At 61.7% G+C, this 46177-nt stretch carries 51 protein-coding genes, 2 tRNA genes and 8 pseudogenes (1 of these 61 running past the window's edge); 42 read left to right on the forward strand and 19 right to left on the reverse strand.

Annotated elements, in window-relative coordinates:
* From U5L98_RS08310 to U5L98_RS18875, 4 genes and pseudogenes are all read left to right on the forward strand, one after another.
* A protein-coding gene (locus tag U5L98_RS08310) for a hypothetical protein (protein ID WP_322557897.1) crosses the window boundary here: on the forward strand, positions 1-373 show its 3' portion. 5 nt of this gene lie to the left of the window's left edge; only the last 373 of its 378 coding nucleotides appear in the window; its start codon lies off the left edge, out of view; it ends in the stop codon at positions 371-373.
* A gap of 162 nt (positions 374-535) precedes the next feature.
* Entirely contained in the window at positions 536-904 is a 369-nt protein-coding gene (locus tag U5L98_RS08315; protein WP_322557898.1) for a cobalamin-dependent protein, read from the forward strand.
* Positions 905-949: 45 nt separating this feature from the next.
* The gene (locus U5L98_RS08320; RefSeq protein ID WP_322557830.1) at positions 950-1525 is read left to right on the forward strand and encodes a vitamin B12 dependent-methionine synthase activation domain-containing protein; all 576 of its coding nucleotides are present in this window, start codon (positions 950-952) and stop codon (positions 1523-1525) included.
* A 46-nt stretch (positions 1526-1571) separates the two neighbouring features.
* Positions 1572-1847, forward strand: a pseudogene (locus U5L98_RS18875) (vitamin B12 dependent-methionine synthase activation domain-containing protein); the annotation flags it as partial.
* Positions 1848-2046: 199 nt separating this feature from the next.
* On the opposite strand, the gene U5L98_RS18880 reads toward U5L98_RS18875, so the two are convergent.
* Together U5L98_RS18880 and U5L98_RS08325 are read right to left on the reverse strand one after the other, a co-directional pair.
* Positions 2047-2241 carry a YjfB family protein gene (locus U5L98_RS18880; RefSeq protein WP_416208196.1) on the reverse strand — a complete coding sequence of 65 codons (195 nt, stop codon included), beginning with the start codon at positions 2239-2241 and terminating at the stop codon, positions 2047-2049.
* A 61-nt stretch (positions 2242-2302) separates the two neighbouring features.
* Positions 2303-2629 carry a hypothetical protein gene (locus tag U5L98_RS08325; RefSeq protein WP_322557831.1) on the reverse strand — a complete coding sequence of 109 codons (327 nt, stop codon included), beginning with the start codon at positions 2627-2629 and terminating at the stop codon, positions 2303-2305.
* 1303 nt (positions 2630-3932) lie between these two features.
* Between U5L98_RS08325 and U5L98_RS08330 the strand changes: the two genes are divergently transcribed.
* The 4 genes from U5L98_RS08330 to U5L98_RS08345 all read left to right on the forward strand — a co-directional run bounded on the left by U5L98_RS08330 (position 3933) and on the right by U5L98_RS08345 (position 7193).
* The gene (locus U5L98_RS08330; protein ID WP_322557832.1) at positions 3933-4220 is read left to right on the forward strand and encodes a THUMP domain-containing protein; all 288 of its coding nucleotides are present in this window, start codon (positions 3933-3935) and stop codon (positions 4218-4220) included.
* A gap of 979 nt (positions 4221-5199) precedes the next feature.
* A complete protein-coding gene (locus U5L98_RS08335) occupies positions 5200-5691 on the forward strand; it encodes a class I SAM-dependent methyltransferase (protein ID WP_322557833.1) in 492 nt (163 codons plus the stop codon).
* A 562-nt stretch (positions 5692-6253) separates the two neighbouring features.
* Positions 6254-6670, forward strand: coding sequence for an MFS transporter (locus tag U5L98_RS08340; RefSeq protein ID WP_322557834.1), 417 nt, complete (start codon positions 6254-6256; stop codon positions 6668-6670).
* 283 nt (positions 6671-6953) lie between these two features.
* The gene (locus U5L98_RS08345) at positions 6954-7193 is read left to right on the forward strand and encodes a hypothetical protein (protein WP_322557835.1); all 240 of its coding nucleotides are present in this window, start codon (positions 6954-6956) and stop codon (positions 7191-7193) included.
* Here U5L98_RS08345 and U5L98_RS08350 read toward each other — a convergent pair.
* On the reverse strand, positions 7177-7581 hold the full coding sequence (locus U5L98_RS08350) for a hypothetical protein (RefSeq protein ID WP_322557836.1): 405 nt from the start codon (positions 7579-7581) through the stop codon (positions 7177-7179). The genes U5L98_RS08345 and U5L98_RS08350 overlap by 17 nt on opposite strands.
* 1912 nt (positions 7582-9493) lie before the next feature.
* On the opposite strand from U5L98_RS08350, the gene U5L98_RS18885 reads away from it, so the two are divergent.
* From U5L98_RS18885 to U5L98_RS08405, 15 genes and pseudogenes are all read left to right on the forward strand, one after another.
* Complete coding sequence (locus tag U5L98_RS18885; RefSeq protein ID WP_416208197.1) at positions 9494-9772, forward strand: ATP-binding cassette domain-containing protein; 279 nt, start codon at positions 9494-9496, stop codon at positions 9770-9772.
* Positions 9773-10232: 460 nt separating this feature from the next.
* Complete coding sequence (locus U5L98_RS08355; protein WP_322557899.1) at positions 10233-10367, forward strand: ATP-binding cassette domain-containing protein; 135 nt, start codon at positions 10233-10235, stop codon at positions 10365-10367.
* A 1650-nt stretch (positions 10368-12017) separates the two neighbouring features.
* Positions 12018-12464, forward strand: a complete 447-nt coding sequence (locus tag U5L98_RS08360) for a hypothetical protein (protein WP_322557837.1) — start codon at positions 12018-12020, stop codon at positions 12462-12464.
* A complete protein-coding gene (locus U5L98_RS18890) occupies positions 12427-12573 on the forward strand; it encodes an ABC transporter permease subunit (protein ID WP_416208198.1) in 147 nt (48 codons plus the stop codon). The genes U5L98_RS08360 and U5L98_RS18890 overlap by 38 nt, the downstream gene beginning before the upstream one ends.
* Before the next feature lie 436 nt (positions 12574-13009).
* Positions 13010-13123 (forward strand): alcohol dehydrogenase catalytic domain-containing protein, encoded by a 114-nt coding sequence (locus U5L98_RS08365; protein WP_322557838.1) that lies wholly within the window; start codon positions 13010-13012, stop codon positions 13121-13123.
* Positions 13124-14753: 1630 nt separating this feature from the next.
* Positions 14754-14963 carry a hypothetical protein gene (locus tag U5L98_RS08370; RefSeq protein WP_322557839.1) on the forward strand — a complete coding sequence of 70 codons (210 nt, stop codon included), beginning with the start codon at positions 14754-14756 and terminating at the stop codon, positions 14961-14963.
* A 670-nt stretch (positions 14964-15633) separates the two neighbouring features.
* Positions 15634-16241, forward strand: a pseudogene (locus U5L98_RS18895) (sugar-binding domain-containing protein).
* Complete coding sequence (locus U5L98_RS08375; protein WP_322557840.1) at positions 16238-16420, forward strand: hypothetical protein; 183 nt, start codon at positions 16238-16240, stop codon at positions 16418-16420. The pseudogene U5L98_RS18895 and the gene U5L98_RS08375 overlap by 4 nt, the downstream one beginning before the upstream one ends.
* Before the next feature lie 350 nt (positions 16421-16770).
* Complete coding sequence (locus U5L98_RS08380) at positions 16771-16995, forward strand: hypothetical protein (protein WP_322557841.1); 225 nt, start codon at positions 16771-16773, stop codon at positions 16993-16995.
* Between the two features lie 128 nt (positions 16996-17123).
* Entirely contained in the window at positions 17124-17552 is a 429-nt protein-coding gene (locus tag U5L98_RS08385; protein ID WP_322557842.1) for a class II aldolase/adducin family protein, read from the forward strand.
* Positions 17549-18166, forward strand: coding sequence for a Tm-1-like ATP-binding domain-containing protein (locus U5L98_RS18900; protein WP_416208199.1), 618 nt, complete (start codon positions 17549-17551; stop codon positions 18164-18166). The genes U5L98_RS08385 and U5L98_RS18900 overlap by 4 nt, the downstream gene beginning before the upstream one ends.
* Positions 18058-18498 carry a Tm-1-like ATP-binding domain-containing protein gene (locus U5L98_RS08390; protein WP_416208200.1) on the forward strand — a complete coding sequence of 147 codons (441 nt, stop codon included), beginning with the start codon at positions 18058-18060 and terminating at the stop codon, positions 18496-18498. The genes U5L98_RS18900 and U5L98_RS08390 overlap by 109 nt, the downstream gene beginning before the upstream one ends.
* Complete coding sequence (locus U5L98_RS08395; RefSeq protein ID WP_322557844.1) at positions 18483-18851, forward strand: Tm-1-like ATP-binding domain-containing protein; 369 nt, start codon at positions 18483-18485, stop codon at positions 18849-18851. The genes U5L98_RS08390 and U5L98_RS08395 overlap by 16 nt, the downstream gene beginning before the upstream one ends.
* Before the next feature lie 316 nt (positions 18852-19167).
* Positions 19168-19590 (forward strand): RuBisCO large subunit C-terminal-like domain-containing protein, encoded by a 423-nt coding sequence (locus U5L98_RS08400; protein WP_322557845.1) that lies wholly within the window; start codon positions 19168-19170, stop codon positions 19588-19590.
* A gap of 83 nt (positions 19591-19673) precedes the next feature.
* Positions 19674-20138 carry a RuBisCO large subunit C-terminal-like domain-containing protein gene (locus tag U5L98_RS08405; protein WP_322557846.1) on the forward strand — a complete coding sequence of 155 codons (465 nt, stop codon included), beginning with the start codon at positions 19674-19676 and terminating at the stop codon, positions 20136-20138.
* A 275-nt stretch (positions 20139-20413) separates the two neighbouring features.
* Here the strand turns inward: U5L98_RS08405 and U5L98_RS18905 are convergent, their stop codons facing one another.
* Positions 20414-20614 carry a hypothetical protein gene (locus U5L98_RS18905; protein ID WP_416208201.1) on the reverse strand — a complete coding sequence of 67 codons (201 nt, stop codon included), beginning with the start codon at positions 20612-20614 and terminating at the stop codon, positions 20414-20416.
* Positions 20615-20618: 4 nt separating this feature from the next.
* The gene (locus U5L98_RS18910) at positions 20619-20729 is read right to left on the reverse strand and encodes a LuxR C-terminal-related transcriptional regulator (protein WP_416208202.1); all 111 of its coding nucleotides are present in this window, start codon (positions 20727-20729) and stop codon (positions 20619-20621) included.
* Positions 20730-20967: 238 nt separating this feature from the next.
* On the opposite strand from U5L98_RS18910, the gene U5L98_RS18915 reads away from it, so the two are divergent.
* From U5L98_RS18915 to U5L98_RS18925, 3 genes are all read left to right on the forward strand, one after another.
* Entirely contained in the window at positions 20968-21297 is a 330-nt protein-coding gene (locus U5L98_RS18915; protein ID WP_416208203.1) for a hypothetical protein, read from the forward strand.
* Between the two features lie 126 nt (positions 21298-21423).
* Positions 21424-22125: a hypothetical protein gene (locus U5L98_RS18920; RefSeq protein WP_416208204.1), complete on the forward strand. Its 702-nt coding sequence runs from the start codon at positions 21424-21426 to the stop codon at positions 22123-22125.
* Positions 22126-22863: 738 nt separating this feature from the next.
* Positions 22864-23049, forward strand: coding sequence for a hypothetical protein (locus U5L98_RS18925; RefSeq protein ID WP_416208205.1), 186 nt, complete (start codon positions 22864-22866; stop codon positions 23047-23049).
* Between the two features lie 136 nt (positions 23050-23185).
* Here the strand turns inward: U5L98_RS18925 and U5L98_RS08415 are convergent, their stop codons facing one another.
* A complete protein-coding gene (locus U5L98_RS08415) occupies positions 23186-23512 on the reverse strand; it encodes an ATP-binding protein (RefSeq protein WP_322557848.1) in 327 nt (108 codons plus the stop codon).
* A gap of 545 nt (positions 23513-24057) precedes the next feature.
* On the opposite strand from U5L98_RS08415, the gene U5L98_RS08420 reads away from it, so the two are divergent.
* Positions 24058-24216 (forward strand): hypothetical protein, encoded by a 159-nt coding sequence (locus U5L98_RS08420; RefSeq protein ID WP_322557849.1) that lies wholly within the window; start codon positions 24058-24060, stop codon positions 24214-24216.
* Between the two features lie 33 nt (positions 24217-24249).
* Positions 24250-24906: a hypothetical protein gene (locus tag U5L98_RS08425; protein WP_322557850.1), complete on the forward strand. Its 657-nt coding sequence runs from the start codon at positions 24250-24252 to the stop codon at positions 24904-24906.
* Between the two features lie 154 nt (positions 24907-25060).
* Here U5L98_RS08425 and U5L98_RS08430 read toward each other — a convergent pair.
* From U5L98_RS08430 to U5L98_RS08445, 4 genes are all read right to left on the reverse strand, one after another.
* Positions 25061-25133: transfer RNA gene (locus tag U5L98_RS08430), tRNA-Asn, on the reverse strand.
* A gap of 133 nt (positions 25134-25266) precedes the next feature.
* On the reverse strand, positions 25267-26274 hold the full coding sequence (amrS, locus tag U5L98_RS08435) for an AmmeMemoRadiSam system radical SAM enzyme (protein ID WP_322557851.1): 1008 nt from the start codon (positions 26272-26274) through the stop codon (positions 25267-25269).
* Positions 26275-26389: 115 nt separating this feature from the next.
* Positions 26390-27124 carry a hypothetical protein gene (locus U5L98_RS08440; protein WP_322557852.1) on the reverse strand — a complete coding sequence of 245 codons (735 nt, stop codon included), beginning with the start codon at positions 27122-27124 and terminating at the stop codon, positions 26390-26392.
* Positions 27121-27492 carry a hypothetical protein gene (locus U5L98_RS08445; RefSeq protein ID WP_322557853.1) on the reverse strand — a complete coding sequence of 124 codons (372 nt, stop codon included), beginning with the start codon at positions 27490-27492 and terminating at the stop codon, positions 27121-27123. Before U5L98_RS08445 ends, U5L98_RS08440 begins: the two co-directional genes overlap by 4 nt.
* A gap of 1136 nt (positions 27493-28628) precedes the next feature.
* Here U5L98_RS08445 and U5L98_RS08450 point away from each other — a divergent pair.
* The 7 genes and pseudogenes from U5L98_RS08450 to U5L98_RS18935 form a co-directional block, all read left to right on the forward strand.
* Positions 28629-29414, forward strand: a complete 786-nt coding sequence (locus U5L98_RS08450) for a hypothetical protein (protein WP_322557854.1) — start codon at positions 28629-28631, stop codon at positions 29412-29414.
* 8 nt (positions 29415-29422) lie between these two features.
* Positions 29423-30400, forward strand: coding sequence for a CarD family transcriptional regulator (locus U5L98_RS08455; protein WP_322557855.1), 978 nt, complete (start codon positions 29423-29425; stop codon positions 30398-30400).
* Between the two features lie 175 nt (positions 30401-30575).
* Positions 30576-31544 (forward strand): helicase-related protein, encoded by a 969-nt coding sequence (locus U5L98_RS08460; protein ID WP_322557856.1) that lies wholly within the window; start codon positions 30576-30578, stop codon positions 31542-31544.
* An 843-nt stretch (positions 31545-32387) separates the two neighbouring features.
* Positions 32388-33921, forward strand: a pseudogene (locus tag U5L98_RS18930) (putative PEP-binding protein).
* Entirely contained in the window at positions 33855-34556 is a 702-nt protein-coding gene (gene trmB / locus U5L98_RS08475; protein WP_322557857.1) for a tRNA (guanosine(46)-N7)-methyltransferase TrmB, read from the forward strand. The pseudogene U5L98_RS18930 and the gene trmB overlap by 67 nt, the downstream one beginning before the upstream one ends.
* A gap of 29 nt (positions 34557-34585) precedes the next feature.
* Positions 34586-34981 carry a citrate/2-methylcitrate synthase gene (locus U5L98_RS08480; RefSeq protein ID WP_322557858.1) on the forward strand — a complete coding sequence of 132 codons (396 nt, stop codon included), beginning with the start codon at positions 34586-34588 and terminating at the stop codon, positions 34979-34981.
* Between the two features lie 178 nt (positions 34982-35159).
* Positions 35160-35828 (forward strand): annotated as a pseudogene (locus tag U5L98_RS18935) (citrate/2-methylcitrate synthase); the annotation flags it as partial.
* A 309-nt stretch (positions 35829-36137) separates the two neighbouring features.
* Here the strand turns inward: U5L98_RS18935 and U5L98_RS18940 are convergent.
* The 8 genes and pseudogenes from U5L98_RS18940 to fusA form a co-directional block, all read right to left on the reverse strand.
* Positions 36138-36308 (reverse strand): annotated as a pseudogene (locus U5L98_RS18940) (hypothetical protein); the annotation flags it as partial.
* A gap of 82 nt (positions 36309-36390) precedes the next feature.
* Positions 36391-36477, reverse strand: a pseudogene (locus U5L98_RS18945) (hypothetical protein); the annotation flags it as partial.
* Positions 36478-36585: 108 nt separating this feature from the next.
* On the reverse strand, positions 36586-36765 hold the full coding sequence (locus tag U5L98_RS08490; RefSeq protein ID WP_322557860.1) for a hypothetical protein: 180 nt from the start codon (positions 36763-36765) through the stop codon (positions 36586-36588).
* Between the two features lie 88 nt (positions 36766-36853).
* A pseudogene (locus U5L98_RS18950) lies at positions 36854-36997 on the reverse strand (hypothetical protein); the annotation flags it as partial.
* Between the two features lie 445 nt (positions 36998-37442).
* Positions 37443-37925, reverse strand: coding sequence for a GTP-binding protein (locus U5L98_RS18955; RefSeq protein ID WP_416208206.1), 483 nt, complete (start codon positions 37923-37925; stop codon positions 37443-37445).
* Positions 37880-38107: a GTP-binding protein gene (locus tag U5L98_RS08500; protein ID WP_322557862.1), complete on the reverse strand. Its 228-nt coding sequence runs from the start codon at positions 38105-38107 to the stop codon at positions 37880-37882. Before U5L98_RS08500 ends, U5L98_RS18955 begins: the two co-directional genes overlap by 46 nt.
* Before the next feature lie 125 nt (positions 38108-38232).
* Positions 38233-38337 carry a hypothetical protein gene (locus U5L98_RS18960; protein WP_416208225.1) on the reverse strand — a complete coding sequence of 35 codons (105 nt, stop codon included), beginning with the start codon at positions 38335-38337 and terminating at the stop codon, positions 38233-38235.
* A 125-nt stretch (positions 38338-38462) separates the two neighbouring features.
* Positions 38463-40244: pseudogene (gene fusA / locus U5L98_RS08505) on the reverse strand (elongation factor G); the annotation flags it as partial.
* A gap of 422 nt (positions 40245-40666) precedes the next feature.
* Here fusA and U5L98_RS08510 point away from each other — a divergent pair.
* The 6 genes from U5L98_RS08510 to U5L98_RS08535 all read left to right on the forward strand — a co-directional run bounded on the left by U5L98_RS08510 (position 40667) and on the right by U5L98_RS08535 (position 45063).
* Complete coding sequence (locus U5L98_RS08510) at positions 40667-41830, forward strand: UxaA family hydrolase (protein WP_322557863.1); 1164 nt, start codon at positions 40667-40669, stop codon at positions 41828-41830.
* A gap of 132 nt (positions 41831-41962) precedes the next feature.
* A tRNA-Val gene (locus U5L98_RS08515) sits at positions 41963-42034 on the forward strand.
* Between the two features lie 17 nt (positions 42035-42051).
* Positions 42052-42867, forward strand: a complete 816-nt coding sequence (locus U5L98_RS08520) for a glycerophosphodiester phosphodiesterase (protein WP_322557901.1) — start codon at positions 42052-42054, stop codon at positions 42865-42867.
* Positions 42868-42921: 54 nt separating this feature from the next.
* Positions 42922-43509 carry a hypothetical protein gene (locus U5L98_RS08525; protein WP_322557864.1) on the forward strand — a complete coding sequence of 196 codons (588 nt, stop codon included), beginning with the start codon at positions 42922-42924 and terminating at the stop codon, positions 43507-43509.
* Positions 43510-43647: 138 nt separating this feature from the next.
* A complete protein-coding gene (locus tag U5L98_RS18965) occupies positions 43648-43827 on the forward strand; it encodes a hypothetical protein (protein ID WP_416208226.1) in 180 nt (59 codons plus the stop codon).
* Positions 43828-44034: 207 nt separating this feature from the next.
* The gene (locus tag U5L98_RS08535) at positions 44035-45063 is read left to right on the forward strand and encodes a lysylphosphatidylglycerol synthase transmembrane domain-containing protein (protein WP_322557866.1); all 1029 of its coding nucleotides are present in this window, start codon (positions 44035-44037) and stop codon (positions 45061-45063) included.
* 74 nt (positions 45064-45137) lie between these two features.
* On the opposite strand, the gene U5L98_RS08540 is transcribed toward U5L98_RS08535, so the two are convergent.
* Positions 45138-45419 carry a hypothetical protein gene (locus tag U5L98_RS08540; protein WP_322557867.1) on the reverse strand — a complete coding sequence of 94 codons (282 nt, stop codon included), beginning with the start codon at positions 45417-45419 and terminating at the stop codon, positions 45138-45140.
* A gap of 85 nt (positions 45420-45504) precedes the next feature.
* Here U5L98_RS08540 and U5L98_RS08545 point away from each other — a divergent pair, with 85 nt between their 5' ends.
* Positions 45505-46035 carry a sulfotransferase gene (locus U5L98_RS08545; RefSeq protein ID WP_322557868.1) on the forward strand — a complete coding sequence of 177 codons (531 nt, stop codon included), beginning with the start codon at positions 45505-45507 and terminating at the stop codon, positions 46033-46035.
* Positions 46036-46177 lie beyond the last annotated feature (142 nt).

The raw sequence follows: 46177 nt of genomic DNA on the forward strand, positions 1-46177 counted from the left end.
CGAGGCCATGCACTCGGCCTTCCTGTACCACGCCATCCAGGCGGGCATGGACATGGGCATCGTCAACGCCGGCCAGCTCGACGGTCTACGACGACATCGACGCCGAGCTGCTCGAGCACGTCGAGGACGTGCTCCTCAACCGCCGCGAGGACGCCACCGAGCGCCTGCTCGACCTCGCCGAGACCGGTGCAAGAGGACCGACCGCGAGGCGAAGAGCACGACCTGCCTGGCGCGAAGAGCCGGTGCAGGACCGCATCGCCCACGCGCTCGTGAAGGGCATCGTCGACTACATCGAGGACGACGCCGAGGAGGCCCGGCAGAAGCTGCGACAAGCCGCTCGACGTCATCGAGGGCCCGCTCATGGACGGCATGAACGTCGTCGGCGACCTCTTCGGCGCGGGCAAGATGTTCCTGCCGCAGGTCGTCAAGAGCGCCCGCGTCATGAAGAAGGCGGTGGCCTATCTCCAGCCCTACATCGAAGGACGGAGAAGGCCGACGGACGGCGAGGCGTCCGCGAGAACGGGCAAGGTCCTGCATGGCCACCGTGAAGGGCGACGTGCACGACATCGGCAAGAACATCGTGGGCGTGGTGCTGCAGTGCAACAACTACGAGGTCATCGACCTCGGCGTGATGGTGCCCGCGCAGAAGATCCTGGAGGCCGCCGCGGGACGACGACGTCGACATCATCGGCCTCTCGCGGCCTCATCACGCCGTCGCTCGACGAGATGGTGCACGTGGCGAAGGAAATGGAGCGGGAGGGGTTTTCGGTCGCCGCTTCTCGTCGGTGGTGCGACCACGAGCCAGGTCCACACCGCCGTGAAGATCGCACCGCAGTACTCCGGGACCGGTCGTCCACGTGAAGGATGCGAGCCTCGCCGTCCGGGGTGGTCTCCAAGCTCCTGAGCCGGGAGACCCGCGCGTCCTACGCGGAGGAGATATCGCAGCTCCATGAGAAGACCCGCGAGAAGCGCAAGGCCCAGAGCGCCGATACCGAGTATCTGCCCATCGGAGACGGTCCGCCGCCGACCGATCTCAGCCCGACTGGAGCACCTACGAGCCGACGGCGCCCGAGTTCCTCGGTACCAGGGCCTTCGAGAACTATCCCATAGACGCAGCTCGCCCGTACATCGACTGGGGCTTCTTCTTCGACTCCTGGCAGATGAAGGGCGCTTCCCCGAGATCCTCGACGACCCCGAGCTCGGCACCGAGGCTCGAACGCTCTACGAGGACGCGCAGGCCCTCCTTCGCCGGATCATCGACGAGAAGCTCCTGTCGGCCCACGGCGTTCTGGGGTTCTGGCCGGCGAATGCCACCGACGACGACAATATCGAGCTCTACACCGACGACTCGCGGGCAGAGATCCGCGGCGTGATCCAGACCCTCAGGCAGCAGAAGCGAAAGTCCGAGACTCCCGTACTACCTCTCGCTTTCCGACTACGTCGCCCCCAAGGCAACCGGCGTGGCGTGACTACATGGGCGCGCTTCGCCGTGACCGCGGCGACGGGCTGGACGCTCTGTCGGTGAATACCAGGCTGCAGGCGACGACTTCCGCGCTATCCTCTCGAAGGTTCTGGCCGACCGCCTCGCCGAGGCCTTCGCCGAGCGGCTGCACGAGCGGGTGCGCAAAGAGTTCTGGGGCTACGCTCCCGGGGAGAACCTCGATCTCGAGCAGCTTCTGCAGGTGAGCTACCAAGGCATTCGCCCGGCGCCCGGATATCCGCCCTGTCCCGGAACCATGCCGACAAGGCCATCCTCTGGGATCTGCTGGACCCCGAGCGCTACGGGATGACGCTCACCGAGAGCTACATGATGGTCCCGCCGCGCAAGCGTTTCGGCCTACATCTTCATGCATCCGGAGAGTAAGTACTTTTCGGTGGGGCGGGTCTCGCGCGATCAGGTGGCGCCGACTACGCCGCGCGCAAGAGCATCACGGTTGCCGAGGCCGAACGTCGATTACAGTCGGTCCTCGCCTACGAGCCTGAGGATAGCGGTGAGCGCGGCGCCGGGGACGCCGATGCTGTGGGGCGCGAACGAGGGCGTCGGCGTCAACGCTCCGGCCGAGCATCGCGTCCTGCACCGGCTGTGTGGAGCCGGAGTCCGAGCTTGCAAGGAGCTTCATGAGGCCCTTGCCCCTGCGCTTCCTGGACGTTCATCGCCTGCTTGAGTACCGCAGTACCGGCCTGCTGGGCCGTCTGCGCCTGATTCATCGATGTGTACGCCGATGTGATGGAATCTACCATAGCTCCAATATACCGCGACCCCGCGCGCTTTGTCAAGTCGCGACCGTCTCAACGCGGGTGCTCACGCGTCGGCAAGCTCGTCGCGGACGACACCCGCCTGCATCTTCAGATCCTCGAGCTCCCGGATCCAGAACTGCTTCGGTGCCCAGATCCGGGACTGGCTCAGAAGCCAGTTGTCCCCGCGCTGCCGCGCCTGCCAGGCGAGAAAATGGATCATCCGCATGAATCGGAGCGGCTCTATGAGCTTGAGGCTGCCGCGCGGGAAACTGGAGAAAGGTCTGCATAGCCGTCGAGGAAGCAGGTGGTCGAGCTCGCGGCCCGCAGTCCGCGGCGTGGCCCGGCAGGCGGCCGCCAGATATCCTGCCGACGGCAGGTTCCGACCATCCATGTCGTCGAAGTCGATGATGAGGAGCCCCTCGCCGGGGCGATCGAGGAGATCGCCGCGGTGACAGTCGCCGTGGACTCGCGGTGGAAGGCGACCCCGTCGAAGTGGGGTGATGCGAGGGCGAGGATCTCCTGCGCGGCGTCGCGGAACTCCGACGGCCATGTCGGGGTGTATGAGATTCTGGTCGGTGAGCTCGTCGACAAAGGGCGCCGTCCAGGTTTCCGGCCGGCACACGCTCCGGCGCAGTGGCCGCCTCGCCGGCCGTCCGGCGAGATGGCAGCGGGCGACGATACTTCCGAGGCGGTACCACTGGTCGTCGGTCTCAGCATCGAAGTTGCGCCCGCCGCGTTTGGGAGAAGAGGGCGCAGGGGAACTGGGTCACCTGCGCCGCGCCCGTACGGGCTCTCGGCCCGTGACCTCGAGCGCGCCGAGGGTGTCGCCGTCGGCGTCCGGGATGGGGCGACGACCGGGAATCCTCCGCATCCGCGCAATCGAGGAGAAACTCGCGTTCCTCGAGGATCGCCTCCCGGCTGCAGCGGCCGGGCCGGTAGAACTTTGCAACGTACTCCTCGCCCTCGTCGGTGCGGACGCCGTATACGCGGTTTACGTAACTGGGGTAGGCGCTGAGGGTGCCGTCGAGCCTCATGTCCCAGGTCGCCTTCCACGCGCCGCGCTGGCCGCGTCGGGGGTCAGCATGATCGAATGAAGCCAGTTGATATGCCATGCCGCCCCGGTATGCGGCTGGAGGGGTCCGGCGAGGGAAGAGGGCGGGGCCGACGCAAGGCGCGGACGCGCCGCGGGCGCCGGCCGCGGACGCCGGGCGCCGCCGCCAGGGTGTCGCGCCCGCTTTACCTCGGGGCGCGGTATCGCGCCGAAGTCTGTCGGCACCGATGAGTCAGCACGGCGCCGCCACCGACTCTCCCGATTTCTTCGTCTCCTGCCCCGGGCACGTGGAACAGCTGCTCGCAGAGGAGATCCGCGGCATCCTCGCGGGGCCAGGACCGCCGGCACCAGGCAGCGTCGTCGAGCTCGGCCAGGGCGCCGCGGTCGGCGAGCTCCGTCGGCGGCGTCTACCTCGACGGGAGCCTGGAGGAGGGCGACCGGCGTCTGCCCTGCGCGCTCCTCGGTCGCCCGGTCGTGTGCTCGGTGGAGCTCGCGACCGACGTCGTAGCCGACCGGGATGCTCTGTATCGCGCCGCCGCCGCGGTGCCGTTCGAGGAACATTTCGACGTCGACCGCACGTTTGCGGTGTTCGGTCACAGCGTGCATCGCCGTGGTTCCCGCGGACTCCCGGCTCGCCTTTCTGGTGATAAAGGACGCGATAGCCGACAGATTCCGCGAACGCTTCGGCCGCCGGCCCTCGGTCGACACCGAGCGCCCCGAGGTTCGCATCAATTTGCATCTTACCGACTCGCGCATGCGACTCTACGTCGATTTCTCCGGCGAGAGCCTCCATAAGCGCGGCTATCGGGGCGTCGCAACCGCCGCCCCCCTGCGCGAGAATACCGCCGCCGCGGTGCTCGGCCGCGCGGGCTGGGGCGCGGCCCTGTCGGGCATGGCGCCGGGGCGAGGGACCGCAGCCCGTTCTTGCTGACCCGATGCTGCGGCTGCGGGGACGATAGCCATCGAGGCCGCACGACAGGCCATCGACATGGCGCCCGGCGCGGATCGATCGGAGTTCGGGTTCGAGCGACTCCGCGGTCACGATGAGGACGCGTGGCGGCGCCTGCCGGACGAGGCTGGCCGGAGCGCTGGGCGCGGGCGTGCGCGGCGTGGGCAGGCGGGCGGCGGGCGGAGTTGGGCCTCGGATGTCGATCCCGACGGCGGTGGAGGCGACACGGGCGAACGCGGCGGGCGAGCGGGGTCTCGCCGATCGTGCCTCACAGTCGAGGCGGCTGACTTCACGCGCCTGCGCCGCGGCGCCATACTCGGTGAGCTCAGCACAAGAGTTCGCACCCCGACGGCCGCCGCGGGCTAGTTTCATCGTCACCAATCCGCCGTACGGAACACCGGTCTTCGGCGGGCGGCAGCAGAGCGGCGAGCCCAGGGCGCTGCCGACGACGCACGGTGCATCGGCGGGCTGGCGAGATCGCTTCCGAGCGCTTCACCGGCTTTCGTGCGGCCGTGCTTGCAGATTCGAAGGAGCAGGCACGGGAGCTCGGGTTACGGGCCGATCGCCTGTACTACTCGCTACAACTGGGAACCTCAACGCGAGTCCTCGCGGCGCTCTCCTCGACGCGTACGAACCGCTTCTCGCGCCGCAGGCGGCCGGGGCGGGCCGGCGGCCGAAGCGCTGCTGCCGGCGAGCGCGGAGCCGGGCGGGACGCGGGCCCGGCGGATCGGCTGACGAGACCCGCGGCGCGGGGTCGATCCTGAACCGGCTCCGCAAGAACCGCCGCGCCCTCAAGCGCTTTCTCGAGCGGGAGGCGGTGAAGCTGCTACCGGCTCTACGGACGCCGACATTCCCGAGTACGCAGCCGCGGTGGAGCGTGTACGCCGATCGCGACGGTGAACGACGCGCGCGGTGGTGCAGGAGTATGCGCCGCCGACCACGGTAGACGAGCACGCGGCGGGTGAGCGCTTCTCCGAGCTCGTCGAGGCGGTACGGTCCTTTCTCGAGATCGGACCGGAGGCGGTGTTCACACGCGAGCGTCGCCGGCAGCGCGGCGCCGAGCGAGTATCGGCCGCGCGTCACGTCCGGCGGACTCCGGTTCGCGGTCTGGTGGTCGCCGGAGGAGGGCCTCCTGTTCGAGGTCAATTTCACGGACTACCTCGACGTGGGCCTCTTTCTCGACCATCGACTCGTCCGGCGCAGGATTCGCGAGCGCGCCGAGGGGTGTGGGTCCCTCAACCTCTTTGCCTACACCTGTGCGGCAACTGCGCACGCTGCGGCGGGCGGCGCGTCGCGAACGGTCTCGGTGGATACCTCCCATTCCTACCTCGAGTGGGGAAAGCGCAATCTCGGACTCAACGGCATCGGCGGACCCGCGCACGAGATCGTCCGCTCCGACGGCCTCACGTTCCTGCGTCTGTCGGGGCAGGGACCGGTGACGACCTCATGCTGATCGACCCGCCGTCGTTCTCCAACAGCAAGAGCCGCGACGCCGATTTCGACGTGCAGCGGGACCATCGCCGAGCTCCTGCGGGCGGCGCTGGGATCGCCTCGCTCCCGGCGGGAGCATCTTCTTCTCTGCGAACCTGCGATCGTTCACTCTCTCCAGCCGCCGAGGTGCGCGAGATGGCCGAGGTGGCGGATCTCTCGGCGGAGACGCTTCCCGCCGGACCTCGCCGCGAGCGGCGCGAGGCGACGGCGCGTGTACCTGCTCGCCGAAGGGGCGGGGCTGCGAGTGGGTCGGTCGGGAGACGCGAACGGGGGCCGGAGGCGGCGACGGGCCATCGCACGGGCGCGCGCTTCCACTCGGCTCCAGCCGTTACTCCTGGTCAGCGTGTTACACGCGCCGACGGCTTCGCGTCGCCGCCATCCTCGCCCGCTCGCCGTTGTCCGTCGAGGCAGGACCCCGGCGTCTCGCGCATGGGGTAGCGGGTTCCGTTCTGTCTCGTGATTGCGGCCGGGCTGATGAGCGACCACTGCTCGCGTGGGGTCTGCGTGTCGCGGCGGCTCGATCCATGGCGAGGACCATTTCGGTCGCCGTGGGGCTCGCGGGTGTCGGGCTCTTGATTGTTTCTTCGAGCAACGCGCTGGGCTGGTTCCGCCTCGGGCTCGTGCTCCTCGGGGCGGGGGCGGGGCTGTGTCTGCCGTCGGGGATCGCCACGCTGACCGACGTGACCCCTCCGGGACAGTGGGGCAGAGCCATGGCGCTCCACGAGCTGGGACCGATTTTCGGCCTGGCAGCCGCTCCTCTACTCGCCGAGCTGGTGCTGCGGGTAGCCTCGTGGCGCGTGCTGCTGGCCGTCCTCGGCGTGGTGTCCATTTTCATGGCGCTGGTGTTCGCGCGCCTCGGCGCGGGCGGTCGCTTCCACGGTGAGCCTCCTCGCTGGTCCGCCCTGGGCGAGCTGGTGGCGATCCGACCGGATTCTGGGTAATCGCCTTTTTCTTCATCATGGCGATAGGGCTGGAGCTCGGCGTGTACTCGATGCTCCCCACGTTCCTGGTCGTCGAACGAGGCATGGAGCGGTCGCTGGTGAACTCGATCGTGAGCACATCTCGGCTGACATCACTCTTGATGGTCTTTCTGGCAGGCTGGCTCTCCGATCACCTCGGCGTGCAGCGCGTTCTCGGCGTGGTTGCGATTGCCGCCGGGACAACAACTGCGCTCATCGGCTTCGCCACGGGTCCGATTCTCGTCGGGCTGTATACCTCCAGCCCATGTTCATATCCGCGTTCTTTCCGGCCGGGCTCAGTGCCCTTGCAGGAGTAAGCACGCCCGAGCGTCGCAACCTGGCCGTCTCCGTGGTGATACCGCTGGCCTATCTTTTCGGCGCCGGGGTGTTTCCGGCAATTCTCGGCAAGCTTGCCGAGACGGGGGTCTCCGGCACCGGATTCATCGCTATCGGCATGCTCATGGCCGCCGGCGCGCTCCTGTCCCCCTTCACTGCGAGCCGCTGAGTCGTTCGGCGAGCTCGTGGAGCTCCCTTCGGTAGGGCGAGAGATCGTCGAGGCGTGTGGAGCCCTTCGGAAGCGTGAGCTGCAGCATTTCGTCGGCGCGTGCCCGCGCCCTCTTGTTCCGGTTGCCCTGGTTTATGGTGACGAGTTCCACATGGCGGGGTGCGTAATCGTCGAGGTAGGTCTTGACCGCACCCGGAAGCTGGGTTGCCCAGACCGGGGCGCAGAGAACGAGTAGCTCGGCATTACGATCCTCATCGGGCATGGCTCCGATCGACGGCTTCCGCCCGAACATGGTGCCGAATATGGCGCGCGCGACGATCCCGTCACGGTCGCCGGTGCGCCCGGCCTCGGCGATTTCCCGTGCTTCCAGGCCGAGGCGCTCCGCCATGTATTCGGCGGCCAGGCGATCGTTCCCGTGCGGGAGTAGTAGCGGATGACCGCATTTCCGAGACTCCGGCCCGGCATTTTAGGCGGGAAGGCCCGTCCGATCAACGTTGGAATAACGGCACGACGGAGAAGGTCACCCCAAGGGCCCGCCAAACCGCCTTTCCGCCGGCGCCACGTAAATAGCGGTGGAAGTCTCACGTAGAAGCCATATGCTTTAGGTGTACGGATCACGCACCGTCGTACTCCCGCAACAAAGGCCGGTCCCGCCGTCGAATGCATCTCACCCCCCTCACAAATGTGATCCTCGAGGACGTGCAATATGCGTGCAGCATTTGTAGCGGCTGTCATCGGACCGTTCCTGCTGTGTGCCTGGGAACGCGGGCTTGCACAAAACACTCATGCCCAGTCGGGCAGCGGTAGATCTTTAGTAAGTCTGCCGACTTCCATCTTTCTCCGGCCTCTTGTCAGGCGACATGAGAAACGTCCCCTGCGACCGACGATGGTGACAGGGAAACCATCCATTCAGCGTTGTGGCACCAAAAATTTTCCCCGGCTTGACACCACAATCAGACGTGGTAAAATGCGAAGAAAGCGGAGTGCCTGCACAATTGAGCAACATACGTGCGGTGCAGGTATCGGCGTTGATATCGTACCGGGTCGGAGCCCTATAGGGTTTTGATGAAGGCCTGGCTTGCGCATTGCAGCAAAAGAGTTCCATGGCGCTCTGAAGGAGGGATCAGATGGGAAAGAAAGTAATCGTAGCAATGCTCGTTGCTGTTGTCGCTGCGGGTGCCGTTTTTGCGGGTAGGTGGTGCCGTAATAGATATATCGGACGTAACGATGGTTTGGAACAGATACCGTCGTTTCGGCTGAGGAATTTGGTACTGACGTTACGCCGGCAGCTGACTACACGATCGCTGTCGTCGTGAAGAGCGCGGCGATCCCGGTGTGGGAATCCCACATAATCGCTTCGAAGAAGGCCGGCGATGCCTCGGTGTTACCGTTCTCGACTACGCTCCCAGCAAGGCCGACAATGTGGAGGAGCAGAAGCGCATCCTGGAAGACCTCATCACCGCGGGCGTGGATGCTGTTGCTTGGCGCGGCTAACACGGAAGCCGTTCGCGGACCCGTTCAAGATCTGATCGACGCCAATATTCCTGTGGTATATGACAATACCATGGGACCATCCGACTAGATCACTCACGTTGTGGGTATCTCGATAGCATCGAGGCTGGTAATGTCATCGCTACGGCCTGCTGGAAAGCAGAATGGGAGGCGAAGGAAACCTTCTTGTTATGGAGGGTGTACCGGGATCACCTCCGATCTGCGTACGCAGGGCGTCATGGAAGGTATCGAGGAGAATTTGCCCGGATCACTGCCGAGCGAGCCGTCACGAATTGGCAGTTCGACGAGGGGCGTCGAGCCACCGAAGACTACATTAGCAAATGGGGCTCCGACCTCAAAGGCATCGTAGCGGTTGGAGGCAATCAGGGCTGAGGGTGCAGTGGAAGCTGTGGAAGCGGCCGGTATGGATGGTGACGTCGTGATTGGAGGGTTCGATGTTCAAGAGCCTCAGATACTGCCGTCGCCAACGGAGATGAGGCATTCACGATCTCCCAGGGGGTCTATGAGCAGGCTTATTTGAGTGTCGTCGCTTGTGTGAAGGCTCTCAATGGAGAGGATGTGCCGCGGCTGATCACGACCCCGATCACCGTTGTGCACAGGATAATCTCGACGAAATCGACGAGCGCCGAGCGCTTCGCGCCACAGCAGCGCACATGTAATTTCACCGGCGGAAGGGACTATTTCCGCTGGTGTCTTATCTGAAAGAGGGATACGTGATGGGAAACTGAGTACCTGCTGGAAATGCAGGGCATCAGCAAGACATTTCCCGGAGAAAGGCTTGGTACTACGTGAACTTCAATCTCAAGCATGGTGAAGTTCGCATTCTGTTGGGAGAGAACGGTGCTGGAAAGTCGACGCTGGTCGAAGGTGTCGGTGGCGTCTATTATCCCGACGGCGGAACGGTCGTCCTTAACGGGGAACGGGTTGATCGTTTTTCGCCTCAGTACGCAATGAACAGAGGGTGGGAATCGTTTACCAGGGGTTCAACCCGCGCCCCATCCCAACGTGGCCCAGAACATATATATCGAACACGCTCGCCGCATGGGCGGTCTGGCCTTGGACCATAAGGCGATGCATCGGAATGCCGCCTCCGTCCTGTCGAGATCGAACATGAACGTGGATACCATGCCGAGGCGACTGAAACTCAGTACGGCTCAGCAACAAATGGTAGAAGTGGTGAAGGCCCTCGTTCATGAGTCGGATGTTCAGGCATTATGGGACCAGCCAACGGCGTCGCTCACTAACCGAGAAATCGACCAACTCTTTCGGACATGGCGCTGTTGACGTCGCGGGGTATCGGTGTCATCTACATCTCTCACAGGCTGAACGAACTCGCGAAATCGGTGACCGCGTTACCGTCTTACGGGACGGAAAATACATCGCGACGCGCGACGTGAAAGACGTCCGTACCCAGGATCTGGTAAACATGATGGTGGGTCGGGAAGCGCTTTGATCTTCGTGTGGGGACTTTTACTTAGCGCGGGGAGAAGGCCCTCGAGGTAAATAACCGTAGTCTCGTGGAGTGGCCTGAAAGACGTCTGCATGGAAGTGCAGATAGGTGAAATCGTCGGCCTGGCCGGGCTGGTCGGGTCGGGGAGGACGGAGTTGGCGCGGGTGATCTTCCAGGCGGATTCGTACGAGGAAGGGGAAATCCGTCGGTGAAGACCAGAAGAAGAAGGGACACCGCATGCCGCGGTGAAGTCCGGAGTCAGTCTTATTCGGAGGATCGGGAAACGCCAGGGACTGGCCCTGATTCTCTCGGTAGCCGAAAACATAGTAATGGCCAGCCTGAGCTGGTTGTTTCCATCGGGTTATGCTCAAGAAGAAAGAGGAGCAGACCGTCAGGCGCCATATCGATACTCTGGGGATCGTCACTCCAACACACCAGCTGGCTCAGAACCTGTCCGGTGGCAATCAGCAAAAAGTAGTCTTGGCGAATGGCTCGCGCTCAGGCCGAAGTCCCCTCATTTCGATGAGCCCACTCGTGGCATCGATGTTGGGGCCAAGGCGGTTTTACGGATTTATGAATGAGCTGGCGCGACAAGGCAAAGCAGTTCTGATGATCTCTTCGGAACTCCCTGAAGTCATCGCAATGAGTGACCGGATCAATGAGTCAGGGAAGGTAGGATAGTCGCCGAGGTTCCACATGAATACGCGATCAGGTAGAAGCTGGTCTCCTACGCCATGGCGGCGGGGGGAACGGAATCATGACACGAGTCAAGACGTTCTTGAAACAGGTTCCCGATGGTTCTCCTGGATTGTTGCTCTTGTGGTCCTTTTCAGCATCATTTCTCCGAGATATATCTCTTTGAGGAACGTAGTGATTCTGTTGCAGCAAGGGGCCGGTTCTTCTGGTCGCGGTGGCCTTCGCGGCTACGTTCGTCATTATCAGCGGGGGGCTGGATCTGTCTCTCGGCGGTATTCTGACCGTGTCCGGAATTATCACTGCGTTGTCATTGCAGGCCGGCGTTCCAGTGCCTGTGGCTGTCGCTGTCGGTGGTTTTGTCTGGTGCTGTATGCGGAGCGGTGAACGGAGTGCTCATCGCCGTCGGCGGGATGAGACCGTTCATCCAACCTTGGGTATGCAGGGCGTGCTCTACGCAATCGCTCTGATCCTCACCGACTCGAAAGGTATTCTTGTGGCAGACTCCTGCGTTCACGTTCCTTGGCGATACGATAGGCAGATATCTGCCAATGGCCGCAATCAGCTGCGGTATCATCTTTGTGTTTGCCGTTTTCGTCCAGAATCACACTCGGTTTGGCCGCTTCGTCTATGCCATCGGGGGCAACCAGGAAGGTCTTAGGCTTTCCGGCGTGAGCTCCGCTTCTGGCATTGGATGGTCTACACATTTGCCGGTTTCCTCACCGGTTTAGGAGGAGTCATTTTAACTGCGCGGCTCAAGTTGCGGACCCTATCGTTGCATGCAATGGGAATTCCAGTGATAGCTGCCACAATCCTGGCGGTACGAGTCTGCGAATTGGTCGGGCGATGTTCGCGGCACCATTGTAGGAGTCGCCCTAATCGCCGTACTTCGAGCGGGTTAACGTCGTTCGAACACCTTCGATCTGGCAGCCCGCCATCATTGGTACGGTTCTCATCTTGGCGATTGTCTTTCAGGTCTGGTTGTTATCCCGGAGGGTGAATAGATGAGTTCTACAGTGAGTTCCCGAAGACTGTGGAATAATCCCGAAATGATTTCTGGACTTGGCCGAGTGTTAGCGTCTGCTTGTTCCTCATGGTGGGTATGGGTGTGGTGTCGATGCATTCGCGTCCGTACAATGCCTTTACAAACGTAGTCACTGAACGCCAGCGTGATGATCATGCTGGGGGTGGGCCAGACCATCACCATTATTACTAAGGGACCCGATCTTGAATGGATCCGCGCTGGATCGCGGTCGTCGCCGCCATCATGGTGGAAGGCGATGTGGATCTTCTTTCCGTTTGCAATGCTGGCGCTGTGGCCTGGGGATGGCGCTGGGCTTTTTGTACGGCTTCATGATCGCAAAGGTTGGCATCCCTTCCTGTTCATTGCTACTTACGGTATGCAGTGGGCGGTATTCGGATTTGCCTATGTGATTCTCAGAGGGTACGTCATTTACGACTTTGATCCTGCGTTCCGTATGATCGGCAATGGCTACTTGTTCGGCGTTATCCCTGCACCCGTCGTGGTTATGATAATTGCGGTAGGAGCCGGGAATATTCGTGATGAGGAAGACCACCATGGGGAGGCGATTCTTCGCTGTTGGCGCCAACTATGAGGCCGCGCGTATGTCGGGGATCCGTACGGACAAAACGATCATCTGGGCCTTTGTGCTCAGCGGTTTGCTTGCCGCGTTATCCGGCATTGTTCTTCGTGGCCCGCATTAACGCAGTCCAGGCCGACATCGGGGCTCCCCGATCTGTTGCTGACCGTGGCAACGGTGTTCATGGGCGGCACCAGACCATAAACAGGCGGGTAGGAAAGCATTATCGGCACGGTAATAGGTGCGCTGATCATAACTGTCGTAAATGGTATGAATCTTCTGGCAGTGCCTACTGATTTGAGAGGTGGCATTGTTGGCGCCCTCATTATCGCAACAGTTCTTGTGGACGTGCAACTACGCAAACGGCTGGTGAAGACCGGTTAAGAGGTTAAGAAAGGAGAAACTATGATTCCAAAGAAGATGAAAGCGGCCCAACTGGTCGGTTGGAATAAGATCGAAACCAGAGCAGTCCCCGTACCGGTGCCCGGCCCCGGCGAAGTTCTCTAAGATCGGTGCGATTGCCATTTGTGGCTCGGACCCGGAGATTATCAATTGCCACCATGAGAAGAAGGGTTGGCCGGCTGGAGTTTCCGTTCACACTTGGGCACGAATGGGCGGGTGAAGTTGTCGGCCTTGGCGAGGGCGTTACCGAGTTCAGCGTCGGTGATCGGTAGCGGTGAAGCCCACAAGGGATGTGGAACCTGTGATAACTGCATGGCTGGGCGCTATACGCTGTGTTTGAACTATGGCAAAGGCGGAGAAGGTCATGGCATTACGGTTCCACCAGCCCCGGAGCGAATTGCGAGTATAACGCCTACGCCACAAAGGCCCTGCGGATATTCCCGACAATCTGCGCTTTAAGTACGCGGCGTTGCTATGAACACCGCCGGCGTGGCCCTTCACGGTATCGACATGACCGGCGTCACTGCCGGGTGTTGTCGCCGTCTGGGGACCCGGTCCCATAGGACTTATGGCAATGCAGATGATGAAAGCGCATGGGAGCGTGAAAGGTAATTATGGTTGGTAAGACGCAAGTCTGTCTGACGCAGGCGAGCTGGGCGCAGACGTCTGAGTCAACTACGAGAAGGAGAATGTGGTCGAGCGCATCCTTGAGGAAACCGACGGAGTTGGGGCTGACGAGATCCAGGAGTGCTCGGGAGCGGCTGTGGCAATAGATGAATGCATAGCTTCTGTTCGGAAAGGTGAAGATCAATCTGGTCGGCTTTTATGACCACCCGAAGGTTAAGCTTCCGCCCATGTTGACCATCGTGATGAACGAAATCACCCTCACCGGCTCGAGAGCCGAATCCGAACGTGTCCGGCAGGGCCCTGAACATGTTTGAGAGTGGTGCAATTACGGGGGAAGGTGTGGTGACCCATAGCTTTCCGCTGGAAAAGTACTCAGAGGCCGTTGATACGTTCGTGAATAAAGACGGCGCCATTAAGGTGGTAGTTGAGCCATGAAGGAAAACACGCTCCAATCACGGTCTTCCGAAGCACGATCAGAGTTCGAACCTCGATGAAATCGACGAGAGACTATACGGCCGTGGTTCGGTCTTGGTTTTCCGCCGGACGGCGTCGACATTGTCAGTTGGCAAGCGCTCATGGGTATCGGCCAGGTGGTGACTTTGGAGATGCCGCCGGACAAGGTGCGGCAGGTGAATCTCATGCTGAAAAGGCGGCATGGGGCGCCTTCCGAACTGAGTTTGACCTCACGACCATTTTACGCCCGTTCTCGAGAAGAAGCGGGACGAGGCGAAACGAAGGGAAGAGACGTCTTGACACTTTTCAGGAAAATGGGGAAGGCACCCGGTACGTACCGCGCGGGCATGCTGAGGGGCGTGGTTGCCTCCACGTTCAACCCGGATACCGGATGCTCGGGGTATGATATCCACATCACGAGGTTTGCCCCGGGAAGCGGCATGGATGAAGAGGTTCATCCCAACTCGGATCACGTATTCCACGTTCTCGAAGGTTCGCTTAGGTTCTGAAAGGTGGGAGGTGTGTCTACGTGCTCGAAGCGGGGATACCCTGCGTGTCCCGGCCGGTGAATACCATCAAGTGCAAAACTCCGGCTCGACGGACGGCGTGTTTTTCGCGTTGACCGTACCGCCGATCAAGGAGTGATTGTCGTGTGGCGCATCCGAATCTGGAACGATATCGGCGCGAACCTCGGATCGACGAACTGTACCGAAAAGTGAAGGCACGGTACGCCGAGGTAGTCTCGCGCCGACGGTCGGGACGATAGACCACGGACCGTCGCTAACGCTGGTCGCCATCGGTGAGGCCGAGGCAGGCCAGAACATGGAAACCGTCATCGCGGCTATGCTGCTCCATGACATCGGCTTCCTATCCGATCCGGACCCGGCCAGTCACCACGAACGCGGTGCACGGATGAGCTACGACTGGACCGGATCCTGGTCGATCGCCGTTCGGAATGACGATCGCAGCTTGCATAACGGGGCAGCAAGGGCTGAAGCCGAAGGATCTCGAAACCTCCCCAACCAACCTTGAGCAGAAGGTGGTCTGCCGACGCGGATATGCTTGAGAAAGTCGGTTACAGAGGGGTTTTGCAGGGAGCGAGGGCGTTGCGGAAGTCCGGGGCAACGTGTCTGCCAAAGTACCGCTCGCTTCTTGGAAATCGCGTTGACCCTTGGACACAGCCGCAAAGGCGGTATTCTATACGGAGAGCGGTCGCAATATAGCCGAATCGCGCGGTGGGCTGGAGCCCGCAGCGAGGTCTTCGAAGCAGGGGTAGTAGAGGAATTGCGGGAGTACTATCGCTAGGGGGAAGACGATGACGGAACTTGCGGATGAGAGACGCGTTGCTTGTGCGCTGTGTTCAATTCTCTTCTTTTACCGAGACAAGCTGACGATCCAGGATATAGCCGGGCGTTTAGGCATCTCGCGATTTCGTGTCTCCCGACATCCTTAAGCGAAGCCGAAGAGAAGGGCATAGTCCAAATCCATATCGATGATACGGGTTTCCAGTATGAAGTCTCTGGCGATGGAAGCTCGAGTCCCGATACGGAGTCAAACAGGTTGTTGTGGTTCCTGGTGATGCCGAATACTGACCTCCGAGTCGGTCCTACAGGGCCGTCGGTCATAAGGGAGCGGGACTCCTCCGTATGTCGAACCCGGACCAATCAGTTGCAATCACCTGGGGGAGAGACCATCGGCGCACATGGTGGAAGAATTGACCGGTGATCAGCTCCGGGCACAGCGGATTTCGGAGTCGACGGGAGGGCTTGGGCTCACTGATCTTGCCGGTCAACCGACGAGTGCGCTTGCGGCGCGATTCGCCGGCAAGACGAAAGCGGAGTGCTTCCAGACGTCTCGGCCGCATCATCGCAAGCAATTCTGGAAGAGCCGAGGCTCTCGCCGGCGGGACGAATCCGTTCGGCGGACCTTGGACGTGGCCCGAAACAGCGACTTGGCGATATGCGGTATCGCTACGCTTACCGAGGACTCCATGCTAAGTCGTGCAGGGCACCTTACAAATGAGGATTACCTTGCGCTGAGGCGCAAAGGGGCTGTGGGATCTGTAATCGGTCGTTTCTACGATACTGCGGGCCGGGAGATTGATTCGGAGTACAAGGACCGTGCGGTAGCTATAGCTTGGGAGAATTCTGGAAGATCCCCCAGCGCATGATTTTGGCAGGCGGTTGGAACAAACAGGAGTGCATTCGCGGCGTACTCAACGGGGGACTAGTTACCACTATCGTTATGGACAATATTACCGCTGCTTCGTTGATGAATGGAGACGACGGCGGAAAGGGAGATGAATCATGATGCCAACATACACTATCAAGCAACTTCAGACCGGGTGGCAGTTCCTCGACAAGGCCGAATACGGCACTTTCCGAGAAGGTTATGGAACTATCATTAAGCATCCGGTCTTCGTCTGGCTCGTCGAGGGGAACGGAATGAAGATCCTGGTGGACACCGGAATGAGTGATACCGAGGATTAAAAAAATACCATCATGACGGTCTCCAGGAGCCCGGCCTAGGCTATACACGCACATGGAACGGCTGGGCAATCGGCTGCGAAGAGATCGACATGATTTCTTCTACGCATCTGCACTGGGACCATTGCTACAATATGGACAAGTTTCCGAAGGGCTCGATTGTACGTGAGCGAGAAGGAGTATCGGTTTGCGATGAATCCAATCGCTCCGTACTGGTCGTCTTATGAGTCACCGGAAGCAGGTCTCAATGCGCCCTTTCGAAGCGCAAAGTTCCAACTGGTTCAGGGCGAGGAAGAGATCGTCCTGGCGTGCGGATGGTGCCCATCCCGGGACACAGTCCAGGACACATGGCCGTGTCGGTATCCACCGAGGACGGCCTGTACTTTCTGATTGGCGATCTGGTACTGCTGCGAGAGAATCTTGAACCTGACAAGAAGCGGGGTTGGCCCATTACAATGCCCGGGCGCTTCTACAATAATGTTGAGATTTGGTACAGCCTGCTGGACGTTAAGCGACGGGCCGATCACATTCTGATGACCCATGACCCCTCCCAGCTCGGACGGGAGGTGTATCCCTGATGGCCGCGACTGATTCCACGGCAGACTTAAAGGACGGGATGGAACTGGCGGCCCGGCGAGCCTACGCCATCCGCCTCCAGTCCGGAGACGGAGGGAATTTTTAGCATCCGTGTCCCCGGTCGGACGCAATGCTCATAAAGGCGTCCGGAGCGTCGTTTGGAGACATGGATTATGACGACATCATCGAGGTCAGCCTCGACGGAGAGGTGTCGTCCTGCGAGGGAGGAAAACCATCGAGGGAATCAGAGACGCATCTCGCCATTTACCGCTGTAGAAAGGACGTGTCCGCGATATTTCACTGCCACTCACCCTGGTCGGTGGTGGCGTCGTTAAGTTTTGATGCCTGGCCGCCGGTGTCTCTGCCGCTGGAAATGAAGATAGGGTCCGTACCAGTTGTCGATTTCGGTGAGGGCCATGCCGACCGGAAAGCCGCTGATCACGTTACAGATCTAATGATCGCTAAGCCGGAATTGAAGGCTTTCGTTCAGCGCCGACAGCGGTTTGTTTTGTCTTTCGACAGGAATCATCAAGGCCGAACACGACGCGGAGCTTGTTGAAGAGGCCGCTCAAATCGCCGTGTTGGGCCGGATGGTGGGAGTTACACAAGGGACAGCATGAAGAAGACCATCGTCATCATCGGAACCTGGATACGAAGGGGCCGGAAACCAGGTATGCTCGAGATCTGGTCGTTGATAGAGGATACAATCCCTTGGTCGTCGACTGTGGCATGCTGGGAGAAGCTGCGTTCAGCCCGGAAACCTCGCGGGAAGAGGTAGCTCGAGCGGCAGGCAGTAGCCTGGATGCGGTGCGCGCCATGTCCAAGAGCGACGCTATCGAAACAATGAGCCGTGGCGCCGGTGTGCTGGTGGAGACTCTATTCGCGGATGATGGAATGCACGCGATTCTGGGGCTCGGGGGTGGGCAGGGGACCGTTATAGCCACAGCTATAATGAAGAGACTGCCCTTCGGATTACCGAAGGTGATGGTTTCCGGCTGTCGCCAACGGTGGCCAGACCTTCGGTCCCTTCGTTGGCACCCGGGACGTCTGTGTCATCCATTCGGTTGCCGATATCCTCGGATTACGCGATTACGCGACGCGCAGCAGGCGAAGGGGTTGGTGCGGCGATCGGAATGGTCGAAATGTCGGTGGAGCCGGATCCGGAAGGTGTGAAATCCATCGGTATGACAGTCGCCGGCGTGACTACACCGTGCGCCATGACAATTCGAGACATGCTCGAGAAAGCCGGATACGAGGTTATTGCCTTCCATTGCAACGGCGTCGGTGCGGAGGCTATGGAAGATCTGGCCGTCAGCGGCAAGATTCAAGGCGTCATCGACATGAGCCCTAAGGACATCGCCGACGGACTCTACGGTGGGCTGTTCCAGGGCGTATCCGGAACGGCTAAAGAGGCTGCGGAATCACGGCATTCCTCTGGTTTTCGTTCCGCGGTACTCTGGATTTCCTCCTTTACGGGGCGTATGACGCTATGGCGCCAGAGCTAAAGCAGCGCCCGCTGATGCGCCACAATCCGCTGCATACACACGTCCGGTCCACCCGAGACGAACTGGCCGAGATGGGCCGTCTCGTAGGTGAAAGGCTATACAATTACCCGATCCAAGTAAGAATACTGATTCCGGAAAAGGGATTCACCGAGACCGGCCGGCCCGGCGGGCCCATCTACGATCCTGAGAGCGATCGAGGCTTCCGAGAGGGTTTGGAGGCATTTCTCGTAGACGAGCCCAATCCGAATCTCGTCATCGAAACCTATCCCTGGAATATCAACGAACCCGAGTTTGCAGCCGCCGTGGTGGATGCCATGAAGACGGTTGAAAAGGACGAACATGAGCAACTATGACTCCGCGTTTTACGCCGATTGGGATGACCTCGACCGCTGAGAAATATCTAATCCTGGACTACTACTTCGAATCGAGTGTAGATCCCTATGAGGCGGCCGCGCATCTCTGCCAGGAACAGTCTACGGCTCAGTGGAAACGGGTGGATACGGACGAGGATCTCCGGCCGGAGTTCGCCGCAAAGGTTATCGACCTTCAGATCGAACGGCGACCCGAGAAACCGAGCCTCCCTTTTCAGATTGATGAGTGGCATGAACTCTGGGGGTACGAGTCAAAATCGCTTACCCCATCGCCAATTTTGGTCCCCGAATCCCGAACATGCTGACTGCAGTCGCAGGGGAGGGTGCGTTCTACAGCCCCGGCATTTATGCCATCAAGCTCCACGATATTGTCTTTCCTGACGGTTATCTCGATCAGTTCGAAGGACCGAAATTCGGCGTGGAAGGCTTGAGAACCTGGACAGAAGTCACTAATCGACCGCTATTCCTGGGGGTTATCAAACCCAACATCGGGATGGCTCCTGAACCCTTCGGTCGCCTCGCCTACGATGCTTGGATGGGCGGGCTAAACATCGCCAAGGATGATGAGATGCTTTGCGATACCGATTGGTCGCCATTCGCCGATCGAACCCGCGTATTGGGGCGTCTGCGGGAGCGAGGCCCAGCAGAAGACCGGAAAGCGCTGCGTGTACCTGGCAAATATCACCGACGAAGTGGATCGGATGCTCAGTTCTCCCCATGATATCGGTGTGAAGAACGGTGCCGACATGCTAATGATAAATGCCATGTGCACCGGGCTCTCCGGCGTGCGGATGGTGCGAAAGCATGCAGCTGTGCCGCTCGTCGCCCACTTTGACTCCTCATCGCTCCGTTTACAAAAGCTCCCTGACTTCTGGCATTCACTCCCGTGTGGTGACCAAACTCCAGCGGCTTTCGGGGTGCGATATGATCATCTTCTCCGGGCTAGGAAGCCGGATGAAGACCCCTAAGGGCGAAGTGTTCGAAAACGTGAATGCCTGCCTGAACACCATGGGAAGCATGAAGCCGGCACTTCCGGTACCGGCCGGCAGTCAGTGGGCCGGGTCGCTGGGGCCGCTCTATCAGATGATGGGGCATGTCGACTTCGCTATCGTTCCCGGACGTGCGGTTTCTGGGCATCCGGGTGGTCCGACTGCCGGGGCGAGAAGTCTGCAGCAGGGCTGGGACGCCGTCACCGCCGGCGCGACCCTGGAAGATTACGCGGCGGACCACCCAGAGTTGGCTCAGGCCATCGATCAATTCCAGGGTTAGAAGACTCAGTTCGGACCGTTTCGAAGAACTCGATCCGACCCCCATGAGTTGCGTCTGTTCCGAACCTTTTGAACAGGGATTCGAGCGGAAGAGGCACAGCGGTCCGAAAGAAGAAGACTCTCGCCCTCAGTATCAAACCTGCGGGGGCTTCTAACGGTTTCGGAGATCGCTCTCCGTCAAGTGCATTGCGGCACATTTCTTGCTCGTCTTGCCCGGCGAACTCTTGGAGCCGCTCGCCATCCGGACCGACGTGCCAAGAGTAGGAATACTTGGAATCAGGTCTCTAATAAGGTTCCGGGAATTGCGTGGTAGTGCTTTATCAAGTGGTGAACTTCCCAGTCCCCGGCGCTTCCCATCCCCGGAGTGTAGTACTGCATACCGGTGTCGTGCAGGCCGGGAAATATCCACCAAACTATGCGGCCGCCGTTGTCGCCGCCGGCGCAAAAAGCATCGGCGATCCGCAGGGTCGCGGCCACGCGTCTATTCGATGTGTATGAGTCCGAGCCGAAGTGCTGCGCTCACGGCCTCCGTACGGCTTGCACATTCGAGTTTGCGCAATATGTTGCCGACGTGTCGCGAGACGGTGTGCATGCTGATGCCGAGGGAAGCGGCGATCTGCTGGTTCTGTGAGACCTTCTGAAACGAGACCGAGCACCTCCACCTCGCGCTTTGTCAGTAGCGGTGCCGTGTTTAGGGTTCGCAGTAACGGCTCCATTTTCAGCCGGGAGGCGAGCTCGGCGGCTTCCCGGCGTGCATCAGTATCTTCGAAGTGGGTCGCAATATCGCAAAGGATCCACGCCAGGGCGGGGAGATTCGAAATGTGACGCGCATGAGCCGCCGCTTGCTCCAGAAGGGTAGCAAGAGCAGCTTCATCACCGTCGAGCTCTGCAAGCAGTGCCCGGGCGTACAGCGCGTAGTCGTCCTGAAGAACGGCGTACCGGGTGTTGACATCGAGTCCCGCTCGGGCGAGCTCCACGAGCGAGCGGTCGACTTCCCCGCCCGTGCGCGCCTCGGTGCGAAGGGTGTGAGCGAGAGCGAACCCTGCACGTGCGACCGGTACGGGGTGAGCGTTGGTATCGCGAATGAGCGTCGCGGCGATCCACGTTCCGTCGTCGACCCACCTGCGCTCGCCGGTCGAGGCAAAACGAAGTGCGATTGAACACGCGGCATTCGCAGGAATGGTTCCCCGCAGAGTCGGAGTCTTCGACGACTGTGCGAGCAACTCCGACAGCTTGTTGTCACCTTCGGCGAAGTTTCCCGAGTAGTAGCAGCCGAGGATGAACTGATGGAAGGCATTGCCGTTCATGGGGTGCAGCTCAGCGCTGTCCCGGGAGAGCCGCATGGCGCTCATCCAATCGCCACGATGGAGTGCCATGCGTGCCACGAAGTGGATCATCGTAGCGGTGAGCGCCGTGTCGTCAGCGAGACGCACGACTTCCACGCACCGTTCGTACAACCTCGTCGCGAACTCCGTGCGCCCTTCGATTCGGGCAAGGCCCGCTCGTACCATCGTGGCGTAGTTCGCGATGAGGGGCGCCCGGCCCGGGTCCATATCCGGCAGTCGCCGGATGTGTTCGTTCGCCTCTTCGAAGCGTCGGAGGCGGAAGAGGATATATGCGCGTTTGGAAAGCGAGAGCGTCGATCGGACGGCATCCGGCGTCGACTCAGCGAGTTCGACGAGCCGATCCGCTTGCTCGAGCGCGCTTTCATAGTCACCGATTGCGGCATTGCAGGTGAACGCATAGTGGTAGCGAACGTCGAACTCCCTCGAGCTTCCTGGTGTCAGGAGTTTCAGCGCTTGCTTCGCTATGTGATGAACCTCCACGTCACCCGCCTCCACGTAAGAGTGGTTGCGCAGGAGCATGATGATCGCATCGAGATCCCGCATTTCGTAGAAGTAGTCGAAGACCGCCAAGAACTCTTTAAACGCTTCGTAACGGCGCGCCAGGCGAAAGAGCGCACTACCCCGAACCAGCCTCAGTCGTGACGTCGTGTCCCGATCGAGGTAAGTTCCGTACTGCGCGAGTAGATCATCCGCGGTGGCGAGGGCGCTCTCCCACGCGTACGTCTCGATGGCACGGTTTGCCGTGACCAGACTGTAGTGTATTCCCCGATCGCGAGCGTCCTCGGTATTTCCGCGCAGAGAAGCGCCGCGAGCCGAGCCGCGTGGTGTTCTGCGCGCTGCGCCGAAGCTCTCCTCGAGCTGACGCGCGGCACTCTCCGAGATTCTTGCTTGTTCGGCTCCGGAGATAGTTGCGACTACCGCCCGTCGGACAAGCTCGTGGGTGAAGCGGTAGGAGTGGTGTGGCTCTGATCGAAGAAATCCTGCGCGCTCGGCCTCCGCGAGCGACGCGTGTAGATCGCCGTTTACGAGGGAGAGTGCGGAAAGCTCGAGGTGGGCGACGTGCCGTCCGAGGAGGGCCGCAACCTGCAGTAGCTTCTGAGTACCCTGCGCAAGCGCGGAAAACCGGTGTTGAATTACGGAGGAGATCCGCCGCAGGACCCGCGCCTCCGAGAGTGAGCTCTGAAGGTCGACGTTTTCGCGCGCCCTGCGAGCTTCCGCAATTGCCCGAAGAAGCTCGAGCACAAAGAGCGGATTACCGCCCGACTCGTCCGTGACCCGGCGCGCTTCGTCCGACGTGAGCTCGACCTCTTCCGACCGTGCGAGGACCGTGACCTCCTGCCTCGATAGTCGGCGGGGCTCGATCGCGTGCGCGCGCGGTCCGTGAAGCAGTTCCGCCACAAGCGAGCGATGCCCCGCGGTGATGCGCTGCGACGGATCGCGCAGCGTGACGACGAGCATCACGTCGGTCTGCTGCAGCGTGGGCAGCAGCTGGCTAAAGAGCTCAACCGAGGTCTCATCGAAGCGCTGCAGGTTGTCGAAGAGAAGCAACAGTGGACGCTCATGTGAGCACCATTCCAGCAAGTAACGAAACGCGGCGAAGAGCGCTGGACGGCCGACGGTGTAGCCGTGCGCCCTCGTGCGGTCGATCATTGTGGTTGGGAGCTCCCCCGCGCTCCATTCTGACTGTGCTCCCGGCAGGAGATCAGCCACAAGCAGTATTCAGCGCACCCACACCGGCCGGCCCGAGTGCCTTCGCCGCGGCACTGCGCTGCTCCGGGGAGAGCGCGTGCACCAATTCCTGCGCAACGATGATCCACGGCCAGAGTGATTCGACGGTCGCCCCTTCGATGAGGACGATGTCGGCAATTGCGGCACCTCGTCGGACGCCCTCATCGCGGAGATCTGCAAGCAGCGCGCTCTTGCCGATTCCCGCCTCGCCGCGAACGAGCCACTGGCTTCCTGCGCCGCTCTCAAGGCGGGCAAGTGCATCATGGAGCGCTCTCGTCTCAATCTCTCTCCCGACGAGCATCGGTAACAGGTCTCCTTCTCAATTATACGGAGAAAGCCGCCTCCCGCAAACACGGGAGCCCGGTTTGCGCAGGGATGCGCGCGCCGCCCTCCACACGAGCGCCATTCTCGAGCAAAATGGTCAATTTTGACTATTGCGGTGTTGAGCTCCTCCTTCTACGCTTCTATATGACGGCACCTGTAGAGGAGGGAGCATGCTTACACGTGCATGGCGTATAGGGCTTGGCGGCCTCAGTATCCTGCTGGTTGGATGCGCACATACCTACCAATTCGATCCGGCCCCGGAAATTGAGCCGTTGACCTCCCATCCGCTGGAAGGCAGGTCCATCGCCCATGACGTTTCGCTGGTTCCCGAGTCCTACTCGGGAAGTGCGAGCGGGCATAGTTTCGAGTTGACGGGCATACGGGCGCAGGCGGAAGAGATCGTCAGGCGGGCTTTCGCCGAGGAGCGCCTTGTAGACGATCCGGCCGGTGCCGACGTCGTATTGCGGCAGGAACTCGAGCTCGATATGCAGAGGCTTCACCGGCACGCGCTGCGTCGCGACGGTGCGCTGGGAGATCCTGGAAGAAGGTGTCGTCATCGCCGAAGGTGCGGCAACGAAGCAGGCGAGTGCGGCCGTGATGCAGGCAGGGGGAACGGACTGCGAGATCGCGTCGCTGGATGCCTTCGACGATGCACTGGCGGCGGCCTTCAGCGACCTGTAGAAGACGCTCTCAAGCGCCTATCGGAGGACTAACATGAATCGAAGCGTAGTCAGGCGAATTGCGGCGGTGCTTGTCGTCGTCGCTCTCGTACTTGGAGCGGGCGTCGCGTACGCGCAGCCCGCGGACGGAGATACAGGGAGAGATGCTGCCGATCCCGGGAGCGGCTACGTCCTCCTCAATCCGCTCGGGTTCCTTCAGTTCGGGCCCATATTGGAGGGCGGTTTCCGGGTCGCGGGTGAAACCTACGTAGGGGCACACCTCCGATTCTCCGGTATGGGTGTGCTGTATCACGTCATAAACACCGACTTCGGCAGTGACGAATCGTCAGTATCGCCGTTGAGCATAGGCCCTGCCGTGACCTTCCACACCTTGCTGCCCTATACGGATACCAGCAACAGATTCTACGCGGGAGGAGCGCTTGGCATGGACTTCGGGTGGAGTTCGGGGACCGATAGCGTCGGCGACTGGGAAGCACGCTGGCGGTCGATTGTGCTTGCAACGAACTTCGGGCACAGGTGGCGCAATCCCTCCGGGTTCTTCATCAACGTAGGGCTGATAGCGGGTTTCGCGGTCGGCATAGAGAGCAACTGGAACTACGTGGATGAGCCTGATGATCTGCAGGACGACGGAACCGAAACGACGTTCTACGGAATGCTCGAGTTTTCGCTCGGTCGAGTAGTGGGACAGTAGCGCAGGCCGGGACGTCGAACACAGCACTTCTCAGCTTTCTATTTCATGGGACGTGTCGGCAATGTGGTTGAAAATTGGTGCGATTGAGAACCAAGACAAAGGGTCAACCCATTAGGTTGACCCTTTATATCGTTATGCCCGAAGGCATTAAAAGCTCCCCCGGTTGGACTCGAACCAACGACATAGTGGTTAACAGCCACTCGCTCTACCGGCTGAGCTACAGGGGAATGCGTCGAATTCGAGCAGTAACGTACCCAAGGTCGAAAAAGTTGTCAGGGCCGCCCCGAGCGACTGTCGCCCCGGCGCCTTGTCGGCCCGCGTATATCGGCAGAAAACCGGAACCGACGCCTCGCCCTTTAACTACAGCCCCACAACCGGCACGCCCGTCCCGCACTCCGCGCAATGTCCGTCCCGCACGCCGGGGACCCGCGTGCGATACCCGCTTCGTTCGATAAGCAGATTCCCACAGGAGGGGCAGTGGGTGTTTGCCGGTGCCCTGATGTTGCCGGGATAGACGAAGTTGAGATATTCCCTGGCGATCTCGATTCGCGAGAGCAGATGCTCGGGGCTTGTCGCCTCGGTGGTGTAGTTGAACGTCGGGTAGTAGGCGGACATGTGGAGGGGAATGTTCGGATCGAGACCGGCAATGAACTTCGCGATCTCGCGGGTTTCTTCATCAGAGTCGTTCTTGCCGGGGATGACGAGAGTCGTCACCTCCACGTGGCAGCGCCCAGAGGCAATTTCTATCCCCCGAAGGACCTCTTTGAGGCCACCTGCGAGCTCTTTTCGATAGAAATCCTCCTGAAAGCCCTTGAGGTCGATATTCGCCGCGTCCATGGCGGCGTAGATCTCCCTCGCGGAGTCCTCGTTCAGGTAGCCTGCGGTGACGAGCACGTTCTTGAGACCCGCGTCGGCAGCCCGCCCGGCCGAGTCGAGAACGTACTCGGCATGAATCGAGGGCTCATTGTAGGTGTATGCGATGCCGAAGGAACCTTCGTGCTGCGCTCGGGAGACGAGATCATCTGGGGAGACGTGCTCCGTGTGTGCCACCGTCGACTGGGAAATGCGGTAGTTCTGGCAGAACGGACAGCGAAAAAAACACCCGAGAAATCCGACCGACAGAATGGACTTGCCGGGATGGAAGTGAAACAGGGGCTTCTTCTCGATGGGGTCGACGCCGAGCGCGCTCGCGGCACCGTAGAAGGGGAGGACCAGCTCGCCGGCTTCGTTCTTCCGAACCTGGCAGAAGCCGAACTTGCCGTCAGCGATGATACAGTTATGGGGACAGAGCCGGCAGCGGACTTTTCCGTCGTCGCGCTTCTCGTAGAACCGGGCCTCTGGCGTTGTTGTCGTGCTTGAGTCGGACATAGCTCTCTATCAAACCTAATACCGCCGCGCGGCGGTGTGAAGTGATTGCGCCGGCCCCCGGGGCCCCGGCCGCCGCCGGCGACCCGGGCCGCGCCGGGGCGTCTCCTACACCGACTCAGGAGCTCGCGTGCTCGATGGCGCGTTGCGTGTGGTTTTCGAGATACTCCGCGACGCGCTGCCGGGCGGTTTCGTCGATTCGCTCGAAGGTGAGAGCCGAGGCTTTCGGTGTTTCGCACGACGGTGCAGTCCACGGTGAGGTGGTCATCGCCGACACGCAGTGAACAGGAGGTGAGCAGGCTCCCGGTGTCGAGGTCCTGCACGAGCTGCGGGTATGGGGTGAGAAGCGGATTCCGGTGGTGGAAATGTCCCTCGACGGTGCCCGGAATGAGCCGGAGGTGCCGCGGGTGGGGAGACAGAAAGTCGATGTCGTCGAGCTCATCGGGTGCGTGACGATAATCGCTGCGGCTTTCGTCGAGACGCTTGTAGCGCGTGATGATATCCCTCGAGCCTGTTGAGGTCCTGGCGACTCTGCAGCGACGCGTCGATTACGGCATTCACGCCGAGGTGCTGTGCTGGTGGAAGCCTCATCCGAGTCGAAGGACTCGCTTACGAGCAGGACGTAGATGATGCGATCGCGCGCGTAGCTGTTTCTGAGGAACATAAGAAAAGTCTTCCAGTGGCGCGGAAAGTCCACGGCACTGAAAATCACCACATCGGGGGCGACCTCGTCGAGATTGTCCATCCCTTTCAGAGGGCTCCAGTACTGAATGATTTCCACTTGGTGGGGCCGGAACTCGCGCGCGATGCGATCCTGCAGCTCATCGGATTCGGTTATAAGTAGTAGCTTCATTCGGTTCCCACGTTTGTTACGTTGTAGTCGTAGATCTCCCAGTAGCCGTTTTCGCGTCGTAGGAAGTAGGTGTATTCCTTGATCTCGGTGAAGTTATCGTATCGGAATCGCAACAGCGCAACCACCCGGCCTTCGGTCGGCGTATAGCTCGTGCGGACGATTTCGTAACTGTCGGGCACCACATTGATCGTGTCCTCGACGGTCTGCTGCTGCAGTTGCTCACGAAAATCCTGCACCTCGCGCCGTCGGTCTTCCTCCGAGAGTCGCAGATAGCGGCGTTCGCGCGCGGGGTTGGCTCGCAGAAGACTCTCGACGTCGAGATAGAGAAGGAAGCGGTTCCACTGACCTCGCTGTCGTGCGGACAGCATGCTAGTCGACTACCTCGTCGGGCGGCATCATCAACGCGCTCGCAGCACCTCGCCGGTTCTCCGGCGTCCACGGCGGCCTCGGCCGCGTCCATACCGGTCGCCGGGGGCCGCACCGAGAGCATGAGCCTGTCCGAGGCGAGCGGCGTGGCCCCATCGCTCGTGACGAGGTCGGGGAAGAAACGGGCGCGGATGACGTACATACCGGCGCCGGGAATGTCCACGTACTCGGCAACGTTCTCCGTTAACGCGTACTCCTCGCCGGGGGCGAGAGTCACTTCCCGGTAGAATACCTGTTGATTGGAGGCACGTTCCCTGCTAAATTCCTCGGAAGCGTCGAGTTGCATGTTCGCAAGGGTTCGCACATCGAAATTGATGTTAAACATGCGGTTTTCGGCGAGCCTGAACCGGTAGGTGTCGGGCGACTCGTTCCTGATCATCATCTTGACGATGATGTCGTCACCCGGGAAATAGATCGACTTGTCGTAATACCGGATGGATAGGTCCACGTCCTGGGCGAATCCGGCAGTACTTCCCGCGAACAGAACAATGCTTACAAGGATGAGCAATTTGGTCTTCACAGACGCATCTCCAGCTCAGTTTATTACATTTTCGGAATAATACATGATAACATTATTCACAGAGGCTGTAACTTCCAGGCTCAAGGGCTACGCTCCCTTCAAGACGCTCGCGCATAAGTTTCGCGGGCGCAGTTTCCCCATCGATGTGGTCGGGCCGAAAGGCAGCTTTCCTCGCCGTCATCATCGCGCGGCTCTTCGAACAGACACATCATCCCCTTCTCATTACTGTGCCGACAGAGCAGGAGGCGCGTCACCTCGAGAGCGATCTCGAGCTTCTCGGCGTTGCGGTGGATCCCTTCCCGTGGTGGCAGACGGTCGCGTATCGTCCGACCCCCCACAACTCGGATATCTTCGGCCGCCGGACCAGGGCGCTCGGCGACCTCCTTGCCGGCCGACGGGCCGTGCACGTAGTACCTCTGCGCGCTCTCGCGCACCACCGGTTCCGCCGACCGGCCTACCTCCGGTCGCTGCTCTTCACCGTCAAACGGGGTGCCGGCTTCGACCCGGTCGAGCTCGCCGACCGCCTCGAGCGCTACGGGTACCTCCGTAGTGCCGCGGGTGTCGGTTCGCGGCGAGTACGCGCTGCGCGGAGAGGTGCTCGACATATTCCTCGCCGGCCACGATGAGCCGGTGCGCATCGTCTTCGAGTTCGACGAGGTGGAGCGCATCACCTTCTTCGACCCGCTCACCCAGAGCTCGAGCATGAAGGTCGACGAGGTCGATATCATCCCGATGCGCGAGGTTGTCTGGGATGAGGAGCGCATCGCCGTCCTCGAGCGACAACTCGCCGAGCTCCCGGAGACACCGGAGGGGGGTGGGGTGGTCCCCGATGAGCTTCGGGAGAAGGGTCGCATTGTGGGGGAAGAGCTCTACTATCCCCTCGCCTTCGACGAGCCGGCCGCCGTCACCGACTATCTGGCCGAGTACGGCGTCGTGGTCTACGCCGACTACGAGCGTCTCGTCTCGGGCGCGGACGCCCTCGAGCGGGAGTACGACGGCCTCTATCGAAAAGCGCGGCGGGACGGAAACCCGCCCCGCCCGGAACGCATTCTCTCGACCTCGAGTCTCTCGAGGCCCGCCGCAGCGCCGCAATCCGCTTTCACGTGCTGCAGGAACGGGCCGACGGCGCGGACGCGGTGTTTTCCTACGCGCCGCCGCGGTCATTTTTCGGGAATGTGGACTTTCTCAAAGAGGAGCTCTCCGGGCTCGAGGAGGCCGGATACGAGATTTTCGTCTTCGCCGAGACCGAGAGTCAGGCCAAGCGCATTTCCCACATGCTCGAGGACACCACTGCCCGGGTGCTGCCTCATGCCATCTCCCAGGGATTCAGCTCGGGTGACCTGAAGATCTGCGTGATCGAGGAGAACGAGATCTTCGGCCGGCGCAAGCGCACACCGCGGTCCGTGAAGCGCGTGCAGAGCCGCGAGATCGACACCTTCGTCGAGCTCAGCCCCGGCGATTACGTCGTGCACGTGAACTACGGCATCGGCCGCTTCAAGGGAATACAGCGCATGAGCGCGGCCGGAAACGAGCGCGACTACATTCAGCTCGAGTACGCGGGCGAGGAGTCGGTGTTCATCCCCCTCGAGCAGGTGAACCTCGTACAGCGCTACATCGGCCACGGCGGAGAGAGCCCCCGCCTCGATAGACTCGGGGGAAAATCCTGGGAGAAGCGAAAGAGCAAGGTTAAGCAGAGCGTCGAAGACCTTGCCGAGCGTCTGGTGAAGCTCTACTCCAAACGACAGAAGGCGAGGGGATTTGCCTTCCACGAGGACACCGAGTGGCAGATGGACTTCGAGGCTTCCTTCCCCTACGAGGAGACCGAGGACCAGCTGCGCTGCATCGAGGAGGTCAAGCAGGACATGGAGCGCCCGGTTCCGATGGACCGCATGATCTGCGGGGATGTCGGCTACGGAAAGACCGAGGTGGCGATGCGCGCGGCCTTCAAGGCCGTGACGGCCGGCAAGCAGGTCGCGTTCCTCGCTCCCACGACCATTCTCGCCGAGCAGCATTACGACACGATCAGCGAGCGGACGGAGAGGTTTCCCGTACAGACCGCCATGCTCTCGCGCTTCGTGCCTACGAAAAAGCAGAAGGCCACCGTCGAAGGCTTCGCACAGCGGCGCAGGTCGATATCGTCGTCGGCACGCACCGCCTGCTGTCAGAAGGACGTGAACTTCCAGAACCTCGGGCTCGTCGATCGTCGACGAGGAGCAGCGCTTCGGTGTGAAAGACAAGGAGCGCCTCAAGGAGCTCAAGGCCGTCGCGTGGACATGCTCGACGCTCATCGGCCACGCCGATTCCGCGCACGCTCCACATGTCGCTGCTGAAGATCCGTGACATGTCGGTGCTCAACACCCCGCCGCACGAACCGCCGTGCCCATGGAGACCTTCAGTCAGGAGTTCTACGAGGAGCAGTGATCGCGCGAGGCCATCCGTCGCGAAGTCTCAGCGCGGCGGGCAGGTCTACTTCCTCCACAACCGGGTGGAGACCCTCGAGTCAGCGTGCAAGCCCTTCGTGCAGACGCCTCCTGCCGGAGGTCGCCTGCATCGAGTCGCGCCACGGACAGATGGAGCGCGACGAGCTCGAAGACGTCATGCACGCGCTTCGTCCACGGCGGGTTTCACGTGCTCGTGTCCACCACGATCATCGAGAACGGCATCGACATCCCCAACGTCAACACCATCATCATCGACCGCGCCGACATGTACGGCATCTCCCAGCTCTACCAGCTGCGCGGACGGGTGGGGCGCTCCGAGCGGCTCGCCTACGCCTACCTCTTCTATCCGGAGAAGCGCGCGCTCTCGGAGCTTGCCATGAAACGGCTTGCAGGTCATCTCCGGACTTCACCGAGCTCGGCTCCGGGCTTCAAGATTGCGCTTGAAGGACCTGGAGGTGCGGGGAGCCGGAAACCTTCTCGGGCGGGAGCAGAGCGGCGACATCCTCTCGGTCGGTTTCGACCTCTATCTCAAGCTCCTCGACGCAGGCCATCACGCGAGCTCGAGGAAAGCGAGGAAGAAGGGCCGCCGGAGCCCTATCTCGAGCTCGAGTACACCGGCTACATCCCGGACTACCTACATCGACGAGCCGGTGGAGAAATGGAGGTCTACAAGAAGATCGCCGTCGGTCGGCACCGAGGAGGAGCTCGAGTCGGTGCAGGGTCGGAGCTCGAAGACCGCTTCGGGACCGCTGCCGGACGAGGTGAACAGCCTCCTCGTCGCTCGCCGAGATCCGCATCATCTGCAAGAAGCTCTACGTCTCGAGCCTCGAAGGAGCGCAAGGGGAACGTGGAAATAGAGTTCTCGAAACTTGCCGTGGTGTCACCGGACCGCGTGCTCGAGCTCATCAGGGCCGGTGGCGGCAAGGTGCGTCTCGATCCGAACCGGCCGCAGGTGCTTCGCATGGAAACCGGTTCCGTCGGTCTCAAGGAGAAGTCCGAGTTCATAAGAAGTAAACTTTCGTCGCTTCTCTGACGGTGTTACAATACCACACAGCCATCTACGGTACATATTGACTATGCAGAAGAACGACATCGACCTGATATGGAGCGTAGCCGAGCCTCGCCGAGCCTCTTCGGCAAGGAAACGAGCCTCGAGGACTTCCTCTCGACGTTGTCGGGCTGATCGCGACTGCACATGCAGGCCGATGCATGCTCCATCTTTCTCTACGATGAAAGCGCCGATACCCTGGTCCTTCGCGCCACACGCGGGCTCAAGGAAGATTCGGTGGGCAAAGCTCAGCTCGACCTCGGTGAAGGCATTACCGGCACTGCGCTTAAGGAGCTGCGTCCCATCCAAGAGGACGATCCAAGGATAGCCCCTACTACAAGCCCGTTCCCAATATCGATGAAGAGCGCTACGAGTCGATGCTCGCCGTGCCGATCAAACGGGGGTTGACCCGGATCGGCGCCATGGTGCCGCATCACGGGAAAGCCCGACTACTTCGACATACAGGACACCCGGGCCATTCAGGCAATCGCCTCGCAACTCGCCGCCACGCTCGAGAACGTTGAAATCCTCATGGAAATTCACAGTGAGCGCACCGCTCGCACGCGCGGCGAAGCGTCTTCCCGAGGTACGGTCATACGCGGGAAGGCTGTGTCCACCGGGCCTCTGCACCGGTGAAGCGGTGAGTTTTGCGACGCCGTGGCGCCCAGTTCCGCCTCTTCGAGCACGAACACGAGTTCGGCGAGGAGGGACTGAGCCGATTCCTCCGGGCGCTCAAGCTCTCCCAGGAGCAGCTCGAGGCGCTGCAGATGGAAGTGGAGGATGACTACTCCGACGTTGCGTCCCTCATTTTCAGCTCGCACCTCCTGCATGCTGCGCGACGAGGAATTCGTCGGCCGAATGCAACGGGAAATCGAGGGGGGCTTGCAGCCGGAGTCCGCGGTGGTGAAGGTGGTGAACGAATATGCAGACATCTTCGCAGCCAGTGACAACTTGCGGCTCAGAGAAGACCCAGGACGTGAAGGATCTCGGTCACTCGCATCATTCGGAACCTCAGGCGGTGCTCAGGAAGAGGCCGGTGACTACCGGAATCAGATCGTGATCGGCCTCCGAGCTCTTTCCTCGGAGCTTCTGAAGATCGCCGCCCAGCATGCCGAAGGGGTCATCCTGATGGACGGCCGGGATTACCGCTCACATCTCCATTCTCGCGCGAAGCTTCGGCCTGCCGGTTGTGCTCACCCGCGACGAGCGGGTGTTCCGGTGCTGCCGGAGGAGACGCTGCTCATCGTGGACGCCTATCAGGGCACCATCTACGTGTCGCCGATGAGGATGTGCAGCAGGCATTTGCCGCAACCTCGCGCGCGCAGTGAGCCGGTCGATGTCGAAACCCTGCCCGCGGAGACGCACACCCGAGACGGCATACGGATCGAGATCCAGGCCAATATCAACATTTCACACGACGTGAAGACTGCGCGGCGGTACAAGGCGGAAAGCATCGGGCTCTATCGCAGTGAGTTCCCCTTCCTGGTTCGAAACGACTTTCCGAGCGAAGACGAGCAGTACCGCATCTATCGCCGGGTCATCGGCACGATGGGGAAGCGTGACACCGTGCTCCGCACGCTCGATATCGGTGGCGACAAGGTGCTCGCGCAGCCCGATCTTGCCAGTCCAACCCCTTCCTCGGCTACCGCGGGATCTCGCTTCTCGCTCGGCAACGAAGACCTGTTCGCGCGATCAGCTCCGTGCCATGCTGCGCGCGGGTCGGGACGTTACCCTCAAGATCCTGCTGCCGCTTATATCTTCGAGCAGACCAGTTTCTCGCCTCCAGGGAGATCCTCGACAGCTGTCTCTCGGATCTATCGAAGGAGGGGGTGCCGCACAACGAAACGCCGCTTCTGGGCGCGATGGTGGAGCTCCCGGCAGCGGTGGAGTCTATCGAGGGGCTGAGCCGTCATGCGGACTTTCTCTCGGTCGGAACCAACGATCGGCGACGTACATGCTTGCGGTGGACCGCACCAACGAGCGCATCGGGTTCATGTACAAAGACTACCACCCCGCTGTGCTTCGGGTCCTTGCACGCATTTCGCGTGCGGCCGCCGAGGAGGGAACGCCCGTTTCGATGTGCGGAGATGCCGCCGCCGACCCGGCAATGCTCGATTTCTTTCTCGGCGTGGGTTTCCGAGTATTCAGTGTGGAGCCGGCACAGGTGCCCGATATGAAGCGTTCTCTCCCCGCTAAGTCGATCGCTGAGGCGGAACGCGTGGCCCGGACCCTGCTCGAAATGGAGACGATCGCCGAGGTCGAATCGATTCATTCACGGATCACGAGGATAGCTCCATGCCCCAGGACGACGCCCGCGCGCCGGGCGAGGTACGCACCTACGTCATTCGAAACACGAACATGAGCCCTCAGCGGCGGGAGGCCTACCGACGGCTCTGCCCGACGTATTGTATTCCATCTGAGTCGTCACCCCGTGATGTCCGCGCCGTGTTCGAGCGACCGAAGGCGCCCATCATTCTCGAGATCGGCTTCGGTATGGGATACGCCACGGTGGAGCTTGCCGAGCGGAACCCGGAGGTGAACTACCTCGGCGTCGAGGTGCACAAGCCCGGTGTCGCGCGCGTGCTGCGCCAGATCGAAAAGCGCGGAATCTCGAACCTTCGCCTCGTGCATCACGACGCGGTCGAGGTAATACGAGACATGATTGCCGACGAAACCTTCGACGGATGTCACATCCTCTTCCCCGATCCCTGGCCGAAAAAGCGGCACCACAAACGAAGGCTCGTACAGCAAGGCTTCCCGCCGTTTCTGGCACGCGCACTGCGGCCCGGCGCCTACGTCTACCTGGCCACCGACTGGGAGGACTACGCCCGGCAGATGCTCGAGGTCTTCGAGTCGGCCGCGGAGTTCGAGAATCGCTACGAAGGATTCGCCCCGCGGCAGGAATGGCGGCCGCGCACACCCTTCGAAGAGAAGGGGCTTGCAAAGGATCATCGGATCTACGAGCTGTACTTCACGAAGACGGGGGCGGTGGTGTAATCTGGGCGAAAGTTCGACGAGGGGTCACCATGAGCGAGCACAGCGTTCAGTTTCTCGACACGCATGCGCCGCTGGCGCAGAACCAGAACATAATCAGCCCGGAAGAGCACAAGCGCTATAAGACCAAACGCGGTCTTCGAAACGAAGACGGAACGGGTGTGCTTATCGGCCTGACCGAGATAGGCGATGTGCACGGCTACATCATCGATGAGCTGGAAAAGATCCCGGTCGAGGGACGTCTGACCTATCGCGGCGTCGACGTCTCCGATATTGTCGACGGATTCCAGAAGGACGGGCGCTTCGGCTACGAGGAGGTCGCCTACCTTCTTCTTTTCGGTGAGCTCCCGAGTGAAACCCAGCTCTCGGATTTCCGGGCCGTGCTTGGCGCGGGCGCACACTGCCGAATGGATTCACCGAAGATATGATTCTGCGTGCCCCGAGCTCCGACATCATGAACAAGCTCGCCCGCTCGGTGCTGGCCGCCGTACTCCTACGACGACAAAGCCGAGGATACGTCGGTGCGAAACGTGCTGCGACAGGTGGTCGATCTCATCGCGCGGTTTCCGACGATGGTGGCCTACGGATATCAGGCAAAACGCCACTATGATCCAGAACGAGAGCCTGTACATCCATTCGCCGGAGCTTGAGCTCTCCACTGCAGAAAACCTCCTGCAGCTCGTACGGCCCAACCGGGACTACACGAAGCTCGAGGCCGAAACCCTCGACCTCGCCCTCGTGCTGCACGCCGAGCACGGTGGCGGCAACAATTCTTCGTTCTCGGTGCACGTCGTCTCCTCGGCCGGAACGGACACCTACTCCGCAATTGCGACCGCCTGCGGCTCACTCAAAGGGCCGAAGCACGGCGGTGCGAGCGGCCGCGTGGCCACGATGATGGAAGAGGTCATGAACGGGGTCGGAAAGTGGGATGATGAAGAGGAGATCGGGACCTACCTCACCCGCATCGCCAGAAAGCAGGCGGGCGACGGAACCGGCCTCATCTACGGGATGGGCCACGCGGTGTACACACTGTCGGACCCGCGCGCGGTGCTGCTGAAGGAGAAGGCACGAGAGCTTGCCGCGGCGAAGGGTTACACGGAGCAGCTCGCCCTCTATGAGCGTGTGGAGGAGCTGACCCCCGGTGTGCTGCGTGAAGTGCGCGGGCGTACCGAGCCCATCTCCGCAAACGTCGACTTCTACTCCGGACTGGTCTATGAGATGCTGAACATCCCGCGGGATCTCTACGTACCGATCTTCGCCGTCTCGCGCGTGGCGGGCTGGTCGGCCCACCTCATCGAGGAGATCGTCAGCGGCGGGCGCATCATGCGTCCGGCATACAAGAACATCCTGGGCCGGCGCGACTACGTGCCGACGGCGAGCGGCGGTAGCCGGCCGCCGACGCTGCGGTCTGCCGGCTCCGGTCGCGCGGCACGCGGCCGGCGGCGCGCCGGTGCCGGACGCCGCTACCGTCAGGCCTCCGCCTTCTCCGCCTCCGCCTGCTTGATAACCTCGTCGGCGATGCGCCCGGGAAATCGGCTCGTAGTGGTTGAACTCCATCTCGAAGCCGCCGGTGCCGGAGGTGATCGAGCGCAGGTCGATGGCGTAGCGCAGAAGCTCCGCCTGCGGAACCTGGGCCTTGATGACGATGAAGCCGCCGCCGATTTGCTCCTGCCCCTGTACACGGCCACGCCGCGCGGTGAGGTCGGAGAGCACGTCGCCGAGGTACTGCTCCTCGATGAAGACCTCGAGGTGCATCAACGGGCTCGAGCAGGGTGGGCTTGGCCTTCTGCACGGCCTCCTTCAGTGCGCCCTTCGCAGCCATCTTGAATGCCATTTCAGAGGAGTCGACGGGATGCTCCTTTCCGTCGAGGAGCTGGACGCCTATATCCACGGCGGGATAGCCGGCAACGAAGCCCTCTTTCATCCCCTCGTGAAGGCCCTTTTCAATACCGGGAATGTAGCCTTGGATACGGCCATGCCCCGGATGAGGTTCTCGAAGAAGTATCGCTGCCCTGCTCGAGCGGAAAGATCTTCACCGACGACCTCGCCGAACTGCCCGTGCCCGCCGCGACTGCTTCTTGTGGCGGTAGCTCGCCTCTGCGGTCTTCTGGATGGTCTCGCGATAGGCGACCTTGGCAAGCTCGGTTTCGACATCGATCTTCTGGCTCTGCTTGATCTTGTCGAGGATCATGTTGAGGTGGAGCTCGCCCATGCCGGAGATGACCGTCTCCTTGGTTTCCTCGTTCTGCTCGTACGGTGAAGGTGAGGTCCTCCTCCTGCGCCCGGTGAAGCATCTCCGCGAGTCGGTCCTCCGCCTTGCGGTCGGAGACCTCGATGGCGACCGCGTGAACCGGCTGCGGCAGCTGCAGCGGCTTGAGCGTCAGCGGGTGGTCGGGGCTCGACAGGGTATCGTTGACCTTCGCGGAGGTGATCTTGGTCAGCACGCCGATGTCGCCTGCGACGAGCTCCGGCGTCTCGTCGATCTTCTTGCCCTGCGAGGTGTAGACCTTCGACAGCTTCTCCTTCTTCCCTCACGGCTGTTGTACGTCTCGCTGTCGTGGGAGACTCTTCCGCCGATGACCTTGATGAAGGAAAGCTTACCGGAAAACTGGTCGATGCGGGTCTTGAAGCACAGGGCGGCCAGGGGTCCGTCGGCTGCAATCGGGAACTCCTCCTCGGTGCCGTCCTCGCTCACGGTAGACTCGGTCACGCGGGCAGGCGAGGGGCCTGCGATGGTGAGCACGTCGAGAAATGCGGCCAGTCCGGCGGTACGTGTTGCCGAGCCGCATACGACCGGTACGATCTCTTGTCACCCATGCCCTCGGCGAGGCCAGGTTCTTGACCTCGTCGGCGGTAAGGGTTTCCTCCTCGAGGTACTTGGTCAGCAGATCATCGTCGCCCTCGGCGGCGGATTCGACGAGCGCAGCGCGCGCCTCCTCGGCCTGTTCCTTGAACTCGTCGGGTATGTCGGTGGCCTTTTCTTTCGCCCCGTCGCCCGGAACGGGATAGGCTTTCATCTCGACAAGATCGATGACGCCCCGGAAAATCCGACCCGGTACCCATCGGGATGGTCACCGGGACCAAGCTCGCGTCGAACTTCTGTTTGAGGTCGGCGAGGGCCTTGGAGAAGTCGGCCATGTCTTCGTCGAGCTTGTTGACGAAAACAATGCGGGGCTTGTTCCTCGCGTCGAGCCGGCGCCAGATCTTGATAGTCTCGATCTGCACTCCGGCGCGCGCCGCCACCATGACGGCGGCGGACTCACAGACGCGCAGTGCGGCCACGACCTCGCCGACGAAGTCGGAGGCGCCCGGCGTGTCCATAACGTTTATCTTGCCGTCCTTCCACTGGAGGTTGCTGAGGGTGGCGTGCACGGACCTTGCTTGTTCGCAATTTCCTCTTCGGTGTAGTCACTGACCGTCTTGCCGGACTCGACCGTCTCGGGCTTCGAGATGGTGCCTCCGGTGAAGAGCAGGTGCTCGACGAACGCAGTCTTACCGGTGCTGCCGTGACCGACGACGGCGACGTTGCGAATGGAATCCGTAGATGTGCTCATCAACTTTCTCCTTAAGCGAGCAGGACTCGGGTTAATCGTATTTTAACCGCCACTATAGGCGCGCCGTTATCCCGTTGTCAAGCAAAGCTTGTATCGCTGGTCGGCCGGGCCGTCAGGCCCATGCGCTACCCGGACTGCTTCTCGGAGGCCTGTGCGAAGTGGGAGAACTCCATCGCGTAGTTCCCGCGGCCCTGGGTGATGCTTCGCAGTGAGGTGGAGTAGCCGAACATCTGCTTCGAGCGGTGCTTCGGCGCGGATGTGCTCCATGGCCGGCCGCGACTCCACACCCTGCACGACGCCCGCCGCGCATGGTAATACCGTTGATCACGTCGCCGAGGAAATCCGCGGGGCACATGACGTCGACCCGCATGATGGGCTCGAGGAGGATGGGCCCGGCGGCGCTGCACGCGTTGTCGAAGCCCATGGACCCGGCCGCTTCGAAGGCAAGGGGTGTCGAGGTGAGCTCGTCGTAGCGGGCGCCCACGAGCGTCACGCCGATGTCGATGGTCGGATAGCCGTAGATGATGCCGGATGTGAAAGCCGCCTCCACGCCGCGCCGTACCGCGTCGATGAGCTCCTCCGGGAGGTCGTTTTTCGACACTTCGTTTGTAAAGTGGTTTCCGCTTCCCCGGTCGAGGGGCTGAACCCGGAGGGTGATTTCGGCGTTGTTCTCCTTGCCGCCGAGGACACGATGGTAGGATTCGGTGTGCTCGAGCGCCTGAGTGATCGACTCGCGGTAGGTAACCTGCGGCTGACCGACGCGCGCGCCGACCTTGAAGTCGTCGATGATGCGAGTGACCAGTACGTCGAGGTGGAGCTCGCCCATGCCGGAGATAATGAGCTCGCCGGTGTCCTCGTTTTCGTAGCTGAAGAAGGTGGGATCCTCCTTGGCGAGGATGGTGAGCACGTCCTTGAGCTTGTCGCGCTGCGAGAGGGTCTCGGGCTCGATAGCCACCGAAATGACGGGCTCGGGGAAGTGCATCCGCTCGAGGATGACGGGGAAGCCCTCGCTCCCGATGGTGTCGCCGGTCTGCGCATGCTTGAATCCGATGAATACGGCGATATCGCCGGCCTCTACGCTGTCGACGGCCTCCGTACGGTTCGCGTGCATGCGAAGCAGGCGGTGCACCCTCTCACGTTTCTTCTTGTCGGCATTGTAAACGGTGGTCCCGGCCTTCACCGAACCGGAGTACATGCGAACGAAACACAGATCGCCGGCCTCGCGCTCGGATTGAATCTTGAAAACCAGCCCCACCGGCGGGCCCTCGGGGGTGCGCTCGACGGGGACCTTGTTCTCCTTCTTCGCGTGGATACCTTCCTCGGGCTCGATCTCTTCCGGCGCCGGCAGATAGTTGACTACGGCATCGAGGAGCGGTTGCACGCCCACGTTCTTGAGACTCGCACCGCAGAAGGTCGGCACGATGCTCCGGTCGAGCGTCTTCTCGCGGATGACGTGGTTGATGGTATCGGTGGGAATCTCTGCGCCGTCGAGGTAGAGCTCGGTGAGCTCGTCGGAGTAGGCGCTGAGCGCGTCGATCATCGCCTCGCGCCACTCCTCCGCGGTCTCGCGGTACTCTTCGCGGATGGGTGCCGTACCCATTTCCGAGCCGAAGGTTTCGTGGTCCCAGTGCAGCTCCTGCATCGACAAAAGATCGATCGTGCCCTCGAAGCCCTGCTCCTTCCCGATGGGGATGGACAAAATGACGGGGTTGGCGCCCAGCTTCTCCTTCATCTCCTCGACGACGGCAAAGAAGTCCGCTCCGATGCGATCCATCTTGTTCACGTATGCAAGACGGGGGATGTTGTAGGTATCCGCCTGGTGCCACACCGTTTCCGACTGAGGCTCGACGCCGCCGACCGCGTCGAAGATGGCCACCGCGCCGTCGAGCACTCTCAACGAGCGCTCCACCTCCGCGGTGAAGTCCACGTGGCCCGGCGTGTCGATGATGTTGATCTGATGATCCCGCCAGAAGCAGGTCGTAGCCGCCGAGGTGATGGTGATGCCACGGTTCTGCTCCTGCGTCATCCAGTCCATGGTCGCGTCGCCGTCGTCCACCTCGCCGATGCGGTGACGCTTGCCGGTGTAGAAGAGGATCCGTTCGGTGGCTCGCAGTTTCCCGGCATCGATGTGTGCCATGATGCCGATGTTTCTCGAGTTTTCTAAGCTTCATTGGTCTCGCCGGGGCGAATAATAGCACAGAGCGAGTCGGTGTGGAAACATCCGCCGACTTTGCGCGCGCGACGCCGGCCGGGGTATAATCCGCCACGATGATGGAAAAACGCGCGCTCCGCGCCCACGCCTGGGACGACGTCGGCGACCGCCCTCGACGAGTTGCGGGCGGGCGACTACCGTGGCGGTGTCCGCCTCCCGGGATACACCGGGCGCGCGACCGTCGCCGCGGCCGCGGCGGTGCCGCGATACCGACAAGCTCGCGCTGGGGCCGATCGCGGCCGGGGAGGCGGTCGTGAAGTACGGCGAGACGATCGGCGAGGCGACGGCCGACATCGAGGCCGGTGCCCATGTGCATATCGAGAACATCGAAGCAGGAGGGGGCGGCGATGAGGCTTACCGGCTACAGACGCACCGACGGTCGCGTCGGTTTTCGCAATCACCTCGTGATCCTGCCGACGTCGGTCTGCGCCTCAGAGGCCGCCGTGCGCATTGCCGGGGAGGTCCCCGGCGCGGTCGCTCTTCCGCACCAGCACGGCTGCTGTCAGATGGGGGACGACTACCGCCAGACGCTTCGGACCCTCGTCGGGCTTGCCGCCAATCCGAATGTGGGAGCCGCCCTCGTCGTCGGTCTCGGCTGCGAGGGGATCCAGGCAGAAACCGTCCGTGAGGCGCTTGAAGCCGCGGGCACCCGCGTCGCCGCCCTCGTCATTCAGGACCACGGCGGTACCCGCGGCACCGTGGACGAGGGCGCACGGCTTGCCGCGGAGATGGCCGCGGAGCTCGAGCGCACCGAGCGTGTTCCCTGCGAGCCCTCCGACATCGTCCTCGGCCTCGAATGCGGGGGGTCCGATCCCACCTCCGGCATCGCATCGAACCCGGCCGTGGGCGTGGCTTCGGATCTGCTTATCGACGCCGGTGGCACATCGATCCTCTCCGAGACGACAGAGCTCATCGGGGCGGAGCACATCCTCGCCCGGCGCGCCGTGGACGAGACGGTCGCCTCCAGGATCCTCGAGGTGGTATCGCGAACCGAAGAGCGCGCGCGTGAGGCGGGTGCCGATCTGCGCGGCAGCCAGCCGACCCCGGGAAACATCGCCGGCGGGCTCAGCACCATCGAGGAGAAGTCGCTCGGGTGCATCTACAAGGCGGGGAGCGCCCCCGTTCGCGGAGTGCTCGAGTACGCCGAGCACATCCCCCGCGGCGGCGGGCTCTACTTCATGGACACCCCCGGACAGGATATCGACTCCATTACCGCGATGGTTGCCGGCGGAGCGCAGATCGTCGTGTTCACCACCGGTCGGGGTACGCCGACGGGGAATCCGGTGGCACCGGTCATCAAGGTCACCGGAAACGGCGACACGTATCGCAGCATGGGAGAGCACATCGATGTCAATGCGGGACGCATCATAGATGATGGAGCCGACGTCGGGGCGATCGGGCGTGAGATCTACGACATGGTCCTCGCGGTGGCCTCGGGCACCCGGACCGCCGCCGAGCGCCTGGGCCACCGGGAGTTCGGCAGTTCCCGCCGGATCGGCTACACGTACTGACGACGCGCGGCAGTCGGACGCGGCGGCGGGCGGTGGCCGCGGCGCGGGCGGCCGCGGCGTGTCCGGCGCGGTCGAGTGCTCATACCGCCAGCTTGACACCCCCGCGGGAGCATGGTAGCTTCACCACCGCTCGGGCGGTTAGCTCAGTGGGAGAGCGCCTGCCTTACAAGCAGGATGTCACTGGTTCGAATCCAGTACCGCCCGTTTGACCCAGGCGCATCATCGGCGTCGGGTTTTGCGCGGAGCAGGTAGCGGGGGACGCACTATGGGAACAGCGATCGTCCGTTTGCGCACCGCGGGCGGAGCGGGCGTTCGGCCCGAAAAACACGCTTGCCGCGTTCGATCACGCGGTCGGACTGGGCTGCTCGTTTCTCGAGCTCGATGTCCGGGCCACCAGCGACGGCGTCCCGGTGGTCATTCACGATGCCGAAGTCGACCGCGTGAGTGACGGCCGCGGCCCGGTTTCTGGTTACTCAGCTGCGGAACTCGCCGATCTCGACGCCGGGTTCCGCTGGAGCGAGGACGGCCGCAGCTTTCCGTTTCGTGGCCAGGGCATCCGCATCCCCACGCTGCGCGAGGTGCTCGATCGCTATCCGCGTGCGTGGATATCCGTCGACATCAAAGCTACCGATCCGGGTCGACGTTCGGGGTGGCGGAGCTCATCTCGTCGTTCGAGCGCGGAGCGGACCGTGGTTGGTTCCTTCTCCCGCTACACGGCCCGACGGTTCAGACGGTTCGAGCCGCACGCTCATGCGAGCGCCTGCCCGGCGGAGGTGCGTCGTACGGTCGCTGCCGCCGTCTCCGGCCTGAAACCTCTGGTGCCCCGGCGGCCCGACTTTCTAATGGTGCCGGAGTACTGGGGGCGGACCCGGGTCGTCACGGAGGCCTTCGTCCGCGCGGCCGGTCACAGAGAAACGCGCGTGTTCGTCTGGACCGTGAACGATGAGCAAACCGCCGCCCGGCTGAGTAGTCTCGGTGTCGATGGTCTCATCACCGATTTTCCGGCTCAAATTTCGCGGCCGCGGGCGGCACCGTGAAACGGGACGGCGGTTGAGGGCAGGGTCCTTTTCGGCTACGATGCCCGAACCACTATGACGGCTCCGATCGTTATCAACGTCGCGTTTCTCCTCGCCGGTCTCGTACTGCTGTACTTCGGCGGGGATTTCCTCGTCTCGGGAGCCTCCGGCATCGCACGGCGGCTCAACATACCGGTCATCGTGATAGGGCTCACCGTGGTTGCCTTCGGGACGTCGGCGCCCGAGCTCTTCGTCAGCCTGATCTCGGCGTGGAAGGGGCTGATGCCGGTATCGGTGGGGAATGTCGTCGGGAGCAATATCATCAATGTTGCGCTTGTGCTCGGTCTCGTGTCGCTGGTGCGTCCGCTGCCGGTCACCCGCAAGATTGCGCTCATAGACACGCCCATCATGATCGGATCGGCGCTTGTGCTCGTCCTCGTGGTGATCAACTTCCACGGCAACGCGGCAGGCGGTGCCGATGGCGGCAGCGTGTTTGGCGTTGCCGCGCCCTACTGGCAATACGGTGTGATCACCACGCTCGAGGGCCTTGTGATGGTAGGCCTTCTCATTGCCTACCTGTACTTCCTCTACCATAACGCGAGCCGAAGCGGCGCGCAGTCCCTCGAAGAGATCCCGATCGATGAATACACCGGCCGACTTTAGCGGCGATGCCGCTTCTGTTTATCAAGGTGATAGCTGGTGTGGCGGGGCTTGCCCTCGGCGGTCAGCTTCTCGTCGACGGGGCGTTGGTGGATTGCCGAGAACATCTTCGGAGCCTCCGAGCGCTTCATCGGGGTGACCGTGGTCGCCTTCGGAACCGAGCCTTCCGGAGCCGGAACGTCCTCGTCGCGATCGGTGAAGGGAGAGACCGATATTTCCTCTTGCAACGTCGTGGGCAGCAACATCTTCAACTCCCTTCGTGCTCGGGGCAACCTCGCTGCTTCGCAATATCGAGATCGGCGGCAGCGACTTCAGGGTTGATTTTCTCTTTATGGTACTGGGGAAGCGTCCTGCTTTTTCCTGTTACAAAACCGCATGGAAGCGGAAGCTTCCGCGATGGGGTGGGGCGAGCTTCTTTGCAGTCTACATCGTGTACTTTGTTATTCTCCTGCAGACGCGTACAATATAGCAATCATGCCGGACACGAAGCCGATTATCGACCCCCGCACCGTCGTACGACGACTCCTCGTGCTGCTTCCCATCTCCGTCGGTATCAGCGTTGTCGTGGCCCTGGTGAGTACCGGCACGAGCGAAATCCTCAAGCTCGAGGCCTTCTCATTCTGGCTGTTTGCAGCGGCCGCGGGCCTGCGCCTCGTGCCGTGGATGTCGAAAGCGTTCCGGCTGACGAACTGGATGCACTTTCTCGGTCATCGTTTCAGTTTCGGTGAGGGTCTGCGCATCTCGATCATGTCGGAGCTGGGGATGGCGTTGACGCCGACGGCGGTCGGAGGCCAGCCGGTGAAGGCCGGAATGCTCTACCAGCGCGGTGTGTCCCTGGGCGAGGCGACGTCCCTGACAACGATACAGACGGTCGAAGACCTGACATTGATTATCGGGCTTCCGCTGGCGCCCCGCCTGGCATCCCTGCGGGCGAAGGCTGCGCTGGGTCGTGTCATGGAGCAGGAGGTGATGGGGACGGAAGGCTGGCTGATCGCCGCCGGCGTGCTCGTGGCGGTCGTCGTAGCAGCCGTGCTCCTTGCCCGCGCCTTTGACGTGTTTCCGAAACTGCGGCGCAGGCTTCGCTCCTTCGGGGACGAGTTCAAGCGGCTGTACGCCGAGATCATCAAGCGGGGCAAACAGCGCTTTGCGCTGAACGTTGCGGTGGCGGCCGTCCACTGGGTCAGCCGGTACTCCGTCGTGGCGATGCTTACTCTCAGTCTGGGTTACGAGGTCAGTTTCCTGAACTTTCTCGTGCTGCAGTGGGTGCTCTTCGCAATCATGGCGTTCGTGCTGATCTCGCAACTGGGGGTGCGGAGGGGCTGTTCGTACTGCTGTTCACCGGGTTCGACAGGCGTTGGGTACGATCCTCATCGGCTGGCGTTTTTTGGACTTTTACTTCACCACGATACTTGCACTGGCCGTGCTTGGCCTCGGACGGCTCGGGGCGGGGGCGCCGGAAGCGCTGGAAGACTGAGGAAGGAGGCCGCATGCGCGGAACGTCGACGCTCTCGCGACTCGGGCTGCTCATCTCGACATTCGCTCGCCACGGTCGCTTGATCAGTGTCACGACCTGGTTTCTCTTCGCGATCCCGTTGCTTGCGCTCACGCGGCTTACCCTGTGGCTGGACGAGCTACTCTACCCGCAGCTGAAAACCCTCCCGGTCGAGAAACCGGTGTTCATCATGGGACATCCGCGCAGCGGAACGAGTTTTTTTCAGCGCCGCGTGTTTCGCAGCGGCGCTGCGGCCATGTTCACCACCTGGGAGCTGTTTGTTCCCTCCGTTGTCCTGCGGCGAGTGCTGCGCCCGGTCGTGCGCCTTCTTACGCGAACTGATGTGGACATCGTCCAGTTGTCCGACTACGGCCACGAGGTGCGCCTCGCCGATGTGGAGGAGGATGAAGCTCTGTTTCATACCGCCTCGATAGCTACGACGACCATTCTCCGTCCCCGATGGTCATCGACGAGGCTTCGGCCGAGCTGGGGTTTCGCTCGGTCTGGTGAACGAGCGCGAGGTGCGGCGCTCGATGGAGTTCTACCGGCGCTGTCTGAGGAGAAATCTCTTCCATTCCGGGAAGGCACGGGTGGTGGCAAAGTGCAATCCCTCGGTATTCCGGCTTCCCGCACTCCTCGAAGCCTTTCCCGACGCGCGGATCGTGTACGTGGTGCGCCGCCCTGAGGAGAGTATCCGCTCCTTTCTGTCCTTTACGGGGCGCTTCGTCGCTCCGTTGCTGAAAGAGTGCGAGATGCCGCGTTTCTTCCGTCGAAAGTACCGGTGGTGCGTCGAGCTCTATCGGCGGTTCGAGGAGCTGCGGCCGCGCATCCCGCCGGAACAGCTCCTCGTCCTGCTCTTCGACGAGATCACTGAGTACCTCGGCAGCCCTGCGGCGCTTTTTCGAGTTCTCCGCGATCCACCTCGAAGAGGCAACTGTCGAGCGCATCTCTGCGACCAGCAACTCGCGACCTGCAAAGCGGCACGTAAACGATGCACTCGCGGCGTTCGGCATCACCGAAGAGGAGGTTCGCCGTGATCTCGCGTTCGTGCGCGAGCGATACTTTCCCGATGACATCGACGATGAGCCGGAGCCCGTGGCCGAGCTCGGGGGTGTGGGATCCTGAGGCTTTCGTTTAGAATGGTGCCATGAGCGAACAAAAGTGTGGCGGTCCTCTCGG

This window comes from Halomonas sp. (assembly GCF_034520545.1).
Taxonomy (GTDB): Bacteria; Pseudomonadota; Gammaproteobacteria; order Pseudomonadales; family Halomonadaceae; genus Halomonas.

Excerpts from the sequence above, each read along its gene's own strand:
- U5L98_RS08365 (WP_322557838.1), top strand. The coding sequence starts at position 13,010 with ATGAGAAGAAGGGTTGGCCGGCTGGAGTTTCCGTTCACACTTGGGCAC.
- U5L98_RS08500 (WP_322557862.1), bottom strand. The coding sequence starts at position 38,107 with ATGAGCACATCTACGGATTCCATTCGCAACGTCGCCGTCGTCGGTCAC.
- U5L98_RS08350 (WP_322557836.1), bottom strand. The coding sequence starts at position 7,581 with ATGGCGGAGCGCCTCGGCCTGGAAGCACGGGAAATCGCCGAGGCCGGG.
- U5L98_RS08425 (WP_322557850.1), top strand. The coding sequence starts at position 24,250 with ATGAATCGAAGCGTAGTCAGGCGAATTGCGGCGGTGCTTGTCGTCGTC.
- U5L98_RS08345 (WP_322557835.1), top strand. The coding sequence starts at position 6,954 with ATGTTCATATCCGCGTTCTTTCCGGCCGGGCTCAGTGCCCTTGCAGGA.
- U5L98_RS08440 (WP_322557852.1), bottom strand. The coding sequence starts at position 27,124 with ATGAAGCTACTACTTATAACCGAATCCGATGAGCTGCAGGATCGCATC.
- U5L98_RS08490 (WP_322557860.1), bottom strand. The coding sequence starts at position 36,765 with ATGGGCGAGCTCCACCTCAACATGATCCTCGACAAGATCAAGCAGAGC.
- U5L98_RS08510 (WP_322557863.1), top strand. The coding sequence starts at position 40,667 with ATGAGGCTTACCGGCTACAGACGCACCGACGGTCGCGTCGGTTTTCGC.
- U5L98_RS08525 (WP_322557864.1), top strand. The coding sequence starts at position 42,922 with ATGACGGCTCCGATCGTTATCAACGTCGCGTTTCTCCTCGCCGGTCTC.
- U5L98_RS08325 (WP_322557831.1), bottom strand. The coding sequence starts at position 2,629 with ATGGATGGTCGGAACCTGCCGTCGGCAGGATATCTGGCGGCCGCCTGC.
- U5L98_RS18910 (WP_416208202.1), bottom strand. The coding sequence starts at position 20,729 with ATGCACACCGTCTCGCGACACGTCGGCAACATATTGCGCAAACTCGAA.
- U5L98_RS08385 (WP_322557842.1), top strand. The coding sequence starts at position 17,124 with ATGCTCATAAAGGCGTCCGGAGCGTCGTTTGGAGACATGGATTATGAC.
- U5L98_RS08375 (WP_322557840.1), top strand. The coding sequence starts at position 16,238 with ATGATGCCAACATACACTATCAAGCAACTTCAGACCGGGTGGCAGTTC.
- U5L98_RS08395 (WP_322557844.1), top strand. The coding sequence starts at position 18,483 with ATGGCGCCAGAGCTAAAGCAGCGCCCGCTGATGCGCCACAATCCGCTG.
- U5L98_RS18890 (WP_416208198.1), top strand. The coding sequence starts at position 12,427 with ATGGGGAGGCGATTCTTCGCTGTTGGCGCCAACTATGAGGCCGCGCGT.
- U5L98_RS08320 (WP_322557830.1), top strand. The coding sequence starts at position 950 with ATGAGAAGACCCGCGAGAAGCGCAAGGCCCAGAGCGCCGATACCGAGT.
- U5L98_RS08415 (WP_322557848.1), bottom strand. The coding sequence starts at position 23,512 with ATGCTCGTCGGGAGAGAGATTGAGACGAGAGCGCTCCATGATGCACTT.
- U5L98_RS18960 (WP_416208225.1), bottom strand. The coding sequence starts at position 38,337 with ATGTTCGGCTACTCCACCTCACTGCGAAGCATCACCCAGGGCCGCGGG.
- amrS (WP_322557851.1), bottom strand. The coding sequence starts at position 26,274 with ATGTCCGACTCAAGCACGACAACAACGCCAGAGGCCCGGTTCTACGAG.
- U5L98_RS08480 (WP_322557858.1), top strand. The coding sequence starts at position 34,586 with ATGAGCGAGCACAGCGTTCAGTTTCTCGACACGCATGCGCCGCTGGCG.
- U5L98_RS08405 (WP_322557846.1), top strand. The coding sequence starts at position 19,674 with ATGCAGCTGTGCCGCTCGTCGCCCACTTTGACTCCTCATCGCTCCGTT.
- U5L98_RS08370 (WP_322557839.1), top strand. The coding sequence starts at position 14,754 with ATGGAAACCGTCATCGCGGCTATGCTGCTCCATGACATCGGCTTCCTA.
- U5L98_RS08340 (WP_322557834.1), top strand. The coding sequence starts at position 6,254 with ATGGCGAGGACCATTTCGGTCGCCGTGGGGCTCGCGGGTGTCGGGCTC.
- U5L98_RS18915 (WP_416208203.1), top strand. The coding sequence starts at position 20,968 with ATGAGCCGCCGCTTGCTCCAGAAGGGTAGCAAGAGCAGCTTCATCACC.
- U5L98_RS18920 (WP_416208204.1), top strand. The coding sequence starts at position 21,424 with ATGGAAGGCATTGCCGTTCATGGGGTGCAGCTCAGCGCTGTCCCGGGA.
- trmB (WP_322557857.1), top strand. The coding sequence starts at position 33,855 with ATGCCCCAGGACGACGCCCGCGCGCCGGGCGAGGTACGCACCTACGTC.
- U5L98_RS08315 (WP_322557898.1), top strand. The coding sequence starts at position 536 with ATGGCCACCGTGAAGGGCGACGTGCACGACATCGGCAAGAACATCGTG.
- U5L98_RS08400 (WP_322557845.1), top strand. The coding sequence starts at position 19,168 with ATGCTGACTGCAGTCGCAGGGGAGGGTGCGTTCTACAGCCCCGGCATT.
- U5L98_RS08445 (WP_322557853.1), bottom strand. The coding sequence starts at position 27,492 with ATGCTGTCCGCACGACAGCGAGGTCAGTGGAACCGCTTCCTTCTCTAT.
- U5L98_RS18880 (WP_416208196.1), bottom strand. The coding sequence starts at position 2,241 with ATGGTAGATTCCATCACATCGGCGTACACATCGATGAATCAGGCGCAG.
- U5L98_RS08540 (WP_322557867.1), bottom strand. The coding sequence starts at position 45,419 with ATGAAACAGAGCTTCATCCTCCTCCACATCGGCGAGGCGCACCTCGTG.